General features: G+C 56.6%; 39 protein-coding genes and 1 tRNA gene. 10 read left to right on the top strand and 30 right to left on the bottom strand.

Annotated features, from left to right (window positions below; translation table 11 throughout):
- The 11 genes from J7G73_RS07465 to J7G73_RS07515 all read right to left on the bottom strand — a co-directional run.
- On the bottom strand, positions 1–689 hold a 689-nt coding region (locus tag J7G73_RS07465; protein WP_291245794.1), incomplete at its 3' end, for an ATP-dependent 6-phosphofructokinase.
- A 119-nt stretch (positions 690–808) separates the two neighbouring features.
- Positions 809–4,312, bottom strand: coding sequence for a DNA polymerase III subunit alpha (locus J7G73_RS07470; RefSeq protein WP_291245795.1), 3,504 nt, complete (start codon positions 4,310–4,312; stop codon positions 809–811).
- Positions 4,305–5,222, bottom strand: coding sequence for a DNA-binding protein WhiA (whiA, locus tag J7G73_RS07475; protein ID WP_291245796.1), 918 nt, complete (start codon positions 5,220–5,222; stop codon positions 4,305–4,307). The genes J7G73_RS07470 and whiA overlap by 8 nt, the downstream gene beginning before the upstream one ends.
- 21 nt (positions 5,223–5,243) lie before the next feature.
- Entirely contained in the window at positions 5,244–6,107 is an 864-nt protein-coding gene (gene rapZ, locus J7G73_RS07480) for an RNase adapter RapZ (RefSeq protein ID WP_291245797.1), read from the bottom strand.
- Positions 6,108–6,196: 89 nt separating this feature from the next.
- Positions 6,197–7,102 (bottom strand): UDP-N-acetylmuramate dehydrogenase, encoded by a 906-nt coding sequence (gene murB, locus J7G73_RS07485; RefSeq protein ID WP_343212733.1) that lies wholly within the window; start codon positions 7,100–7,102, stop codon positions 6,197–6,199.
- 18 nt (positions 7,103–7,120) lie between these two features.
- Complete coding sequence (locus J7G73_RS07490; protein ID WP_087293469.1) at positions 7,121–8,086, bottom strand: ROK family glucokinase; 966 nt, start codon at positions 8,084–8,086, stop codon at positions 7,121–7,123.
- Positions 8,083–8,835 (bottom strand): phosphatase, encoded by a 753-nt coding sequence (locus J7G73_RS07495; RefSeq protein ID WP_291245798.1) that lies wholly within the window; start codon positions 8,833–8,835, stop codon positions 8,083–8,085. The genes J7G73_RS07490 and J7G73_RS07495 overlap by 4 nt, the downstream gene beginning before the upstream one ends.
- Positions 8,836–8,856: 21 nt before the next feature.
- Positions 8,857–9,789 carry an HPr(Ser) kinase/phosphatase gene (gene hprK / locus J7G73_RS07500; protein WP_087181507.1) on the bottom strand — a complete coding sequence of 311 codons (933 nt, stop codon included), beginning with the start codon at positions 9,787–9,789 and terminating at the stop codon, positions 8,857–8,859.
- 281 nt (positions 9,790–10,070) lie between these two features.
- Positions 10,071–11,108: a Ger(x)C family spore germination C-terminal domain-containing protein gene (locus J7G73_RS07505; RefSeq protein ID WP_291245799.1), complete on the bottom strand. Its 1,038-nt coding sequence runs from the start codon at positions 11,106–11,108 to the stop codon at positions 10,071–10,073.
- The gene (locus J7G73_RS07510) at positions 11,105–12,127 is read right to left on the bottom strand and encodes a GerAB/ArcD/ProY family transporter (RefSeq protein WP_291245800.1); all 1,023 of its coding nucleotides are present in this window, start codon (positions 12,125–12,127) and stop codon (positions 11,105–11,107) included. The genes J7G73_RS07505 and J7G73_RS07510 overlap by 4 nt, the downstream gene beginning before the upstream one ends.
- The gene (locus J7G73_RS07515) at positions 12,114–13,583 is read right to left on the bottom strand and encodes a spore germination protein (RefSeq protein WP_291245801.1); all 1,470 of its coding nucleotides are present in this window, start codon (positions 13,581–13,583) and stop codon (positions 12,114–12,116) included. The genes J7G73_RS07510 and J7G73_RS07515 overlap by 14 nt, the downstream gene beginning before the upstream one ends.
- Before the next feature lie 79 nt (positions 13,584–13,662).
- Here J7G73_RS07515 and J7G73_RS07520 point away from each other — a divergent pair, with 79 nt between their 5' ends.
- A complete protein-coding gene (locus J7G73_RS07520) occupies positions 13,663–14,337 on the top strand; it encodes a DUF421 domain-containing protein (protein ID WP_291245802.1) in 675 nt (224 codons plus the stop codon).
- On the top strand, positions 14,334–14,702 hold the full coding sequence (locus J7G73_RS07525; RefSeq protein WP_291245803.1) for a DUF4363 family protein: 369 nt from the start codon (positions 14,334–14,336) through the stop codon (positions 14,700–14,702). Before J7G73_RS07520 ends, J7G73_RS07525 begins: the two co-directional genes overlap by 4 nt.
- Here the strand turns inward: J7G73_RS07525 and nrdR are convergent.
- The 3 genes from nrdR to J7G73_RS07540 all read right to left on the bottom strand — a co-directional run bounded on the left by nrdR (position 14,682) and on the right by J7G73_RS07540 (position 16,848).
- Positions 14,682–15,155, bottom strand: coding sequence for a transcriptional regulator NrdR (gene nrdR / locus J7G73_RS07530; RefSeq protein ID WP_087293454.1), 474 nt, complete (start codon positions 15,153–15,155; stop codon positions 14,682–14,684). The genes J7G73_RS07525 and nrdR overlap by 21 nt on opposite strands.
- Positions 15,156–15,260: 105 nt before the next feature.
- A complete protein-coding gene (locus J7G73_RS07535; RefSeq protein ID WP_291245804.1) occupies positions 15,261–16,532 on the bottom strand; it encodes an aminotransferase class I/II-fold pyridoxal phosphate-dependent enzyme in 1,272 nt (423 codons plus the stop codon).
- A 228-nt stretch (positions 16,533–16,760) separates the two neighbouring features.
- Positions 16,761–16,848: transfer RNA gene (locus tag J7G73_RS07540), tRNA-Leu, on the bottom strand.
- A gap of 44 nt (positions 16,849–16,892) precedes the next feature.
- Here J7G73_RS07540 and J7G73_RS07545 point away from each other — a divergent pair.
- Together J7G73_RS07545 and J7G73_RS07550 are read left to right on the top strand one after the other, a co-directional pair.
- Entirely contained in the window at positions 16,893–18,968 is a 2,076-nt protein-coding gene (locus J7G73_RS07545) for a DUF6311 domain-containing protein (protein ID WP_291245805.1), read from the top strand.
- Complete coding sequence (locus tag J7G73_RS07550) at positions 18,965–19,915, top strand: RluA family pseudouridine synthase (RefSeq protein ID WP_291245806.1); 951 nt, start codon at positions 18,965–18,967, stop codon at positions 19,913–19,915. The genes J7G73_RS07545 and J7G73_RS07550 overlap by 4 nt, the downstream gene beginning before the upstream one ends.
- A 63-nt stretch (positions 19,916–19,978) precedes the next feature.
- Here J7G73_RS07550 and J7G73_RS07555 read toward each other — a convergent pair whose 3' ends face one another.
- The 10 genes from J7G73_RS07555 to J7G73_RS07600 form a co-directional block, all read right to left on the bottom strand.
- Positions 19,979–20,572 carry a toprim domain-containing protein gene (locus tag J7G73_RS07555; protein ID WP_291245807.1) on the bottom strand — a complete coding sequence of 198 codons (594 nt, stop codon included), beginning with the start codon at positions 20,570–20,572 and terminating at the stop codon, positions 19,979–19,981.
- On the bottom strand, positions 20,569–21,597 hold the full coding sequence (holA, locus tag J7G73_RS07560) for a DNA polymerase III subunit delta (RefSeq protein WP_291245808.1): 1,029 nt from the start codon (positions 21,595–21,597) through the stop codon (positions 20,569–20,571). The genes J7G73_RS07555 and holA overlap by 4 nt, the downstream gene beginning before the upstream one ends.
- A complete protein-coding gene (locus J7G73_RS07565) occupies positions 21,584–23,425 on the bottom strand; it encodes a ComEC/Rec2 family competence protein (protein WP_291245809.1) in 1,842 nt (613 codons plus the stop codon). The genes holA and J7G73_RS07565 overlap by 14 nt, the downstream gene beginning before the upstream one ends.
- A 259-nt stretch (positions 23,426–23,684) precedes the next feature.
- The gene (locus J7G73_RS07570) at positions 23,685–24,224 is read right to left on the bottom strand and encodes a phosphoribosyltransferase family protein (protein WP_087293439.1); all 540 of its coding nucleotides are present in this window, start codon (positions 24,222–24,224) and stop codon (positions 23,685–23,687) included.
- Positions 24,225–24,271: 47 nt separating this feature from the next.
- Positions 24,272–24,610 carry a histidine triad nucleotide-binding protein gene (locus tag J7G73_RS07575; RefSeq protein ID WP_291245810.1) on the bottom strand — a complete coding sequence of 113 codons (339 nt, stop codon included), beginning with the start codon at positions 24,608–24,610 and terminating at the stop codon, positions 24,272–24,274.
- 96 nt (positions 24,611–24,706) lie between these two features.
- Positions 24,707–27,376 carry an alanine--tRNA ligase gene (gene alaS / locus J7G73_RS07580; RefSeq protein WP_291245811.1) on the bottom strand — a complete coding sequence of 890 codons (2,670 nt, stop codon included), beginning with the start codon at positions 27,374–27,376 and terminating at the stop codon, positions 24,707–24,709.
- A 353-nt stretch (positions 27,377–27,729) separates the two neighbouring features.
- A complete protein-coding gene (locus J7G73_RS07585; protein ID WP_291245812.1) occupies positions 27,730–29,406 on the bottom strand; it encodes a penicillin-binding protein 2 in 1,677 nt (558 codons plus the stop codon).
- A gap of 169 nt (positions 29,407–29,575) precedes the next feature.
- Positions 29,576–31,207 (bottom strand): chaperonin GroEL, encoded by a 1,632-nt coding sequence (gene groL, locus J7G73_RS07590; RefSeq protein ID WP_087293431.1) that lies wholly within the window; start codon positions 31,205–31,207, stop codon positions 29,576–29,578.
- A gap of 74 nt (positions 31,208–31,281) precedes the next feature.
- Entirely contained in the window at positions 31,282–31,569 is a 288-nt protein-coding gene (groES, locus tag J7G73_RS07595; RefSeq protein WP_058963032.1) for a co-chaperone GroES, read from the bottom strand.
- Between the two features lie 319 nt (positions 31,570–31,888).
- Entirely contained in the window at positions 31,889–32,857 is a 969-nt protein-coding gene (locus tag J7G73_RS07600) for a diacylglycerol kinase family protein (protein WP_291245813.1), read from the bottom strand.
- Positions 32,858–33,028: 171 nt separating this feature from the next.
- Here J7G73_RS07600 and J7G73_RS07605 point away from each other — a divergent pair, with 171 nt between their 5' ends.
- Positions 33,029–33,580 carry a DUF421 domain-containing protein gene (locus tag J7G73_RS07605; RefSeq protein WP_291245814.1) on the top strand — a complete coding sequence of 184 codons (552 nt, stop codon included), beginning with the start codon at positions 33,029–33,031 and terminating at the stop codon, positions 33,578–33,580.
- On the opposite strand, the gene J7G73_RS07610 is transcribed toward J7G73_RS07605, so the two are convergent.
- Together J7G73_RS07610 and J7G73_RS07615 are read right to left on the bottom strand one after the other, a co-directional pair.
- Complete coding sequence (locus J7G73_RS07610) at positions 33,573–34,112, bottom strand: NADH peroxidase (RefSeq protein WP_058963037.1); 540 nt, start codon at positions 34,110–34,112, stop codon at positions 33,573–33,575. The two genes, J7G73_RS07605 and J7G73_RS07610, sit on opposite strands and share 8 nt — an antisense overlap.
- A 141-nt stretch (positions 34,113–34,253) precedes the next feature.
- Positions 34,254–34,784 (bottom strand): Gx transporter family protein, encoded by a 531-nt coding sequence (locus J7G73_RS07615; protein ID WP_291245815.1) that lies wholly within the window; start codon positions 34,782–34,784, stop codon positions 34,254–34,256.
- Positions 34,785–34,998: 214 nt separating this feature from the next.
- Here J7G73_RS07615 and J7G73_RS07620 point away from each other — a divergent pair, with 214 nt between their 5' ends.
- The 5 genes from J7G73_RS07620 (at position 34,999) to J7G73_RS07640 (ending at position 40,640) form a co-directional block, all read left to right on the top strand.
- Positions 34,999–35,484, top strand: a complete 486-nt coding sequence (locus J7G73_RS07620; protein WP_291245816.1) for a DUF4358 domain-containing protein — start codon at positions 34,999–35,001, stop codon at positions 35,482–35,484.
- Between the two features lie 78 nt (positions 35,485–35,562).
- Positions 35,563–36,990, top strand: coding sequence for an MBOAT family O-acyltransferase (locus J7G73_RS07625; protein WP_291245817.1), 1,428 nt, complete (start codon positions 35,563–35,565; stop codon positions 36,988–36,990).
- Between the two features lie 13 nt (positions 36,991–37,003).
- Entirely contained in the window at positions 37,004–38,161 is a 1,158-nt protein-coding gene (locus J7G73_RS07630) for a DHHW family protein (protein WP_291245818.1), read from the top strand.
- Positions 38,162–38,289: 128 nt separating this feature from the next.
- Positions 38,290–38,967, top strand: coding sequence for a response regulator transcription factor (locus J7G73_RS07635; RefSeq protein WP_087184392.1), 678 nt, complete (start codon positions 38,290–38,292; stop codon positions 38,965–38,967).
- Positions 38,964–40,640 carry an ATP-binding protein gene (locus tag J7G73_RS07640; RefSeq protein WP_291245819.1) on the top strand — a complete coding sequence of 559 codons (1,677 nt, stop codon included), beginning with the start codon at positions 38,964–38,966 and terminating at the stop codon, positions 40,638–40,640. The genes J7G73_RS07635 and J7G73_RS07640 overlap by 4 nt, the downstream gene beginning before the upstream one ends.
- Positions 40,641–40,716: 76 nt before the next feature.
- Here the strand turns inward: J7G73_RS07640 and J7G73_RS07645 are convergent, their stop codons facing one another.
- The 4 genes from J7G73_RS07645 to J7G73_RS07660 form a co-directional block, all read right to left on the bottom strand.
- Positions 40,717–42,609: an ABC-F family ATP-binding cassette domain-containing protein gene (locus J7G73_RS07645; RefSeq protein WP_291245820.1), complete on the bottom strand. Its 1,893-nt coding sequence runs from the start codon at positions 42,607–42,609 to the stop codon at positions 40,717–40,719.
- 31 nt (positions 42,610–42,640) lie between these two features.
- A complete protein-coding gene (locus J7G73_RS07650) occupies positions 42,641–43,588 on the bottom strand; it encodes an alpha/beta hydrolase (protein ID WP_291245821.1) in 948 nt (315 codons plus the stop codon).
- Positions 43,554–44,294 (bottom strand): YjjG family noncanonical pyrimidine nucleotidase, encoded by a 741-nt coding sequence (locus J7G73_RS07655; RefSeq protein ID WP_087293409.1) that lies wholly within the window; start codon positions 44,292–44,294, stop codon positions 43,554–43,556. The genes J7G73_RS07650 and J7G73_RS07655 overlap by 35 nt, the downstream gene beginning before the upstream one ends.
- A 158-nt stretch (positions 44,295–44,452) precedes the next feature.
- Positions 44,453–44,728, bottom strand: coding sequence for a hypothetical protein (locus J7G73_RS07660; protein ID WP_291243547.1), 276 nt, complete (start codon positions 44,726–44,728; stop codon positions 44,453–44,455).
- Positions 44,729–44,876 lie beyond the last annotated feature (148 nt).

Genomic DNA, 44,876 nt, shown 5'->3' on the forward strand with positions numbered 1-44,876 from the left:
CCAACACCCTCGGCTACGATTACGATGAAGTGCTTCTTGCCGGTCTTCTGGGTCTGGTTCATACGGGAGATAATGTCGTGTTCCAGATCATAGGGACGCTCGGGGATCAGGATAGCCAGAGCGCCGGTAGCGATGCCCACGTTCAGAGCAATATAGCCGGCATTGCGGCCCATAACCTCAACCACACTGCAGCGGTCATGGCTCTGGGTGGTGTCGCGTAGCTTATCGATCATTTCCACAGCGGTGTTCATGGCGGTGTCGTAGCCGATGGTGTACTCGCTGCAGGCAATGTCGTTGTCGATGGTGCCGGGGATACCGATGCAGGGAATGCCCAGGTTGGCCAGAGCGCGAGCGCCCTTGAAGGAACCATCGCCGCCGATTACAACCATCGCGTCGATGCCCAGCTCTTTGCACTTCTCAGCGCCCTTCTTCTGACCTTCGGCAGTCACGAACTCGAGGCAACGGGCGGTGTACAGAACAGTACCGCCGCGGTGAATGATCTCGGACACGCTGCGCAGGTCCATCTCGCGAACCTCGCCGTTCAGCAGGCCGTTGTAGCCGCGCTGAATACCGATCACCTTGATGCCCTTGCTCAGAGCGGTACGAACAACCGCACGAACCGCAGCGTTCATGCCGGGTGCGTCGCCGCCGCTGGTCAATACACCGATGGTTTTGATTTCCTTATACATAATAATGCCCCTCCTAAATCAAATCGAAATTTGACATTGCTATAATTATAACACCCTGGCAACATAAATGCAAAACTTTCTGCGTAGTTTGTCGCCAAAAAGTTTGCCCGATTGACCAACTATTTTGTAACAACATTCCTGTCGCCTAAAATTCGGCGTAATTCAGGGTAAAGCAGTTCATGGTCCAATGCCCACAGGCTGCGAGGTGCCAGTGTCAGCTGGTTGCGATCTTCAAAATACATGTAGACCGGCATACTGCCATCAAAGATACCACTGAGCAGGTTCGTCACCTTGCGGAACTGTATGCTGTTCTGGCTGGGAAGCTTCAGATACAATCCCTTCTTAGGTGCTTGAGTCTTCTTTTCTTCCATGCTGCCCGCTGCCGGGTTTTCCGAACGGCGTGCCTGGTATTGTTCAATGGGAACAATAGTTTCCGCCACCAGCTTGGCCGCTTCGTCTTCCTTTACCGAAACGCGGCCGGTGATGACCACAACAGCATTTTCCTGCAGCGCGTCCCTGCAGTTGAGCAGGATCTTCGGGAATACCAGAATCTCCATGGTACCGCTCAGGTCCTCCACGTTGGTAAAGGCCATCATGGTGTTGGAGCGGGTCGTCATAAATTTGCTTTTAATTACCGCGCAAACAATGTTGACCACTTTATTATCGTAAGCTTTGGCGCCTTCCCCTGTCAATTCACTAATCTTGCAGCTGGATATATTTTTGATGATTTCCCGATAAGCGTCCAACGGGTGTCCGCTCAGATACAGGCCGCTCACCTCTTTTTCCATCTGCAGCAGCTCTCCGGTGGGGAATTCTTCCAGTGCGGGAATCACGTAGTCGTTTACCGATTCCTGATCACCGTTCTGGCTGAACAGGTCAAGCTGACCTTCCAGATTTTTGCGGCTGTCGGTCTCTACGCTTTTCAGAATGCCCTCAATACACTGGAGCATGGCCCGGCGGGTGGAACCCAGGCTATCAAATGCGCCGCTCTTGATCAGACTCTCCACAGCCCGGCGGTTGATTTCACAGCCGTACATCCGGCGGCAGAAATCATACAGTGAGCGGAAGGGCTGGTCCTGACGTTCGCGGACCACCGCGGCAATCAGGTTCCGGCCCACATTCTTGACTGCATTCAGGCCAAAACGGATGTTTGCTCCGTCCACAGTGAAGCCGCCGTCACTCACATTGATGTTGGGGGGCAGCACCTTGATGCCCAGCCGCTGGCACTCGCCGGAATACTCGATCACCTTGTCGGTGTTGTCCAGCACACTGGTGAGCAGGGCGGCCATGAATTCATTGGGATAATGGCATTTCAGGTAAGCTGTCTGATACGCCACATAGGCATAACAGGCCGCATGGGATTTATTGAAGGCGTAGGAGGCAAAGCTGGACATATCGTCAAAGATCTCGTTGGCGGTCTTTTCGTCGATGCCGTTGGCAATGCAGCCTACACATTCCGATCCCGGTTCCTTGCTGCCGTAAACAAAGTTCTGACGCTCCCGTTCCATGACATCGTGCTTTTTCTTGCTCATGGCACGGCGCACCAGGTCGGCCTGACCGAGCGAGAAGCCCGCCAGCTCCCGGCAGATCTGCATGACCTGCTCCTGATACACAATGCAGCCGTTGGTTACGTCCAGAATATGCGCCAGCTGAGGAACCTTGTAGTGAATCTTCCCCGGCTCATGGCGGTTGCGCAGATAGGTGGGGATGGAATCCATGGGACCCGGGCGATACAGCGAGATCAGAGCGATGATGTCTTCCAGGTTCTGGGGGCGAAGACCCAGAAGCACCTGCTTCATGCCGGTGCTTTCCAGCTGGAACACACCCTCCGTTTCGCTCTGGCCCAGCATTTCGTAGGTGGCCGGATCATCATAAGGCATTTTTTCAACCGAGAACTCCGGCACCCGACGCTGAATCATCCGCTCCGCATCCCGAATTACCGTAAGGGTGCGCAGGCCCAAAAAGTCCATTTTTAAAAGGCCCAGCTCCTCGATGGTGGTCATGGTAAACTGGGTCACGGGAACGCCGTCGTTGCAGGCAAGCGGGACGTACTCGTTGGCTGCTTCCCGGGTAATTACCACACCTGCCGCATGGGTGGAGGCGTGGCGGGGCATGCCCTCGATCTTGATGGCAGTGTCCACCAGTTCCCTCACCTGCTCGTCGGAATCATAACGGGCTTTCAGCTCCGGCGATACCTCCAGAGCACGGTGCAGGGTCATTTTCAGCTCCATGGGAACCAGCTTTGCCACTGCGTCCACCGCAGCATAAGGCATGTCCATTACGCGGCCCACGTCCCGCAAAGCAGCCCGGGCTGCCATGGTTCCGAAGGTGATGATCTGGGCCACATGATCGTGACCGTACTTGTTGTTCACATAGTCGATCACCTCCTGCCGGCGTTCATAACAGAAGTCCACGTCAAAGTCCGGCATGCTCACCCGTTCCGGGTTCAAAAATCGTTCGAACAGCAGATTGTAGCGGATGGGATCGATGTTTGTAATGCCCACGCAATAGGCGGCCAGGCTGCCGGCACCGCTTCCTCGGCCGGGGCCCACCGGGATGCCCTGGGTTTTTGCGTAGTTGATGAAATCGAAAACAATCAGATAGTAGTTGGTGTAGCCCATGCGGCGGATTACGTCGATCTCGTAATCCAGACGCTCACGGATTTCCGGCGCCGGATCATTTCCGTAACGGCGGGTAAGACCCTCGTAGCACAGCTTTTCAAAGTAGGCCTGGTTGTCCATTCCGTCCGGCGCTTCAAAATAAGGCAGTTTGGTCACACCGAATTCAAAATCGAAGTTGCATTGTTCTGCGATACGGTTGGTGTTTTCGCAGGCATCCGGCGCAATGGCAAACAGCTCGTACATCTCGTCGGTGCTTTTCAGATAAAATTCATCGGTCTCAAATTCCAGCTTATCGTCATCCTGGATGGTTTTGCCGGTCTGGATGCAGATCAGAATGCTCTGCATCTTGCTGTCTTCCCTGCGTAAATAGTGGGAGTCGTTGGTGGCCACCAGCGGGATTCCCGTTTCACGGGCAAGACGAATCAGCAACGGAAGGACCTGCTGCTGCTCTTCGATGCCGTGATCCTGAATCTCGATGTAGTAATTTCCCTGCCCGAACAGATTGTTGTAATACAGTGCGACCTGGCGAGCTTTTTCGTAATCGCCGGCCAGAAGTGCCTGGGGCACCTCACCCGCCAGACAGGCAGAAAGACAGATCAGTCCCTCGTGGTGCTGTTCCAGCAGTTCCTTGTCCACACGAGGCTTGGAATAGAAGCCCTCAATAAAGCCGGCGGAAACCAGCTTTATCAGATTTTTATAGCCGGTCTCATTTTTGCACAGCAGGACCAGATGGTTGGAACCGTCGATCCGGTTGACCTTATCAAAGCGGGAGCGGTTGGCCACATAGACCTCGCAGCCGATGATGGGCTTGATGCCTGCCTTTTTTGCAGCCTTGTAAAAATCCACACAGCCGTACATCACGCCGTGGTCGGTGATGGCAATGGAGGTCTGCCCCAGTTCCTTGACTCGCTCAAAGATCCGATCGATCCGGCAGGCACCATCCAGAAGACTGTATTCCGTGTGGACATGCAGATGAGTAAATTGCTTGTTGGTATCAGCCATTGGTTCTCCTTTGCTGCAGTTCAGATGCCAGACGTTCCAGCTTTTTCAGCCGGTGGCTGAGCCCTGATTTGCTGATGGGCTGAGGGCTCTTTTCTGCCAATTGGGAAAGCGAAAGATCCGGCCAGGCCAGCCGCAGCTCAGCCGCTTCCCGCAAAGGCTGGCTCAGGCCATCGAACATGTGGTTCTGTTTGAGATATTCGATGGCCCGCGTTACCTGAACGTTTGCGGTTGCAGTTTTGTCCATGTTGGCGGTTTCGCAGTTTGTCAGGCGATTGGTCTTGTTGCGCAGTTCCTTGATTACCTTGTGGTTCATGATCTCCATGGCCGCATTGCCTGCCCCCATGAATGCCAGAAGTTCCTCGATCTGTTCGCTGGCTTTAATGTACACCACGTTTACTCCCTTGCGCAGGGTGCGGTGGGGGCGGAATTCATGCTCCGCCAGAATCCCCTCCAGGTCCCGTGCCAGATTGTGTCGGTTGGACAGAAACTCCAGATTGTACTCCTTTTTGGGATCGGTCATGGTGCCGCAGCAAACAAATGCAGCGGCCAGAAAAGCTGCACTGCATTGAGGGCAGCGCAGCAGAGTGGGATCGATGCGCAGGCTGATCTGGTCCGGATCACAGTGAAATTTTTCCAGCATCAGCCGGACCTGCTCCGGCTCGTCCACTTTGAATTCGTAAACCATGCCACTGGGCCGCTGCTTGCTGGTTACACTGCCTTCGATGCCGCACAAATGAAAGATGCGTTTGACATAGTGAGCAGCGCCGCCCAGCTCTGTTTGGAAGACAACACCCCGACCGTCGAAATAGCGGCTGAAGCAGGCCGCGCCATAGCTGGCAGCCAGCAGGCAGCAGGGCCGGGCAATTTTCTTTTGGGTGATCTCGGTTTTAACATCCTGTGAAAAGCTCATTCGGTTTCCGATGCCCTTTCATTAAAGTACGCGTTTCTGATCGCGATGATAAAGAATTGGGCCATAGCCCAGGGTCTGGCAATGCTCCGCGATCTTGCGCGCGAAGGTAATGGAGCGATGCTTGCCGCCGGTACAGCCAACAGCAATGGTCAGCTGGCTTTTGCCTTCTTTGATATACAGAGGCAGCGAGTAATCCAAGAGATCCAGAATACGCTGGAGCAGCTCCTGCGATTGTTCGAATTTCATTACGTAATCCACAACCTCACTGTCCAGGCCGGTTTTCTCCTTCAGTTCCGGAATATAGAAGGGGTTGGGCAGGCAACGTACGTCAAATACCACATCGGCCTCTTTGGGAAGACCGTATTTGAAGCCAAAGGAAAGAATGGTCAATACCATTGGCTGCTGATTCTGGTGCAAAAACAGCTTGCAGATCCGTTCCTTGTTCTGGGCAGCTGAAAGCAGTGAGGTATCCACCACGAAATCGGCCCGCTCAAAGAAGGGCTGAAGGATCTTCCGCTCCTGTTCAATGGCATCGGTCATGGAGACACCTTCCTGCACGCAGAGCGGATGGATACGCCGGGTCTCTTTGTAACGGCGGGCAAGCACATCATCGGAAGCGTCCAGGAACAGCACCCGGTAAGGAACTTGGCGGCTGTCCATGCTGGTCAGTGCCTCCTGCACATCGCTTCTGGTGCGGCAGCCGCGGATGTCCACAACAACAGCCACTTTCTCCAGCATTGTTTCGCCCTGCAGAGCAAAATCCAGCAGGCGGGGCATCAACCCGGCCGGAATGTTGTCGATACAAAAATAGCCGATATCTTCCAATGCATTTACCGCAAGGGACTTTCCCGCTCCGGAAAGGCCGGTTACAACCAGCAGCTCCATGGTGCGTCTCTCCTTTTCCTGTTGATTTTTTCATCCAATATAACCTGCATGACCGGCTGCCGATCGCCAGCAGCCGGTCATGCACATAATTATTCCACTACGCGGATCTCTTTTTCCAGCACAAAGCCGGTCTGCTGATGTACCCGCTCGCTTACTTGTCGAGCCAGTTCCAGCACATCCGCACAGCTGGCATGGCCGAGATTCACAATGAAACCGCAATGCTTCTCGCTGATTGCAGCATCACCTACACGGTACCCGCGCAGGCCGCACTGTTCGATCAGGCTGCCTGCAAATGCACCTTCCGGTCGCTTGAATGCACTGCCCGCACTGGGATATTCCAGCGGCTGTTTTTCTTTTCTGCGGTTCATCAGGTCATCCATCTTGGCAAGAATCTCTTCCCGATTACCTTTGGCCAGCTGCAGCGTAGCCTGCAATACACACCAACCGGTACGCGCAAACACGCTGGTACGATACCCCAGTTCCAGCTGATCCGCGGGCAGGGACCGTACCTGTCCGGCTTCGTCCACAAACTCCACGCTCAGCAGCACATCACGGGTCTCGCCGCCATAGGCACCTGCATTCATATACACAGCGCCGCCCAGGCTGCCCGGTATGCCATAAGCGAATTCCAGTCCGGTAAGTCCCTGACGGGCAGCCTCTTCGCAAACCTGTTTGAGCGACACGCCGGCACCGGCGATGATGCGTTCCCCTTCTACCCGGATTTCCGGCTGGAGCGACCGGGTGCAGAGAACCACACCGTCAAATCCCTTATCGCTGAACAGAAGATTGGACCCGTTGCCCAGAATATAGGTTCGCACACCCTCGGTGCGGCACAACGCCAGCGCTTGGATCAGCTGCTGAGTGGTGTGAGGGGTGCAGAACAGGGCGGCAGGACCGCCGATCTGGAAGCTTGTGTGGCGTGCAAGGGGCTCGCCGCAGGAATAAGGGATCGCTGCTTCCTCCAGTTTTTGCTTTAAGTGCTCCATGCACGCCATAATATGGCCTCCTAAAAATTAAAGTTTTTCCTGGTTGCCCAGCCAGGCAGCGCCCACAACGCCGGCATCGTTGAACAGCTCAGCGGGCTTGATGGTTACACGGCGTTTGCCGTCCCGGGCATAGTCTTCCCAGTTGACCAGCTTGCGTACAGGGGCCAGCAGAACCTCGCCCTGCTTGGATACGCCGCCGCCAATGCAGATAATCTCGGGCTGGAAGATGTTGACCACGTTGGTCAGGCCGCAGGCCACATACTCCACAAACTTGTTGATCAGCTGGGTGGCCAGCTCGTCGCCGGCAGCCATGCCGTCAAAAGCAGTCTTAGCGCCAACCTTGGTGATATCGCCGTTTACCAGCTCCCACATCATGTTCTTGGGGTGGGACAGCATCGCGGCTTTGGTATCCTCGGCCAGAGCGCGGGCGGAAGCGTACTTTTCCCAGCAGCCGTTTCGACCGCACATGCAGGGGCGACCATCCTTCTGGATTACCATGTGGCCCAGTTCGGCGCCCGCGTAGTTGAAGCCGGCAAAAATCTTGCCGTCGATGATGATGCCGCCGCCGATACCGGTGCCCAGGGTAATGACCACAGCATACTTTGCGCCGCGGGCGCCGCCAGCGATAAACTCACCGTAAGCAGCCGCGTTTGCGTCGTTTTCAATATAGACCTTGCAGCCCAGACGCTGCTCCATGTGTGCGCGCAGCTCCCAATCATAATAACCGAAATTGGCGTTAAAGTCTACTACACCCGTCCGGCTGTTTACACTGCCCGGGGTGCCGATGCCAACCCAATGCAGGTCATCCAGAGTCAAATTGCTTTCTACCAGCACCTGACGGCACAGGTTGGCGATCTTCTCTTCGATGACCTCCTCAGGCTGAGGCAGATCGGTGTCGCAGGTGCATTTATGCAGCACCTTGAAGTCTTCGTCAACAATACCTGCAGTAATGGTAGTACCGCCCAGATCCACGCCAATGGTATACTTCTTCATCTCAACAACTCTCCGATCCGATCTACGATTTTTTTGTTATGTATTTCCAGTTCGCGGCGAAGATTTTCACCGGAACCATTGATGATCAGCTCCTGGGGGAAATTGATTTCCTCCAAGATCGTATACAAATGAGAAACACCCCGCTCCAGATGATAAATGGAGTGTGCGTCGCTGTTTAAAGCAATCTTACAACCGCTTTTTTTACAGGCAAGAGCAAGCGCCTTCATGTTCGCTGCACCTTGCGGGCGTACAGAAAAGGAGTTTCCGTTCAGTTCCACCACTTTGTTATAAGCGGCAAATTCCCGGGTGACTCGCTCGTAATCATACACATGATCGGCCTGTTCCGAGTGGCCGATCATATCTACATACGGTTTTTTCGCCACGTTAAGCCATAGTTCCGTAGCCTGCTCAACGGTAAGTTTTCCGGGCAAACAATCCCCATGAATAGAGGCAATGACCCAGTCGAACTGCGCCAGCTGCTCCTGCGAAAAATCCAGTGTTCCGTTCAGGTCCATCACATTTGCCTCGACACCCTTCAGAACGGGAATGCCCTCCAGCACATCCGGCAAGCGAACAAGATTGTTGAAGTACCAGATGTGGGGAGAATCCGGCATTGCGCAGCCGTGGTCGGTAACCGCAATGGCTTTATACCCCATGGATGCCGCCTTGGCAGCCATTTCGGTGATGGTGTTGAACGCGTGGTTGGATACCAGCGTATGGGTGTGCAGATCTGCTGCGATTTGATACAAAGTATATGCTCCCCTTCTGCGTCAGATGCCGATGTCTTCATCCAGACCAAGGCGAGCAAGAAGCTCCTTGGCAGCGTTGTAGCCCATCTTTTTCTGACGGTTGTTGATGGCGGCCGTTTCCAGGATTACCGCCAGGTTACGGCCGGGCATTACAGGGATCACAGTCTTGGGAATCTGCACGCCCAGAATATCGTAAAAATCGGTTTCCAGGCCGGTGCGGCTGTAGTTTTTGGTCTTGTCCCAGGGCTCCAGATCCACCACCAGGTCCACCTTCTCGCTGACCTTAACCGAACCGATACCAAAGATACGGGCCACGTTTACGATACCGATGCCACGCAGCTCGATGAAATGGCGGATGTTTTCCGGTGCGGTGCCCACGATGGTGCGGCTGGAGGTGCGGCGCAGCTCCACCGCGTCGTCGGCGATCAGGCGGTGGCCACGTTTAACCAGCTCCACTGCGGTCTCGCTCTTGCCCACGCCGCTGTCGCCCAGGATCAGAATGCCTTCGCCGTACACCTCAATGAAAACGCCGTGGCGGGTAACACGGGGCGCCAGCTCCACATTCAGCAGGCTGATCAGTGCACTCATCAGGGTGGAAGTGGATTCTGCGGAGGACAGTACGGGAACAGAGTACATCCGGGCAAAATCGATCATTTCCGGCAGGGGTTCCAGGCTGCGGCTGATGAGCACCGCCGGGGGCGTGAGCTCAAACAGACGCTCAAGATGAGCGCGTCGGGTAGCTGCGGGCAGCTCCTGCAAATAAGACATCTCGACCATGCCGAAAATCTGAATTCGGTTGGCGTCAAAGTACTGGTAATAGCCCGCAAGTACGATACCCGGACGGTTAACATCCGCCGTGTAGATGGGGATCTCGTTCAATTCCTTCGGCGCATAGACTGTTTCAAGATTCAGCTGTTCCGCTACTTTGCTCAGAGGTACGGAAAATGCCGGCATAAAGAACACCCTTCCTTTTTGATGAAATATCAGAGTTGCTTTTATTATACATGATTGCGTAAAGATTATCAATTTGATTTGCAAGAAAAGCCAAAGGGAATGCATGAACTGCAGATGCTCCGGGGTCAGCTTTACCGGTTTGCCCGGAAAAGGGCAACTATCGCAGCAAATGCTGCAGATCAGTCTCGTTTTCAGCGAGTGATTTTTTGCTATGAAGGGCGCTTAACACAAAGAAAGCCCTGCGACGGGAGACGATTTCCATCGCGGGGCCTTTGAAATGTTTACAGCAGCTGCAGAGCGCTGGAGAATTCCACGCTGCCAGGCTGATAAAGGGTCTCCGTCTCTTCCAGACGAATCGTCAGCTGTTCGTTTCGGTTGCGAAAGCGGCTTAGAAAGCAGAAAGGGTCAGTACCCGGAGTAAAGCTTTGCCGGATTACCTCCTGCGCCATTTGTTCCAGCTGGGTGTTGAATTGCTTCAGCAGCTCCCGCCGCTGCTCCCGGGAAGCGGGCAGGTTTTCTCCGGTCATCTGCTCCACGTGACCGGAAAGCCGGATCGCAAGATGCAGGGAGTTTTCCTGCTCCACGCATTCGTAAATCAGCTTGGGAGAACGAATGGTCAGAGTGACCGGGCCGCTTTCCCCTTCCACCCGGAGCTGCCCGGTACCGGTCTGGCCGCTGAGCAGGGCGGCCAGCACAGTTTCACTGCCGGTGAATCGGGCTGCGGGAGTACCGTCCTTATACAGAGCGAGGCCCTCCATCTGCACATTGCTTTCTTCGGACAAGCGCACCAGCGGCAAAAGGCCGCCGCCTTGTGCTGACGCAAGCTGGTACAGATAGGTATGGTACTCTCCCCGTTCCCCCAGCCTGCGGATCGAATCCAGCACAGCTCCGGCGTTTTCTTCATTGAGCGGCTGTTCACTTGCGGGCCGGTTGATTCCCCATACTGCCATATTGGGCCGTCCGGCGGAATTGTCATAAAGAAAGCGGCAGCACTCGGGCATTCCCTTCTCCTGCAGCCCGGGCCCGAGCAGCAGCAGTTCGTTCTGCCCGTAAAACAGTTCCTCGGCCCGGGCGGATTCCGCTTCCTGAATTGCTTCAGCGAGGGTGCTCCCGCTGCCTTCAATCAATCGGATGGTTTCCGCGGCCTCCCCGGCATCTGCACTGGGCTGCGGCTCCAGAACCAGGACCTGGGCAAGGTATTCCTTCTGGTAGTCCAGCAGCAGAGCCTTCACGATCACCTTATCGCCAAGACCGGTGGAAGCACAGCCGCACAGAGCTGCCGCGATCAACAGCGGCGCGGCCAGTTTCAATAGCTTCATTCTTGTTTCCTCCCTGCGGTGATTCGAACGATACCCAGCCAGAGCAGCAGTGCAAGGCATCCCCCCTGCTGGATCAGGTATGCGGCCTGCTCTGCCTGCCCCCAGGAGGCCAGAAAGACACCGATCACCCCGGCAACCGCCAGATAGTAGGCGCTGTGGCCGCGCAGTGCGGGAAATACCTGCCGGATGCTTTGGGTAAACACGGAAAAATACAGCGTGATTTTCACAAAAAAGAGCAGCAGCCACACGCAGGCGTGCAGCGCATCCAACCGGCGAAATACCGAGATGCCGCCCAGACGGGCAATGGTGAACAGCGGCTGTTCCTCCTGTTCGTAGGCAGGCCCCAGGGTCATTTCACCCAACAGGCAGAACAGGGCCTGAGCGGCGAAAAGCCAGACAAAAACTGCTACCGGTCGGTGGTCGGGTCTCTTGGAATTCTCCGGCCTCCACAAAACCGCCCATAAAATTAATTCCGGGGCCAGGTAGAACTGACCTGCAAAATCACGGGCAAGCTCTGTGCCGTTCAATGCCGCGGACTGCAGGTTGACAAACCGAAGCTGCGGCAAAACGGACAGCAGAAGCAACCCCATGGAAACAGCTGTAAGCGCAAGCACCGCTGAAGCGGTTCTGGTGAGCGCGTCCAGCCCGGAATAGACGCCGTAGAACACCGCCACAAACAGAAGGACCAGAAAAATCTCCACCGGCAGACCGGTGTGCATGGACTGGCTGTAAAACCGCTCGCCCTGGATGATTTCCAATGCGGCGGACAGCAGCATGGCAGTGCTCAGCAAAACGCAGAAGGTTTTGCTGCCGAGCGCGCGTCCGGCACCCCTGCGCAGGAGAGCCAGCAGCAGGGCGAATACGGCCATCTGCCCGGCGGCGCACAGAATCCCGTGCTGTGCGGTTAAAAGTGATGCTCTGCGGCCGAAGGGCTGCAGAAATACATCCGCCAGCAAAGCCGCCGCCATAAGAACGGCCAGCTGGGCGGGTGCAGGAGAAGCTGATTTATTCTGTGCCATGGGCATCTCCTCCCGGCAGATCATTGACGGAAAAGGGCCGGCGGGCCAGTTGTTTCCAATTGGTACGCAGCACACCGTCACGCACGGCGCCGTTTCTCCAGGGGATGAGAGGCGCTGTATAGGGCAGGCCGAAGGAATTCATGCCGCAGATACTGGTGAGCATGATAAACAAAAGCGCAAGAATGCCAAACGGTCCGAACAGTCCTCCGGCAAATACGAACAGGATACGAAGCACGGTGGCCGGTTCATACAGCGACGGGATCACAAACATGGAGATGGTGGTGAGCGCCGCTGTGATTACAATGGGGGTGCTCAGGATTCCCGCCTTTACCGCCGCATCGCCCACAATAATCGCGGCCACAAGGCTTACGCTGTGACCGATGGGTCTGGGCAGGCGCAGACCTGCTTCCCGCACGATTTCCAGCAAAACGATGACCAGAACCATTTCCAGAAACAGCGGAAGCGGTGTGGCTGCCTCCGCTGCTGCAATTTTATAGAGCAGCTGGGGCGGAAATAACTCGGGCGTATATTCCGCGATGGAAACAAACACCCCGGGCAGCAGAACTGCCAGAAAGAATGCGCCATATTTGATGATCCGGATGAAGCTGGCAAAATAGGCCTTGGTGGAGTAGTCATCCAGGCTTTGAAAGTGCTCGCTGAAGAAGTACGGGATCACCATAGCGAAGGGGCTGCCGTTCACCAGAATTACCAGCTTTCCCTCACACAGCTTGGCGCAGGCCGTGGCCGGGCGTTCGGTGTAGCCTGCCTGCTGAAAAAAGCTGAAGCCTCCCCGCTGCAAAAACGGGGCCAGATAGCTGGAATCGAACAGAACCGGAATCCGAACCCGATTGAGCCGGTCACGCACCCGGCGCACCAGCTCCGGCGGGGCCAGGTCACGGTCATAGATCAGCGCAACTTCGGTGGCAGTACGCTCGCCGCAGATCATCGTCTCCACGGTAAGGGTTTCGGTCCGGATCAGGCGGCGCAGCAGGCTGATGTTGATGCGCAGCAGATCGCTGAAGCCCTCCCGGGAGCCGCGCACATTTCCCTCTCCCGAGGGCTCCTGAATGGACCGAAATTGCATGTTCTGAGTGGAAAGCACCACAGCCTTGCAGCAGCCCTCGATCAGAATCACAGTGGTTCCGGCGGTCAGCTGGGTACGCAGCTGATCTACGGTTTCCACATAAGAGTTTTCCAGCGGAAGGTCGGTTTGTGTCTGCAGATAATCGAACAGCTCTTCCCCGTTTCGGGGGCAAAAGTCGCTTTTGCTGAGCATGTCCAGCACCACTACCCACAGCCGCTCAATGGTGGAAAGTCCCTCAAACATGCACAGGCAGCATGGGATGCTCAGAATCTGCACCGGCTTTGTATACAGGTCGATTGAATTGCCAAATCTTTGTTTCAGCAGCTGAATGTTTTGCTGCAGCTGCGGCAACAACGATTCTTCCGTTTGCATCTGCGTCACCTCCGGCCATTAGTATGCCCGGAAAGCGGACGCGGCAAACCATAACTTTTGAAAGAGAGGCGGACCGGATATGCTGATCCTCATGCTGCGCACACTGCTGGTCTATCTGCTCATCCTGCTGGCCATGCGGCTGATGGGAAAACGGCAGCTGGGAGAGCTGCAGCCTGCCGAGCTTGTTTCCACCATACTGATCTCCAATCTTGCCTCCATCTCCATCGAATCGCCGGAGCTGCCACTTAGTACCAGCCTGGTGCCTGTATTCCTGATTGTGGCGCTGGAGCTTCTGTTGTCCGGGCTGTGCTTCTGCTGGCCCGGGGTGGCAAGGCTGCTGTTTGGCTCCCCTGTCACGGTAATCCGCAACGGAAAGATCTGCCGCGACACCCTGCGGGCGCTGCGCTTCGGAACCGGTGACCTGCTGGAAGCGCTGCGCGGCAAGGAGGTGTTCAACCCGGCTCAGGTGCGATGGGCTGTGGTGGAAACAAACGGAAGCATCAGTATCTGCAAGACCGGAGAGGAAGAACCTTTTGTTCCGGTTATTGCCGACGGTCAGCTGTTGAAAGGTGCGCTGCTGCTGTGTGAAAAGGATGATCCGTGGCTTTCGCAGGTTCTAAAACAGGAGGACTGTACCCGGGAACAGGTGATGCTGCTCCTGGTGCGCACAAGCGGCGAATATCAATTGATCAAAAAAGAAAACAGCCCCTCTCCGCAAAAGCGGAACAAGGGGCTGTGGAAAGGGCATTTATGAACCGGCTGCGGGCAGCTGCGGTGATTCTGGCGACGCTGCTGCTGCTCACACTGGCCAGCCAGCGTCTGGTATCCGACTCTCTGGATTCCCTGGAGACCGGACTGACACAGGTGGAACGGCTGTGCGCCGATGGTGCATACCAGACCGCAAAAGAGCGGCTTTACAATATAACGCAGGCCTACCAGAAAAAACAGGCCGTTCTGGCACTTTTCATCCGCCGGGATAAACTCAGCGAGTTGGAGACCTCGCTTTACAGCCTGACGGCCTATGTGCACGCGGACTACCGGCAGGATCTTTTCTGTGAGACCGGCAGACTGAAGGCACAGCTGAACGGCATTCGCCGGTTATTCTTCGGTCTGCTCTGAGCGCTTGCTGAGCATCTCCTTCAGCTCGTTCATGAAGGTGTTCAGATCGGAGAACTGACGGTAGACCGAGGCAAACCGCACATAGGCGACCTCATCGATTTTCTTCAGCTCTTTCATCGCCAGCTCACCGATGTGGATGGAGGTAACCTCACGCTCGTAGCTGTTCAGAAGAGACTGCTCGATGTTGTCCACCGCGCGCTCCAACATCTCGTAGCTGACCGGACGCTTTTCGCAGGCGCGCAGCATACCGCCCAACAGCTTCTGACGGTCGAACACCTGGCGGGACCGGTCCTTTTTAATGACCATCAAAGGAACGGTTTCCACGATTTCGTAGGTGGTAAACCGCTTGCCGCAGCGCAGGCATTCCCGGCGGCGGCGAATCTTTTCGCCGTCCTCTGTGGGGCGGGAATCAATTACCTTGGATTCCAGTTCGCCGCAGTAAGGGCACTTCATATGGGGTCCTCCTTTGATGGCGGCCGGGTTACGCTTGTCCCCGTGCCGCGGTTTAAGATTCCGTTATTATAACACAGATGCACCTGCTGTTGCAATCCGGTTTTTTCAGGCCTGCAGCAGCTTTTCCAGACAGGCAAGACGGACACTGATGCAGAGCAGCTGGCTTGCCTGCTCCAGCTCGGCCACCGTGGGGTACGAGGGAGCGATGCGCAGGTGATGGTCCTGGGGGTCGTTGCCGTACGGATAGGCAGAGCCCGCCGGGGTGAGCACCACACCGGCCTCCTTGCACAGCTGAACCACACGCTTGGCACAGCCGTCCATCACATACAGGCTGATGAAATAACCGCCCTTGGGATCGGTCCAGCGGGCAATGCTGCCGCAGGGAGCCAGCTGCTGGGCAAAGGCCTGCTTGATCAGTTCAAATTTGGGCTCCAGAATGGCCCGGTGCTTTTTCATATGCTCCAGCACGCCCGCCTTGTTCTTCAAAAAGCTCACATGACGCATCTGGTTCATCTTGTCAAAGCTGATGGCCATGGGTGCCATCTGGGTGAGAATGTGGCGGATGTTGGCCTCGCTGGCGGCCAGCGCTGCAACGCCCGCGCCCGGGAAGGTCACCTTGCTGGTGGAGCATACCAGCAGCGGCCGGTTCGGGGTGCCGTATTTTTTACACTCGGTCAGGATGCCGGGAACCGAGCACAGCTCATCGGTCAGGTGGTGTACACAGTAGGCATCGTCCCAGATGATCTTGAAATCCGGCGCGCCGGTTTTCATACTGGCCAGGCGGCGCACGGTCTCAGCGCTGTAGATGTAGCCGTCCGGGTTGGAATACAGCGGCACGCACCAGATGCCCTTCACGCTGGGATCGGCGGCGAGCTGCTCCACCAGGTCCATATCGGGGCCATCCTCATGCATCGGCACCGGGATCATCTCGAAGCCGAAATATTCGGTGATGGCAAAATGTCGGTCGTAGCCGGGCACCGGGCACAAGAATTTCAGCTTCTCTTCCATTCGCCAGGGATGCTCGCTGTCCGCAAAGCCGACACGCCAGCCCATATCGATCATGTAGTACATCAGTGTGAGCGAGGCATTTCCGCCCACGATGACCTCGTTCTCCTCCACGCCCATCAGCTCGGCAAAGAAGCGGCGGGCCTGGGGCATGCCGGGCAGCAGGCCGTAGTTGCGGGAATCCTCACCGTTTTCTCCGATGTATTGATTCTGGCTGAGCAGCCCGTTGGACAGCTCCAGCTGTTCGGTGCAGGGCTTGCCGCGGGACATATCCAGCTTCAGCCCCTTGGCCTGATACTCCTGATACTGTGCCAGAACTGCCTGGTATTCCTCATGCAGCTCCTGTTTGGTCATGCTCTGGTATTCTTTCATTGCAAACGCTCCTCTTTTGCAGCTTCCCAGCGGCGCACCCGGCGCAATTCTGCACCCAGCGCGGGGTGGAACGACTCCTGATTTTCGAACTTATTATAGTATAAATCCGGACAGTGCACAACCCGAAATCGGGAGTTTTATCCGGGAAAACACACACTGGCAATAAGACACACTTTTCCTGATTGCCGGACATAAAAACACCGGAGCAAAGCGAACTTTGCTCCGGTTTGGTGCCGCTGACCGGGATCGAACCGGTACGCCTTATTAGGGCGAGGGATTTTAAGTCCCTTGCGTCTGCCAGTTCCGCCACAGCGGCAAGCCTAATTCCCTTCTTCGCACCTTCGCGCGGACGGAAAGGACGTGGCTTTGATTCAGATGCCTGTTTTTGAAAAAATCGAACGCCGGAAATTGTTTGCTCTGGGCTGCCTGCTGGGAGCGGCGGTTTTCTTTTTGCTGTACGGCTTTGCCCCGCTGGATGTGACCAACGACGCATGGCTGCGCGGCGGATACATTGAGGCGGATATCCTGCAGCATTACGCTGGCTGGCTGTTTTACCGGCAGTCAGAGCTGTCGGTACCCTTCTGCTTTTCTGAGCTCATCAACTGGCCCTTTGGCCTGAGCGTGGCGTTTACCGACTCCATTCCTCTGTTCGCGGCGCTGTTCCGCCTGCTGGAGCCGCTGCTGCCCGCCACGTTCCAGTACTTCGGGTTGTTCACGCTACTCTGTTTTGTGCTGCAGGGCGGCTTTGCCTGCCTGCTGGTGGGGTTATTCACCCGCCGTTTGCCTGCTGTGCTGCTGGGAGCGGTTCTTTTTGTGTTCAGCCCCATTTTGCTGGAGCGAGCATTCCGTCACACTGCCCTTGCGGCGCAGTTTCTGATTCTGGCTGCGCTGTACTATTACATCCGCGGCCGCAGAGAGAAACGCTTTTTCTATCCCGGATTGTTTCTTGTAAACTGTGTGACGCTGGCAATCCATCCGTACTTTGCCCCCATGACCTACGCGCTCACCTTTGCACTGCTGGTAGAGCATGCGGTGTTCCAGAAACAGATCGCGAAACCGGTCACGCTTCTGGTAGCTAACCTGGGCTGCACTGCCTTGGTAGGCTGGCTGTTCGGCCTGTTCAGCGGCGGGTCTGCATCCGGCGGAAGCGGCGTGCAGTACGGGCATTTCTGCATGAACCTGAACACGCTTTGGAACCCGGTCAGCCGGGGCATGGACCACTGGAGTCTGTTTTTGCCCGCACAGAATCAGACACTGGGCAACTACGACGGTTTTAATTACCTGGGCCTTGGCATGCTCCTGTGCAGTGTGGCAGTGGTGCTGGCAATGCTGCGCTGGCGCCGGGATGGGCTGCTGGAGCGGCTGAAAAAACGTTTCGGTCTGCTGTTCGTTGTAGCCTGCCTGACAGTGTTCGCGGTCAGCAATGTGATCACCGCCAATGGTGCGGTACTCGCCCGCCTGCCTCTGCCCGGCTTCGTGGTTCAGCTGGCAACCACCCTGCGTTCCAGCGGGCGGCTGTTTTGGCCGGTGTATTACCTGATCTTCCTGTGCTGCGTGGCCGGACTGATTCGGCTGACACAGCACCAAAAGCAGTGGGTACAGACCGCTGTGATCGGTGCGCTCTGCCTGGTGCAGCTGGTGGACCTGAGTCCGGCACTGCTGGAGAAGGCCCGCTCCTTCCGTCCCTATTCCGATGCGGGCTTCAACCTGCTGAACCAGGAGAACAGCAGCCTTGCCGCCTTGCTGGATGCGACTGAGGGCAAATATCAGCATCTGGTGGCGCTGGACCCGCTGAAAACCAGCGGTCTGAGCCTGGCAATTTACACCGCTGATGCGGGAATGACCAGCAGCGACACCTCTTTCACCGCTCGCTATGATGAGGCGCAGGCCCAGCAGCGGCGGGAGGAGTTTCTGCAGGCCATCACCAGTGGTGAGCTGCCTGCGGACACCATCTTCTTCACCGAACAGGAGGAAACCTTCCTGGGTGTGGCGCAGACTGCACAGGAGCAGGGCGCCTGGTGCGGTGTGTTGTATCAGCAAACCGGCGATGGCAGCAGCGCTCCGCTGGTTTATGTGATTGCCCCCGGCCTGGAGGAATTTTCCCATCCGCTGGCACAGGAATTCAGCGAGGATTACCCGCTTCACCTGGCGGATTATTCCGATGATTTCTGGGATCGCGGTATTCTGAGCCTGAATCTGGAGAGCATCGGCCGACAGGAGGACGCGAACAAGGTAATTCTCTTCTATGATACTCCCTTTGCCCGCCAGAAGCTGGAGGGCGCAACTGCTCTTTCCGATGGGGAGGGCGGTGTTTATCCCATTCTTGAAGTAAGCGACCAGGATGCCGGCTGGCTGATGGTCACCCTGGACATTGACGACGCACACCGGCTGTACCGTGAAAATGGCCTGTGCAAGGATTTGGAGGTCCTTTCATGAAGATCATTCCCGTGAAAAGTCTTACCCCGGTAAGACTGGACAAATATCTTACCGAACAATTCCCTGCCCTGACCTTCGGCAAGCTGAACAAGGCGCTGCGTGAAAACAAGATCAAGCTGAACGGAAAAAAGCAGCCCCTCTCCACCCGGGTGCAGACCGGCGACGAGATTCGGCTGTTCCTGCCGGACGATCAGCTGGCTCCGGCAGAGACGAAAGGTCCTGCGTTTCTGCGCGCCCGCTTTGCGGCAAAGCCGGTTTATGAGGATGAGCACATTCTTTTGGTGGACAAGCCCGCCGGTCTGCCGGTGATTCATGATACCGAGCCGGACACCCTGATCCACCGGGCCATGTTGTATCTGCATCAGGAGCATGGCTGGGAGCCGGGCAAAGGCCCTGCCCCTGCTTTGTGTCACCGGCTGGACACCGGCACCAGCGGTCTGGTGCTGATTGCCAAGGACCCGCAGACCGAGCAGCTGCTTACCAGTTTGATTCGAGAACGCGCGATTCGAAAGGAATATCTCTGCGTGACCTTCGGGCGGCCCCGGCCGGAACAGGCCACCCTGGGCGGCTATCTGACCAAGGACGCGGGCAAGGGCCTGGTACGGGTGAGTGAACGCCCCACGCCCGGCGGCAGGGAGATCGAGACCCGCTACAAAACGCTGGCAGTCAGCGGCCGTCTTGCCCTGCTGCAGGTGGAGCTGATCACCGGACGGACTCATCAGATCCGGGCGCACCTGGCCAGCATCGGCTGCCCCATTCTGGGCGACAGCAAATACGGCAACAATGCCGCCAACCGGGAGCTGAAGCTGAAATACCAGGCCCTGTGTGCCTGGCAGCTCACCTTCCCCACCCTGACCGATCCGCTGCTGCAGGGTGTGAGCGGACGCAGCTTTCAGGCGGAAAAGCCCTGGTGGCACCAGCAGCTGCTGGAGGGCAAGCTGAAATAAAACAAAAGGCCCGAGGTCGTGAGCAGAGCAAATCGCTCTTCGCACGGCCCCGGGCCTTTTTGATTATTCTTCGGTCTGCTCGGCCAGCGCCTGGGCCTCCTCATAGGTGTACAGCTGATTGAGCACCTGACACAGTGCCTTTTTGGAAAGGCGGGGCGGCAGGCCCAGCCTTCGCAGAAACGCAAAGCGCTGCTCCTGACTGCCTGCGGTGCCGGAAAGCCCCCATTGGTACAGATCGGTATAGGTGATGGCCCGGCCGCTGCGGGCGGCGGTTTCGCTGGCGCCTGCGTCCAGCAGCGCCTTTTTCAGCGCCTCAGGCGGCAGGCCCTCCACGCCCAGCAGGCCCTCCTTGCCGGGGACCGCCTTGCGGGATTCCTTGCCCGGGATTGCGGGCACATAGGCCTGCCGTACATACTCCTGCCCGATCAGGTTGGACAAAAAGTTCCGGATACGGAAACCCGCCGCGTCCGGGTCGGTGAGCAGAATCACGCCTCGCTGGCGGCCCAGCTCCTTGAGAAGGGCCTGGGTCTGCTTATCCTTGTAGATGGCGAAACCGTCGGTGGTGAGAATCAGACCATCCACCACCGAGCTGAGCGCGGCCGCATCGTACCGGCCCTCCACCACAATCACCTGCTGAATGCGAAGCTTGTCGTTCATCGGCTCACCCCCGCGGCTGCCAGACGGCAAAGTGTGGTTTGCAGCAAAACGGCGCTGTCCACCGGGGAGCCCTTCAGCCCCTGATCCAGCTCCAGCAGAATCTCCAGACATTGCTCCAGCTGGGGCAAGGTATACCGGGCGGCGGTTTCGGCGGATTTTTTCAGCCGGTAATCGCTGCCCTTGTAGCCCAGGTCCTTGTGCACCTGACTGTAGCTTTTCTTGACGGAAAGGCCAGCCTTGACCCGGTACAGGTCCACATAGCTGCCGATCATGGCGGCAGTGATGGCGATGGGGTCATTTTGCAGCCGAAGCAGCGTGTTCAGCTTTTCGCAGGCCTTGGCGGCGTTCTTGCCGGTGATCAGGCGGACCATATCGAAGACATCCGCCTCCAGGTTCTGGGTGCTCATCTCCACGATCAGACCCGGGGTGATCTCGGTGTAGCCGCTGGCAGCGGCCAACTTGTCCACCTCGTTTTCCAGCAGGAACAGGTCCTGCCCGCAGCGCTCCAGCAAAAGACCCGCCGCGCTTTCGCTCATGGCAGTATCCATGCCCTGCGCCCGCTGCCGCAGCATGAGGCGCAACTCCTGCACGCCGGGATGGGCCACCTCGGCGGCATAGCCCAATGCCTCACAGGTCTCGATCAGCTTTTTGGCCTGCTTGGGCAGCTTCAGCTTGCCTCGTTCCTCGCTGAATACACTGTGGATAACGAACACCGCGTTTTCAGTGCTGGCTAGCACATCGCAGAACTCAGCCATATCCTTTTCCGAATAGGCCGAGGGCTGCAGCATGGGCAGCTCCACGATGCGGCGGGTGCCGAAAAAGGAGATGGTGCCCGCTGCCATGACCAGCTCCTCCACCGTGGGGGCAGGGCCATCCAGACGGGTACTCTCCCCATCCTCCTGCAGCAGGGCGGCCGCCGTCTTTTCCGCAGCTGCCCGCGCCAGAAACGGGTCGGAAGAATAGTAATAAAAAACCGGCACGCCCTTTTTCAGTGCGGCCTGCTGTTTTTGCTCAGAATGCAGCATTGGTTACCCCCTCGAATGTGATTGCCCTGCCGGGGCGGATGTACACGGTGCCACCCAAAGGCGCATAGCGCCAGCGGACGCCCGTTTTGCCGGAGTGCCAGTCGTAGGCCTTGGCGGTGAGCACCTGCACCGGCTCCACCAGCCCCGGATCGGAGGAGCCTGCCAGAAGCAGGTCCGTTTGCAGCGGCGTACCCGCCTCCAGCTGGCCGGTGATCATAGCCACCCGGTAGCCCTCGATCTCCATAAGCGCCAGATTGGCACCGCTCTGGTTGACCAGCGAAAGCCGTATCCCATAAAAATCTTCGGTCCATTGTTCGTTCTTCGGCAGATCCTCTGCGGAAAGCTGTCTGCCCGAAGTCTTCAGACTCCCCGGGTCCTGGCGCAGGTCCACCCAGAGCTCCGCTTCCTCCAATCCCTGTGCTTCCAGTGCAGCTTGTGCCTGCTGGCGGTTGCTTTCTCCGCCCCGGAACAACACCATTGCGTGCTGCTGTACTGTTACTACCGCGCAGGGATTGGATGTGCTGCCTACCAGCCGGATTGTGATCACATCCCGCCCAAGCTGGGTGAAAAGCCCAAAGGACAACCCCAGTCCCACGCATAGAACCGGAAGCGCCCAGCGCAGGCAGCACTTTTTCCAGGCATACCAAAGGACTGCCCCGCAGACAAGCACAGCAAACACCGTGAATGCCGTGGGCAGCACTAGCTGCGCGGCCGGAAGCGATGAGGTGTAAAACACAATGGTATTCTGCAGCTTTACCAGAAGCGCCGCCAGCAGCATCACCGCCCGGGTGATGTGATAGAAAGCCGGAACAAGCCCGGTCACCGCGCAGATCAGGCCCAGACAGACAATAGGCCCCACCAGAGGCATCACCAGCAGATTGGTCAGCACGGAAACGCCGCTGACTGAAAGACCGTGCACCAGCTGAAGCGGCAGCGTGAAAAGTGCCGCCAGAAGCGGAACCAACAGCACAGTGCACCAGCGCCGTATCCGGCAGCGCCAGGGATGCTCCTCCAGTTCACTCAGCCGCATGGGCGGAAAGATTCGGGCGGCACAGAGTACCCCAAGCGTGGCGGCAAAGGAAAGCTGCAGCCCCAGATCGCACACCGCATAGCAGTTTTGCAGCGACAGCAGCACCGCAGCCACTCCCAGCGAGGTGAAGGAATCAGCCGGTTGGAGAAACAGTGCACCAGCATAGAAGATCAGTGCACCCATTCCGGCCCGCGTCACCGATGGGGTGAAGCCGACCAGAGCCATCATGCCTACCACCAGAACCATGGCGGCCAGTGCCTTCTGGCGTCGGAACCGGCCGCTGCAAGGGCGGTTGCCCAGAAACGCGCTGCACAAAAGTGTCAGGTGAAGGCCGGACACCACCAGTAGATGGGAAACACCGGCTGCCCGGTAGGCGTCGCTGATCTCATCAGTCAGGCGGCTTTTGTCCCCCACCGCCATGGCGGAGAGCACGCTGCCCAGCTCCGGCGCGAGATACCGGCGGCAATTGCGGGCAAGGGTTTCCTGCAGCTGCCGCAGGAAAAAGCGCGGCGCCCGGCTTTGCCCCTCCAGTGTCACGTCCTCTGCGGTCACTGCCCGCAAGAGCACTCCGTCCGCCAGATTGCCGTAGTAGTATTCATCCTTCTCCAGAAGCTCCACAGAAAAGGTCCCGCGAAGGATATCTGCACGCTCGCATTCCGGCATTGCTACTGTCGAAATCCGAAACTGTTTCCAGCCGGGGAGCTGCTTGCCGTTCAGCTCCAGCACAGTGAACTCCCCGCGCACTGTCCCATCCTGAAAGCCCGGGTCCACCTGCTCGGCCAGCACAACCGCCTCCACTTCCTCCCCTGCAAGAGCAAAGGCAGGAGCCACCACGATGTCGTACATCAGCGAGTGAAGGAAAATAGCAGCCAGCCCTACCAGTGGAAACAGAAAACTATAGTTTCGCTTTCCCAGGGCCAACGCACACCAGAATATGCATACAAAAACTGCCGCGAGCAGCCCAAGGGCCACAGGCGGCAGATACACAGCGATGAGTTTGGCGGCAAACCAAACAAAACAGCAAGCTGCCAGTACCCGTCTCATTTGCGTGCGGGGATCAGTGGGTGAACAGAGGCAGTTTTTCCAGGAAAATGATATCGGTGCGGTCGGCTGCGTCGCCTTCTGCCAGCGCAGCTGCACGGCCTACCACCGTACCGGTGCTCTTTTCCACCAGAGTCTCCAGCGCATGCAGGGAGCCGCCGGTGCTGATCACGTCGTCCACAATCAGAATCCGCTTGCCGTTCATGGCCTCCAGATCCTTCTGGTCAATCACCAGCTTCTGGCGGGCGCTGGTGGTGATGGATTGATCCTCTACAACCACCGGGTTCTGCATGTAAAGCTTTTCGCCTTTACGAGCAGGAATATACAGCTTTCCGCTCTGGCGGCTCATCTCGTAGGCCAGAGGAATGCCTTTTGCCTCGGCAGTGACGATCACATCAAACTCCGGGCACTTCTCAAGCAGTGCTTTGGCGCAGGCAACGGTCAGCTCCACATCGCTGAACATAATGAAGGCAGCAATGGAAAGATGCTCGTTGATGGCGCAGATGGGCAGTTCCCGGGTCACGCCTGCCACATGCAGGGTATAGGTTTCACTCATAATCAGATATCTCCTTTTCTCTCACACAGCGCAGAACAGCCCGCGCATCAGCCCGGAGGCCAGGCAAGGCTGCGCTTTGCCAGCACATGAAAGTGCAAATGCTTTACACTCTGGCCGCCGTCCTCGCCCACGTTGGTCACCACACGGTAACCGTTATCGCAGCCCAGCTCCTTGCACAGGCGAGCAATGGTGGCAAAGATATGCGCCAGCAGCTCACCATCCTGCTCGGTGAGCGCGGCAGCGGAATCCACATGTTGCTTGGGAATCACCAAGAAGTGAACCGGTGCCTGCGGATCAATGTCGTAAAACGCAAGGATCTTGTCGTCCTCGAACAGCTTATTCGAGGGGATCCGGCCCTGGGCGATTTTGCAGAACAAGCAATCCATTGAAACATCTCCTTTCCAGAATCCAACAATGCGTCAAAACAGGCTGCGAACACCGGGATGCCTTCTCCCGGTGTTCGCAGTGAAAAACAAATGGGATCAGCCCTCCAGGATGCCCTTCACAATACCGGCGACAGCGTTCAGAGCCTCGTCGATCTTGTTCTCGTCCTTCAGACCAGCCATGGCGAAGTCGGGCTTACCGCCGCCGTTGCCGCCGGCAATGACCGCGATCTGCTTGACCAGAACGCCGGCCTTCAGGCCTGCGTCCAGAGCGCCCTTGCCGCAGGAAACAGCCAGAGTGATCTTGCCATCGGTGGAGCCCACCAGAGCAGCCACGGTGTTGGAAGCCTTGTCGCGCACCTTTTCCGCCATGCTGCGCAGCGCCTCGGGAGCAGTGCCGGAGAAGTAAGCAGTCAGGATCTTGATGCCGTTCACATCCTCGGCAGCCTCAAACAGGCCGTCGATCTTGCTGGCAGCGGCGGCAGCCTTGGCGGCATCCAGCTCCTTGCTCAGAGCCTTCACTTCGCTGGCCACAGCCACAGCGCGCAGGGGCAGATCCTTCATGTTATTGACCTTCAGCGCGTCTGCTACCTTGTGCAGCATCCCGGTGCGCTCGTCCAGCAGGTTCAGCACGCCGTAGCCGGTGGTGCCTTCAATACGGCGGATGCCGGCAGCTACGCTGGATTCGCTCAGGATCTTGAAGCAGCCCAGCTGAGCGGTATTCTTCACATGAGTACCGCCGCAGAACTCGGTGGACCAGCCATTTACGTCTACAACACGGACCACGTCGCCGTACTTCTCGCCAAACAGAGCCATGGCACCCATCTTCTTGGCCTCTGCAATGGGCAGGTTCTGGATGTTCACATCCAAAGCCTCGAAGATCTTCTGGTTTACGATATGCTCCACCAGAGCCAGCTCCTCGGGAGTCACAGCACTGAAATGGGTGAAGTCGAAGCGCACGCGCTCGTCGTCCTCGTAGGAACCGGCTTGATGCACGTGGCTGCCCAGCACCTCGCGCAGAGCCTTCTGCAGCAGGTGGGCACTGGTGTGATTGCGGGCGATGGACATCCGGCGGCCCTTGGACACAGCGGCGGTCACACTGTCGCCCACCTTCACGGTGCCCTCCACCAGGGTGCAGGTGTGCACGAAGTAGCCCTTGCCGGTCTTCTTCACGTCCTTCACTTCCAGGCGGGCTCCATCAGCGGTCACGATGGAGCCGGTGTCGGCCACCTGTCCGCCGCTCTCAGCGTAGAAGGGAGTCTGATCCAGAACCACCAGAACGCCTTCCTTGGCGCCCTCATCGGTGGAGATGGCATTCTCCAGCTCCTCACCGTCAGACAGAGCCATCACCTGGCCCTTGTCCTCCAGCTTCTCGTAGCCGGTGAACACAGTGGCGGGCACGGTCAGCTCGCTGAACAGGTCGGAATCCCAGCCGGAGATGCCGCGGGACAGACGGTCCTTACGAGCTTTCTCCTTCTGCTTCTTCATCTCAGAGTGGAAGTTCTCCTCATCCACGATGATGCCGGCCTCGGCAGCGATCTCGCGGGTCAGATCCAGGGGGAAGCCGAAGGTGTCGTTCAGCTTGAAGGCGTCGATACCGGAGAGGATCTTCTCCTTGCCGGCCACGGCGGCCTTGGTGATGTTGTCGATCAGGTTGTTCAGGATCGCCATGCCCTGGTCGATGGTTTTGTAGAAGCGCTCTTCCTCGGTACCGATGACCTTCTTGATGTAGTCGGCATGCTCCTCCAGCTCGGGGTAGCCGGCCTTGTTCTCATGGATAACAGTATCCACCAGCTCGGTCAGGAAGGGGCGGGTGATGCCCAGCATCCGGCCGTGACGGGCGGCGCGGCGCAGCAGGCGGCGCAGCACGTAGCCGCGGCCCTCGTTGGAGGGCATGATGCCGTCGCTCACCATGAAGGTGGTGGAGCGGATGTGGTCGGTGATCACGCGGATGGAGATGTCGGTCTTGGCATCCTCGCCATAGGTCTTGCCGCTGATCTTCTCCACATGGTTCAGGATAGCGCGAACGGTGTCAACCTCGAACAGGTTGCCCACGCCCTGCATCACGCAGGCCAGACGCTCCAGACCCATGCCGGTATCGATGTTGGGGCGCTCCAGGCGGGTGTAGTTACCCTTGCCGTCGGAGTCGAACTGGCTGAACACCAGGTTCCAGACCTCCATGTAGCGGTCGCAGTCGCAGCCAACCTTGCAGTCGGGCTTGCCGCAGCCGTGCTCGGGGCCGCGGTCAAAGTAGATCTCACTGCAGGGGCCGCAGGGGCCGGAGCCGTGCTCCCAGAAGTTGTCTTCCTTGCCGAAGCGAACCATGTGGTCCTCAGCAATGCCGATGTCCTTGGTCCAGATGTCCCAGGCCTCGTCGTCGTCCTCGTAAACCGAGATGTACAGCAGCTCAGCGGGGATCTCCAGAACCTTGGTCAGGAACTCCCAGGCCCAGGCAGTGGCTTCCTTCTTGAAGTAATCCTGGAAGCTGAAGTTGCCCAGCATCTCGAAGTAGGTGCCGTGACGGGCAGTGATGCCCACGCGCTCGATATCCGGGGTACGGATGCACTTCTGGCAGGTGGTCACCCGATGACGGGGAGGCTCCTCCTGACCCAGGAACCACTTCTTCATGGGGGCCATGCCGCTGTTGATCAGCAGCAGGCTGTTGTCGTTCTTCGGTACCAGGGGGAAGCTGTCCAGCCGCAGGTGGCCCTTGCTCTCGAAAAACGAAAGATACTTTTCACGCAGTTCATTCAAACCGGTCCATTGCATCGTTCATAACTCCTCTACATGTGTTGTGTACAAAACGTCTGATCAGATAATTGCTCGATCGCCGGAGAAAAAAGAATAGCCCTCGCCCCCAAACAGGGACGAAGGCTATAAAACTCTCCGTGGTACCACCCAGATTGTGGCTTCGATGCTTCGAAACCACCGCTTTTCGCGCGTTAACGCCGCGTTACGCCCAATTCATCACCGGGGGCTCAAGGGTGGCATGGGGCGGGAGTATAAGCAGAGATCTTGCACCGAATGATCTCCTCTCTGTGGCTATCTGCCCGCCATTGGCCCTATCACAGCCATTATCATAATCATTTACTTTACAAGTATAGCGCGTGCCGTACCGCTTGTCAACTGTCGGCGGTGGATTTTGCCTGTTCTTCTTTCAGCTGCTCCTGCTGTTCAAAGATCTGTGCACGGGTCTCCTCGCTTTGCAGCCAGAACAATCCATCGCATACCTGGGCAAAAATGGCAGCGGAGCTTGTTTCCGGTTCCGGCGTGCCGTCCTGCAGTACCACGATGGTATACAGTGGGTCCTCTGCCGGATAAAAACCCGCAAACCAATAGTTCATCTCTTCCCTGCCCTCTTCATCGAACACGGCAGTTTGGGCGGTTCCGGTTTTGCCAGCGGCTGTGCCGTTTTGCGGGGCAGCCTGTGCACCGATGCCCTCATTCACCACTCCGGCCAGCATGTCGCACAGTGTTTCGGCGGTGGATGTGCTCACCACCTGACGGGTATCCGGCTGATACAGCTGGCGGACCATCTCGCCGGTGGTCTCATCGATCACCGCTTCCAGAAAGCTGGGGCTGCGGTAGACTCCGTCGGCCGCAAGAGCATTGTAGGCAGCGGCCAGTTGGACCGGCGCGGCCATCAGCTGGCCCTGGCCGAAGCTGAAGTTTGCCAGCTGGCCCAGATCTTCCAACGTTTCCTCCTCTGGCACCACTCCCTCGGCGCTTTTCAGCCCACCTGCCAGATAGACCGTCTGCCCGAAGCCGAATTGCCGGGCCAGTTCTGCCACGCGGCTGCCGCCCAGCTGCATACCCAGATCAATGAAAAAGCAGTTGCAGCTTTTTTCCAGTGCTCCGCGGATGTTCATCAGCCCGTGGGCTCGGTCCAGGGCACAGTGGTAGTCGTGATCGCTGATGGTAATCACACCCTCGCACTCCATGCTGTACCAGCCGATGCCCCGCTCCAGTGCAGCGGCAGCCAGGATCGGCTTGAACACAGACCCCACATTGTATTGGCATAGTACCCGATTCAAAAACGGCGAGTTCTCGTTTTGCAGACTGGCCTGAATGTTCTCCGGGTCGAATTCCGGCATGCTTACACTGGCACGGACCTTTGCGGTGGCCACATCCAGGACCAATATACAGCCGGTACTCATGGATGTTTGAGCAATGGCCTCGCACACCCGTTGGGTGGCGGTATCCAGGGTAAGCATCACCCCCTGCCCTTCCTCCTGTTGCTCTAGCAGTTGGGGTTCGCTGCCTGCAAGCAATGAACCCTGTGCTGTGGTCACACACTGCACCTCGCGGGCGGACCGGCCACTGGTGAGCAACTCGTCAAACGCCTGCTCCAGACCAGCCACGCCGCTGCCATCCCCATTTAAATAACCGATCAGGTGCTCCGCTAGGGGCAGCGGGCAATAGCGGTTGGGTACGGAATAGGTATAGATTCCCTGATCGGTAAGATCCCGGTCCACCTGAACCAGAAAAGGAGCCAGTGCATTTCGTTTTTCATAGAGATAGGCCTGTTCGCTGTAGGGGACGTATTGAAACAGTTCCGCGTAGCTGCTCTCTCCCGGGATGGACAATGCATAATACTGCTGCCCGTACCCGGTCAAAGGCGTTCCGTTGCAGTCATATAAGTTGCCCCGGCTGTTTTCCAGCGTGAGCGTGGTCACTGTTTGCGCCTGTGCCGTCCGGGCGTACTCCCGGTTTTGCGCCAGCAGATATAGCCTGCCCATTACTACGGAAAAAGCCAGGAGCATTGCACCAAACAGTGCAGCAAGACGTTTCTGCGTCATTCTCTCCACCTCCGCTTTCAGTTTGGGCAGATGAATCGGAGTTCATTCCGTGGAGCACCGAAAAACACCGAACCGGGCCCGCTCGGCAGAAAGCTGCTTTACGCAAAAAGGCCTGCATGCGCATTGCATGCAGGCCTTTGCTGTTTGGGTTATGGGGTTATGGTATGGCTTAGTACATGCCGCCCATACCGCCCATGTCGGGAGCGGGCGCAGCAGCAGGCTGCTCGGGCTCGTCGGCAACCAGGCTCTCAGTGGTCAGAACCATGGAAGCAACGCTGGCGGCGTTCTCCAGAGCGGAACGGGTCACCTTGGTGGGATCAACGATGCCGGCCTCGATCATGTCGCAGTACTGCTCCTTCTGAGCATCGAAGCCGTAGTTGGACTTGCCGGAGCTCAGGATCTTGTCGATGATGACGCTGCCCTCCAGACCGGCGTTCTGAGCGATCTGGCGCAGAGGAGCTTCCAAAGCCTTCAGAACGATGCGGGCACCGGTGCGCTCGTCGCCTTCCAGCTCGTCGCATACCTTCTGCACAGCGGGGATGGCGTTGATGGCAGCAGTGCCGCCGCCGGCCACGATGCCCTCTTCCACAGCAGCCTTGGTGGCGTTCAGAGCGTCCTCAATGCGCAGCTTCTTGTCCTTCATTTCCACTTCGGTGGCAGCGCCCACGCGGATCACGGCAACACCGCCGGCCAGCTTGGCCAGACGCTCCTGCAGTTTCTCGCGGTCGAAATCGCTGGTGGAGCTTTCCATCTGGGCACGGATCTGGTTCACGCGCTCCTTGATCAGCTCCTTGGCACCGGCGCCATCCACGATGGTGGTGTTCTCCTTGGTCACCTTGACCTGACGGGCACGGCCCAGCATGTCAACGGTGGTCTCCTTCAGGTCGTAGCCCAGCTCTTCGCTGATGACCTGGCCGCCGGTCAGGATGGCGATATCCTGCAGCATCTCCTTGCGGCGATCGCCGAAGCCAGGAGCCTTAACGGCCACGCAGGTGAAGGTGCCGCGCAGACGGTTCACGATCAGGGTGGACAGAGCCTCGCCCTCAATATCCTCAGCGATGATGACCAGCTTTTTGCCGCTCTGTACGATCTGCTCCAGCAGGGGCAGCAGGTCCTGGATCACGCTGATCTTCTTGTCGGTGATCAGGATGTAGGCGTCATCGATCACGGCCTCCATCTTCTCGGTGTCGGTCACCATGTAGGGGGTGATGTAGCCACGGTCGAACTGCATGCCTTCCACGACCTCGGAGTAGGTCTCGGCGGTCTTGCTCTCTTCGATGGTGATCACGCCATCAGCAGTTACCTTCTCCATAGCCTCGGCGATCAGCTCGCCAACGGTGGCGTCATCAGCGGAAACGGTGGCAACACGGGCGATGTCCTTGGAGCCGTTTACCTTCTGGCTGTTGGCAGCAAAAGCGGAAACAGCAGCCTTCACAGCCTTCTGCATGCCGCGCTTTACATCCATAGGGTTGGCGCCGGCAGCAACGTTCTTCATGCCCTCGTGTACCAGAGCCTGGGCCAGAACGGTGGCGGTGGTGGTGCCGTCGCCAGCGATGTCGTTGGTCTTGGTGGCAACTTCACGAACCAGCTGAGCACCCATGTTCTCGAACACGTCCTTCAGCTCGATCTCCTTGGCGATGGTTACACCGTCATTGGTGATCACGGGGCTGCCGAACTTCTTGCCCAGCACCACGTTGCGGCCCTTGGGACCCATGGTGATGCGGACGGTGTCAGCCAGGGTATCAATACCAGCGGAAAGGGCCTTGCGGGCAGCCTCGCCATGCAGAATTTGTTTTGCCATAATGAATCTCTCCTTTTATTGCGGGATGCGCAGCGCGCATTCGATCAGTCAGTTTTGAAAACGGAGGATGGAAATTACTCCTCCACGATGGCCAAGATGTCGCTCTGGCGCACGATGGTGCATTCCTCGCCGTCCACCTTCACCTCGGTGCCGGAGTACTTGCTGGTGAGGACCTTATCGCCTACCTTGACGATCATCTCCACTTCCTTGCCGTCTACCATGCCGCCGGGGCCAACTGCCAGCACCTCGGCCACCTGGGGCTTTTCCTTGGCGGAACCGGCCAGGATGATGCCGCTCTTGGTGGTTTCTTCGGCTTCAACGGTCTTGATCACAACGCGATCTGCAAGAGGCTTGATTTTCATGGAAGATATCCTCCTATTCAAAAATAAATTTAATGATAACAAAAATTTGTTTAGCACTCATTCTACCTGAGTGCTAATGTATATTTTAGTCGCTCTTCCCGGAAAAATCAAGTGGATAAATAAAAAATTTTTTGTGAACAAACCATGATTTTACCTGCTTGATCTCTTTGTTCTGCGTTCTGCAAGCTTTTTCGGCACACTTCCTTTTCTTTGTTAGCAATATCGACATCTGCTTTGCTGCTTGGTTTTGCTTTTTGTTTCGCACAAAGAAAAGGCTGCGGGCCGAAATCCTCTGATTCCTTCCCACTGCCTTTTTCATTTAATTATGGGCAGCATCTCTGCGCAGCGCGGGCAGCTCCGCATTCAGTACGGAACGCGGCAGCACGATTTGTACCGCGGCAGGCAGCACATGGGCCTGCAGGCTGGTATACGGGGCACATTCCCCGTCCCTTGTCACGACGATGGGATTGCCATCCAGGGTGTCCAGCTGCAGGCGACGCACTTTTCTTGCCAGTATAATATCGCGGTAGGCCGGAGCGACCTGGTCACCCTGCATGTGCAGGCCTTTCTGGTAGTCGCCGATCAGGCGGGCAATCTGCAGCCGACCGATCTTTCGCACCAGAACCAGGTCCAGCAGGCCATCGTTCATGCAGGCCTGCGGCGCAGCCCAAAAGCCGCCTCCATAGGTGGAGCCGTTGCAGAGAGCCAGCATCAAGAAGTCGCCGGTAATGGTCTCGTCATCCGCGCAGATTCGCAGCCGGTGACCCAGAGGCCCGCTGACCGCCTGCAATATGGAGAGTTTATAAGCCATGGAGCCACCGCACAGAGGAATCCGTCGGAACTTCGGGATTCCGTAGGCAACCTGGGCGTCCAGACCGGCAGAGCAGATGGCGGCTGCCAGACCCTGATCAGTCTCGATCAGATCCATGGTAACCGCTTCGCCCTGAATCAGGTTTTCCAGATCCAGAAACGACGCGCTGCCCCCGAAATTGCGCACAAAGTCGTTGCCGCTGCCGCAGGGAACGCAAGCCACCAGGGCATTTTTATAACCGTAAGCACCCCGCAGTACCTCATTTAGAGTCCCATCGCCTCCGCAAGCATACAGACGAACAGACTCCCCTGATTCTGCCTGCTGCCGTGCCAGCTCCACTCCATGACCAGGCCGCTCAGTCAGAAGGATCTCGTACTCCACTCCTTGCCGAGCTGCCGCCTGAATGATCTTGGGAACCAGCACTCCGCTGGCGTCCGCTTTGCCGGAAACGGGATTTACAATAAAAACATGCCGCAACGGCTATGCCCTCCTGTCAGCGCGCTGCCGCGCACTTTGATATGATGGACCTATTATACATAATTCAGCCAGATTCGCCAAGCCTTGCTTTTCATGAATAAATCACAGAGGATTTGTTCATCCTTACAACAGGATACCGCGGCCGCCTTGCCGCAAGAAAGGCCGGATATTATGCAGATCTATAGCGAAGTTGGAAAAATCGCCATCACAAGCCTGGTTTCCATCGTAGTCTTGTTTGGCCTGTGCAAGCTGGTGGGGCAGCGTCAGATTGGCCAGATGAGTCTGTTTGATTACGTAACCAGCATCACCATCGGGTCCATTGCCGCGGAGCTGGCCACCGATCTGGAGGCCTGGTGGCAGCCGCTAACCGCCACGGTGGTTTACGGAATTGCTGCTCTGTGCATTGATTGGTTCACCTGCAAATCCATCGCCCTGCGTCGCTTTTTCAATGGACGTCCGGTGGTGCTTTATCAAAACGGGAGGCTTTATCCCAAAAACCTGCTGCGTGCCCGACTGGATCTGAACGAGTTTTTGAGCCAATGCCGAGTGGCCGGTTATTTTGACCTGAACCAGCTGGAATCCGCCGTTCTGGAAACCAACGGGCAGATCAGCTTCCTTCCCTCCTCACAATTTCGTCCAGTCACGCCGTCGGATCTTCAGCTTTCTCCGCAGCCGGAAGGGCTTTGGGTGTATTCGGTCAGTAACCGGGAACCAATTACTTGAAGTAACGGTTCAGCAGGCCCTGCATGCCGCGGCCGTGACGAGCCTCGTCCTTAGCCATCTCGTGAACGGTGTCGTGGATAGCATCCAGGCCCAGCTCCTTAGCCTTCTTGGCCAGGTCCATCTTGCCGGAGCAAGCGCCGCACTCAGCGTCAACACGCATCTGCAGGTTCTTCTGGGTACTGTCGGTCAGAACCTCGCCCAGCAGCTCAGCGAACTTGGCAGCATGCTCAGCCTCTTCGAAAGCGTAGCGCTTCCAGGCCTCAGCGATCTCGGGGTAACCCTCGCGATCAGCAACGCGGCTCATAGCCAGGTACATGCCAACCTCGCTGCACTCACCGTTGAAGTTCATGCGCAGGCCCTCGATGATCTCCTCGGGAACGCCCTCCTTGGCAATGCCAACCACGTGCTCGGTCACGTAGGTGTTCTCGGTCTTCTCAACGAACTTATCCTTGGGAGCCTTGCAAACGGGGCAGAAATCGGGAGCAGCGCCCTCGGCGATGTAACCACATACGGTGCAAACAAACTTGGACATAGTATTCATCCTCCAATATTTTAAATTTCAGCTCATTGACTCAGAAGCGGCTCGTAAATAGGAACCGTTCTTTGTTATAGCTAAAGTATAGCATCAAAGTATAGTTTCGTCAAGCACTATTTTCAGATTATTTTGAAAAAATTACAATTTCTTAATATTAAAGCCCATCCGGCCCAGTGCAGGCAGCAAAGCAGACAGACTGGAGCTGGTCACAAGCCCCATGGCAAGGCCGGAAACGATGAGCACTGGGGCGTAGGTCAGGGCCAATGTGCTGCTGAGCACAATGCTGGCACCGATGAGCTGCCCGATGTTGTGGGCCAGAGCTCCGCAGACCGAAAGAATAAAATAGGTGATGTGCTTGCCGAACAAACGGAACAGCACCCACATGATCAGCAGAGACAGCAATCCCCCGCACAGTGACAAAAACCCGGCCACCACGCCGCGGGTAAGCATGACAAAGAAGGACTTCAGCAGTGCCAGGCTCAGTGCCTGCTTTGCCCCCATGAAAAACAGCGCATACATAACCACGATGTTGGCCAGACCAATCTTTACACCGGGCATAAGGCCCAGCATGGGGGCAATGGCGGATTCCGCAAAGGAAAGCGCCATCGCCAAAGCGAACAGAAGGCCGGACAGCGCAATCTGTCTTGTTTTGTTTTGCGAAGAACGCATGAATTCAAACTCTCCTTATAATATAGTGCCTGTTTGAGGCGATAACAATCCAGTTTGATTGTAAAATGCCCGGGCGGTTCTGTCAAGCGCATCCGCTTATGGCCCCGGTGAATAAAGTGTAAATTTTCTGTCAATGCTACCGGTACAGCTTGCATTTCCATTTAATATAGTATAAAATCAATTACATAACTTTCCAGGAAAGGAAGAAGAATCTATGAAAAAACTCATCGCGATTGCTCTGTCTGCCGCTGTTTTCGCTCTTGGGCTGGTCGGCTGTGGCGGCCAGGCAAGCAGCAGCAAAGCATATAACCTGAACGACATCGTTACCGCCGTGGAAAGCGCAAACCCCGTTGCCAATCCCCGCGATGTGGACGACAACTTCATTACTCTGGACATGATGCTTGACAAGAATGACATCGAAGAATACGCCGGCAAGGTTTCCAACGATCAGGCCGACAGCGCTCTGATTGTTGCCGTGAAGGCTGTGGAAGGCAAGGGCGACGCGGTCAAGAGCGATATGGAAGCCTACAAGACCAGCATCTCCACCGGCGGCCTGTATGCAGAGTTTGCCGATAAGGAAGCCGCTGCCAAGGATGCCCGTATCGTTCAGCAGGGCGACTACGTTGTGATGGTGGTTGCCAACACCAACGGTGCAGATTACAGTGCCATCGACACCGCTCTGGATGAAGCACTGAAATAATCCCCCACCAAGACAATGCTTTTGGCCGGTACCACCAGACGGCGGTACCGGCCTTTTTTGTAAAGGAGTGTCGCAAGCTTGCTGTTCAGTACCATTCTGTTTTTATTCCGCTTTCTGCCGATCACACTGGCGCTGTACTACATTGCCCCCTACAAGCTGAAAAACCTGGCTCTGTTTGTTTGCAGCCTGGTGTTCTATTCCTGGGGCGAGGTACGCTTCTTCCCGGTGATGGTCGTGCTGATCCTCATCAACTACTTCTCCGGCCTTGCAATTGAACGATTCGATCATTCAGACAAGATGCGCCGGGTCTTTCTGATTATTTCCATTGTGGGCAGCCTGTCCATGCTGGTGTTTTTCAAATACACCAACTTCATCATCGGCACCATCAATGCGGTTACCGGGCTTTCCATCGGCATGGTGGAAGCAGCCACCGTGCTGCCCCTGGGCATCAGCTTCTATACCTTCCAGACCATGAGCTACTCCATCGACGTATACCGTCGGGATGTGCAGGCTGAGCACAACATCATTGATTTCGGTGCATATGTGGTTATGTTCCCCCAGCTGATTGCCGGTCCCATCGTGAAATACCGGGATGTGGCCGCGCAGCTTCACGTGTACAAGGACCGCTACCGCCTCAAGCAGATCGAAGAGGGCATCTGCCTGTTTGTATTCGGCCTGGCGAAAAAGGTCCTGATTGCGGATACCGTAAGCAAGCTGTGGTATGATATCATCGGCACCTACAACGATCAGCATGTTCTTACCTCGGCTGGTGTGGGTTTGGCGAATGCGAGCACCCCGCTGGTCTGGCTGGGTCTGCTGGCCTATTCCCTGCAGCTGTATTTTGACTTCTCCGGCTACTCGCTGATGGGCATCGGTATGGGCAAGATGCTGGGCTTCGATTTCCCCATGAACTTTAACATGCCCTACATCGCCCGCAGCATTACCGATTTCTGGCGGCGCTGGCACATGACTCTGTCCGGCTGGTTCCGGGAATATGTGTACATCCCCCTGGGCGGCAATCGCCGGGGCCTGAAGCGCCAGATCTTCAATATGTTCGTGGTCTGGACTTTGACCGGCATCTGGCATGGTGCCGACTGGAACTTTATTTTCTGGGGCATTTATTACTTCATTCTGCTGGCCATCGAGAAAATCTTCCTTTTGAAAAAGCTCCAGACCGGGCGTATCTGGCCTCACATTTATACCCTGCTGCTGGTGGCTGTGGGGTGGGCGCTGTTCGTGGGTAACGAGGACGGCGTGGGCCTGGCTCTGCTGATGCAGAAGCTGTTCATTCCCTCCGGCGGTGTTTCCTGCCTGTATTTTCTGCGCAATTACGGCGTACTGCTGGTGGTGGCGATCATTTGCTGCACTCCGGTGCCCCTGCGCATCTACGACTGGCTGAAAAAGCATACGGTACTCAAGATCGTTGTAGTATTCGCCCTGCTGCTGATGTGCATCGCCTATATTGTGGCATCCACCAACAGCCCGTTCCTGTATTTCCGTTTCTAAGGGAGGGGATCGCATGAAAGAAAAATTGAAAGAGCTGAAGCAGTATCCCCTGTTGGTGCTGTTTTTCCTGTTTATTTTCTGCTTTATGATTGCTGACGGGCTCTGGCCCAAGCGTGCGGAATCCGAGCTGGAGCGTCGGCCGCTTGCTCAATTCCCTGACTTCAGCTTCTCCAGCCTGGTGAAAAATGAATGGACCGCCAAATACGGTGAGTACACCAAGGATCAGGTGATCGTGCGCGACAGCTGGCTGAAGGCTCAGAGCCTGTGCGAAAGCCTGCTGTTCCAGAAGGAAGAGATTGGCGGCGCGATGATCGGCAAAAACGACGCGCTGTTTACCAAGATGTTCGCTCTGACCCCCACCGAGGAAAAACTGTTACAGAAGAACACCACGCTGGTGCAGCAGTTCATCGAAAAATTCCCCGGTCAGGTCACGTTCCTGCTGGCTCCCTCCTCCAGTGTAATCAACGCTGAGGAGCTGCCTGCCAACACCCCCATGCTGGACGAAAACGCCCGCTTGGATACAATCTTCTCCACCGTGGGCGAGGCCAACAGTCTGGATCTGCGGGAGCCTTTTACCGCGGCCAAGGACGATGTGCAGCTGTATTACGACACCGACCATCACTGGACCAGCTACGGCGCCTATCTTGCCTATCAGCAGTTCTGTCAGATGCGTGGTCTTACCCCCATGGAGGTAAGCGAGAGCGACTACACCACCGTGCCCGGCTTCTATGGCACCAGCTATTCCAAGGCGCTGTACTGGAAGAGCAAACCGGATACCATCGCGTATCGGGACCTGCCCAACGCCATGACCGTATGGAATGTTTCTCCCACCTTTGAGCTGACCGAGAACTTCACCGCCACCATGTATGATAAGTCCAAGCTGGAGACAGGCGACAAGTATGCCATGTTCCTGTATGGCAACAACGGCTACTCCACCATTGAAGGCGACGGTGAAGGCAGCATTCTGGTGGTGAAGGACAGCTACGCCAACAGTTTCATTCCCTATCTGACTGCAAATTATGCCCGCATCGGCGTAATTGATCCCCGTGGTTTTGGCCTGAGTGTGGCGGACTTTGCCCAGCAGGAAGGCTACGATGAGGTACTGCTGCTGTTCAACTTCCAGTCCTTCAAGGAAAGCACATTCCTGAGCTGCCTGAATATTCCTAATTAATTTTATCGAAAACGGAGGAGCATTGTGCTCCTCCGTTTTTACGTAGTTTTTACATTGAACTAGTGAAAAGCGCGAGCAGATGTTTTATACTTAAAATGAGCAACGATTTTAAGGAGGCCTTGAACCCTATGATTTATATTCTGGAAGATGACAACAGCATTCGTGAGCTGGTTACCTATACGCTGAATCGTTCCGGCTACGAAGCCAAGGGCTTTGACCTGCCATCGCTGTTCTGGGCAGAGATGGAAAAGCAGATGCCGGATCTGCTGCTGCTGGATATCATGCTGCCGGAAGAGGACGGCATTCATATTCTGAAGCGTCTGCGAGCCAACTCCACCACAAGCCAACTGCCGGTGATTATGCTCACGGCCAAGGGCAGTGAGTACGACCGGGTGACCGGCCTGGACAGCGGTGCCGACGACTATATTCCGAAGCCTTTCGGCATGATGGAGCTGGTGGCCCGGGTGAACGCTCTGCTGCGCCGTGCCAAGCCTCAGACCGCTCCGGACGAGTATCAAGTGGGTGAAATTCAGCTCTTCCCTGCCCGCCATCAGGTGCTTGTGAACAAAGAAGAAATCTCGCTGACTCACAAGGAGTTTGAACTGCTCAGCGTTCTGATGCAGCAACCCGGCATTGTATTCACCCGGGAAAAGCTGCTCAATCAGATCTGGGGCTACACCTTCGAGGCGGAAAGCCGCACAGTGGACGTACATATCCGGACTCTGCGCCAGAAGCTGGGCGAATGCGGCAGCTACATTGAGACCGTGCGCGGGACCGGATATCGGATTCGGGAGAATGGCGTATGACAAAACGGCTTTTCAGCGCCATCCTTACTGTTACCCTCTCCACCCTTCTGGTGGGCATGATCATCCTGATCGCCATTCTGATGCCCTATTTTGAGCAGCAGTTGGCCACTGAGCTTACCACTGAACTGGGATATCTTTCCCGCGGGGTATCCCAATTTGGGGAAGATTTCCTTTCCACCATCGACCCGGGAAGCAGTCGGATCACCTTGATCGACGCCGACGGTACGGTTTTGTATGACAGTTCCCTGGACGCTTCCACGCTGGAAAATCACGCAGACCGGGAAGAGGTAAAGCAGGCGCTTGCGACCGGCAGCGGCGAAAGCGTGCGTTATTCCACCACTCTGCAGGAAAAGACACTCTATCGGGCACTGTTGCTGCCCAGCGGTGATGTGCTGCGCATTGCCTGTACCCATTATTCCAGCATGGGCATTTTCCTGCTGCTGATTCAGCCCATCCTTTTGATTCTGACCTTCGGCGCGGTGCTTTCGGCAGTGATCTCCTACAAGGTATCTCACCGGCTGACCCGCCCGTTGAACGAAATTGATCTGGAGCACCCTCAGGTGCCGGAGGACTACGAGGAACTCACTCCTCTTCTGCGCCGGTTAAACCATCAGAACCGGCAGATCAAGGCACAGCTGATGGAGCTGGGCGAACAGCAGGAGCGCTTCGCCTCCATTACTGAAAATATGAAAGAGGGTTTTCTGGTGCTGGACCGCACCGGTACGGTGCTTTCCCATAACACCAGCGCTGGGCAGCTGCTTCATGCAGAAGCACCTCTGATGGGCCGGGATATGACCCATAGCCCCATTGAAGAGCTGAACAGCGCCATTCGGGATGCTCTGGAGGGTCAGCACACTGAAACACTGATTCCTCTGTTCGGCCGGATGTGTCAGCTGTTTGCCAACCCGGTCTACCAGCAGGACCAGCTTACCGGTACGGTAATTGTACTACTGGATGTGACCGAAAAGCAGGAACGTGAGACGCTTCGCCGGGAGTTCAGTGCTAATGTTTCCCACGAGCTGAAAACACCGCTGACCTCCATCTCCGGCATTGCAGAAATCATGAAAAGCGGCCTGATTGATCCCAACGATGTGCCCCACTTTGCTGGGAAGATTTACGACGAATCCCAGCGGCTGATTCATCTAGTGGGTGATATCATCAAGCTGTCGCAGCTGGACGAAAACTCCATTCCCTATACTGCCGCTCCGGTGGATCTGCTGGAGCTGGCGCAGAACACCCGCATCCAGCTGGAAAATCCCGCTGCAAAACAGCAGGTAACGCTGCAGGTGGAGGGCGAACCGGTGGTGATTGAGGGCGTGCTTCCGGTGCTGGATGAGATGCTGTTCAACCTGTGCGACAACGCCATCAAATACAACAAGCCAGGCGGTCATGTATGGGTGAGCGTAAAGCGCACACCGGATGGTCCCGCCATTGCGGTAAAGGATGATGGCATTGGCATCCCCGCAGAAGACCACGAGCGCGTATTTGAACGGTTCTACCGTGTGGACAAGAGCCATTCCAAGGCCATTGGCGGCACTGGTTTGGGACTTTCCATCGTAAAGCACAGTGCGGCCTATCACAACGCCCGCATCGAACTGGAAAGTGCTCCGGGCAAAGGTACCTGCATCCGCCTGATCTTCCCTCCCGGACGGGAAATCCATAGCCAGACTTGAAAACAAACGTAAAAAGGCTCACGGCATATCTGCCGTGAGCCTTTTTCATCTTATGGTTTTCTAGAAGCGGAATGGCTTACTCGGTCTGTTCATACTGCTCCTGTTCTTCCAGCAGCTTTTCCCACTCGTCGAACAGTTCCTGCTGATGAAAGCGGCTGTCTTCCAGCTCGTCGCATTTATCCCGCAGCAGAACATGGTCGCGCAATACCTCGGGGCTGGCGATCTCGTTTTCCAGTTCCACAATGTGTGCGCCCAGAGTTTCGATCTCGTCCTCCACTGCTTTGATACGGGTACGCAGCTCCGCTTTGCGGCGGCGCTGCTCTTTGCCATAAGCCGCTTTGCCTGCGGGCGCCTTCTCTTTCTCCTCCCTGGGAGCGGCGGCTGCCGGGTCTTCCCGGTGCATCATCCGCTCGTAGCTGGGATAAAGGGTGGCGTTTCCATCCTCCACATACAGGATGGGGCATTCCAGACTGTTCATCAGATACCGGTCATGGGTGATGAGCAGCAATGTGCCCTCATAAGCCATCAGCGCCTGGGTCAGGCTTTCGCGGGTGTAGATGTCCAGATGGTTGGTGGGCTCGTCCAGGAACAGCAGGTTGGGCCGCTCCAGCACGATCTCAGAAAAGCGCAGACGGGCCAGCTCGCCGCCGGACAGGGCGCTGCAGCTTTTGAACACCTCTTCGCCCCGGAATCCGAAGCGGGCCAGATGATTGCGCACCTCCAGCTCGGTAAAACGGGGCCATTTATCCCAGATGGCATCGATCACACGGCCGCCCCGGCGCATCTGCTGCTGCTCAAAGATGCTGGCCTTTGCGCCCACACCCAGTCGCACCATGCCGCCGGAGGGCTTGCGTTTGCCGTCCAGCACCTGCATCAGGGTAGATTTGCCCGCGCCGTTGGGACCAGCGATTACCAGCCGCTCGCCACGCAGCACCTGCAGATCAAAGGGATGCAGCAGTACCCGCTCACCAATCTTTACGCTCAGATTCTTGATGGTAAGCAGCTCTTTGTAGGGAGTAACATCGAATTCAAATTTGAAGTTCAGCTGCTGGGGCCCGCTGCGGGGCTTTTCGGTGATCTCCATCTTTTCCAGCTGCTTGCGGCGACTCTGAGCCATCTTTGTGGTGGAAGCACGCACAAGATTCCGGGCAATGTAGTCCTCCAGCTTTTGCGCCTTGGCCACATCGGCATCGTGCTGCTTCTGCTGCAATGCTACCGCTGCCTCCTTCTGGGGCAGGTAGGCGGAGTAATTGCCCTTATAGCTGGTGAGCTGATGGTCCTCTACTTCCCAGATCCGGGTACATACCGAGTCCAGGAAGTAACGGTCGTGGCTGACCACCAGCACTGCACCGGAATAGGCCTTCAGATATTCCTCCAGCCATTCCATGGTGGCAAAATCCAGATGGTTGGTAGGCTCGTCCAGAATCAGAAGATCCGGCCGCTGCAGCAGAAGCTTTGCCAGTCGCAGGCGGGTGTGCTCACCGCCGGAGAGCACCGCCACGCCTTTGGTGTAGGTTTCGGGGCCAAAGGCCATACCACTGAGAACCTTCTTGATCTGGATATCCATATGATAGCCATCCGCCGCGTCGATCACTGCCGAAAGCTCCGCATGCTTTGCAAGCAGCTGTTCGTCGCCAGGGTTCTTTTCCAGCTTGTTTTCCAGCACCTGCATCTGTTCCATGGCGCTGAGCACCGGCGCAAATGCGCTGCGCATCTCACCATATACATCCAGGGTTGGGTCCAGCTTGCTGTTCTGTTCCAGGTAGCCCAGAGTTACCCCGCGGCTGATCTGGTACTCGCCTTCGTCGGGCTGGTACTCGCCGCAAAGCACCTTGAGCAGGGTAGTTTTACCGGCACCGTTTTCGCCTACGATGCCAATGCGCTCACCCTTTTCCACTGTGGCGTTGATGGCGTGCAGGACAACGGCGTCGCCAAAGCTTTTTCCTAAATTTTGTAACGATATGAGCATATGATTCCTTATTACTCTTAACTACTCTTGTTTATTCCTTCCGTTCCAGGCTCTTTTCTGCCCAGGCCAACAGATCCTGATAGACCTGTTGGCGATTTGTTTCGTTCAGCATCTCGTGACGGCCGCCCGGATACAGTGTAAGGCGAACATCCTTTACACCCGCTTGCCGCAGCATTTCTGCCACCTTTTTCACACCTTTGCCGTAGTCACCCACCGGGTCCATGTCGCCGGAGAAGAGCCAGATGGGCAGATCCCGGCGAATTTTTTGTGCCCATTGCAGGTTGCTCACCTGCTTCAAGGTGGAAAACAGCTCATGAAAGGCGCTTACCGTAAACACGAAGGTGCATTTAGGGTCTGCGCTGTAGCGGTCCACGATCTGTTCATCCCGGCTGATCCAGTCGTAGGGGGTACGGGGCTTCGGCACCTTTTTTAGATAGGTACCGAAGGCCAATTTGTTCACCAGCTTTGATGTAAAGGTATGACCCTTTACAGAAGAAATCCAGCCACTGATGCCGATTCCTGCATTCACCAGCGGGTTTGGTCCGCCGGTTCCGCTGATGATCAGTGCGTCCATTGCGTCCGGATACTCTGCGGCGAACCATCGGGCGAAGAAACTGCCCATGCTGTGCCCCAGAAGGATCAACGGAAGATCCGGGTACTTTTTGCGGGTGAGCAGGTTCATGGTGTGCAGGTCACGCAGCACATAAAAGCGCCCGTCCTTCTCGCCAAAATATCCGTCAATGCCCTCTTCCCCGCTGGTTTTTCCGTGGCCCAAGTGGTCGTTGCCGCATATCACAAAGCCATGCTGTGCCATAAATTCGGCAAATTCCCGGTAGCGCTCGATGTGTTCACACATGCCGTGGCTGATTTGCAGGATTGCCTTGGGGGCGATATCCGGCATGGTGTAGATGTATCCGGCGATGGTGTCTTTGCCGTTGCTGGATTTAAAACTGATGCTTTCGGTTTTTAAGTCCGACATTTTGCAGCTCATCCTCCTCCATTACAATGGAATACAGCTCCTGCCAATTATGGATGGTATAAGTAGGCTTATTGCCCTCTTCCGGTTCCGGCTGCTGGTGGAAGTTGCACCAGCAGGTGGCCAGCCCGGCATTCTGGCCTCCCTTGATGTCCGCGCTCAGGCTGTCGCCCACCACCAGGACCCGGTCCCGATGCTCGATGCCCAAAGCACGAATGGCCTGCTCAAAGAAACGGCGATTGGGCTTTTCCACGCCCATCTTCTCGGAGACGAACACCTCGTCCATATAGGACTCCAGGCCGGAATCCCGCAGGCGGCTGGCCTGTACTTTGGCCACGCCGTTGGAAGCAATGGCCAGGGTTGCCACTTCAGAAAGCTCACGCACAGCTTCCAGGGCGCCCGGAATCAGATCCGGATGACTGCCCAGACGATCCAGATAATAGGCGCTCATTTCGGCAGCAGAGCCTTTTCGCTCCAGCTTTTTCAAAAGGCGTGCAAATCGCTCCACCACCAGCTTGTCCCGCTTGATCTGGCCCTTCTCCAGCGCGGCCCAAAGCTCCTTGTTAATCTCCACATAGAGCATCTCGGTCTCGTGATCGCTGGGCAGTTCAAAATGCTCCAGCGTCTCCTGGATTGCCTTGTGCTCCGCTGCCTCAAAGTCCAGCAGCGTGCCGTCCATATCCAACAACAAACAATAATAATGTGCCATGGGTCGTTTTCTCCCTTTATAAAATTCGGTCTGCTGCCCTGCCGCGCGCGGCGGGCTGCCGATGTATCGTACCTTTTATTATCCCTTATTCTAACCGCTTCGTCAAGCAATACACATCAAAAGGGCAGAGCCAGGCTCTGCCCTTTTGATACATTCTGTTACAGCTGGACCACCGGGTAATCCTCTCCGTTTTCTTCTGTCACACACTCATCAACCGGAGGTTCCTCCACCGGCTGACAGGTACGGCAATCTTCGCGGCACCTGCAGGAAGGATTCTCCACCGGCTGACAGGTGCGGCAGGTTCTGCAACAACCGCAGGAGGGGGGTTCCTCGCTTCCCCAATCAAAATCGTAATCGTCCACGCTGCCGTCGGTCACGTTCTCGGCGCCGGTGTTCCAGGCGTCGATGATGCTAATGTCAAAACAACTGGCCATGCTACAAAGCACCTCCCCTTTTTTCGCCATTGTATGCGGCGGGGGCTTACTTTGTGCATGGAGGCAAGCGGGTCAGTAATCGAACTCGCCCTTCACAGTGCGCTGGAACAGGCGGGGCAGCGCATCCTTGGCACTGCAGCCCTCATAC

It is taken from the genome of Allofournierella sp. (genome assembly GCF_017889395.1).
Taxonomy (GTDB): Bacteria; Bacillota; Clostridia; order Oscillospirales; family Ruminococcaceae; genus Allofournierella.

Coding starts and splice junctions, on each gene's coding strand:
- J7G73_RS07470 (WP_291245795.1), bottom strand. CDS start 4,312: ATGGCTGATACCAACAAGCAATTTACTCATCTGCATGTCCACACGGAA.
- whiA (WP_291245796.1), bottom strand. CDS start 5,222: ATGAGCTTTTCACAGGATGTTAAAACCGAGATCACCCAAAAGAAAATT.
- rapZ (WP_291245797.1), bottom strand. CDS start 6,107: ATGGAGCTGCTGGTTGTAACCGGCCTTTCCGGAGCGGGAAAGTCCCTT.
- murB (WP_343212733.1), bottom strand. CDS start 7,102: ATGGCGTGCATGGAGCACTTAAAGCAAAAACTGGAGGAAGCAGCGATC.
- J7G73_RS07490 (WP_087293469.1), bottom strand. CDS start 8,086: ATGAAGAAGTATACCATTGGCGTGGATCTGGGCGGTACTACCATTACT.
- hprK (WP_087181507.1), bottom strand. CDS start 9,789: ATGCCGGCATTTTCCGTACCTCTGAGCAAAGTAGCGGAACAGCTGAAT.
- J7G73_RS07505 (WP_291245799.1), bottom strand. CDS start 11,108: ATGAAGCTATTGAAACTGGCCGCGCCGCTGTTGATCGCGGCAGCTCTG.
- J7G73_RS07510 (WP_291245800.1), bottom strand. CDS start 12,127: ATGGCACAGAATAAATCAGCTTCTCCTGCACCCGCCCAGCTGGCCGTT.
- J7G73_RS07515 (WP_291245801.1), bottom strand. CDS start 13,583: ATGCAAACGGAAGAATCGTTGTTGCCGCAGCTGCAGCAAAACATTCAG.
- J7G73_RS07520 (WP_291245802.1), top strand. CDS start 13,663: ATGCTGATCCTCATGCTGCGCACACTGCTGGTCTATCTGCTCATCCTG.
- J7G73_RS07525 (WP_291245803.1), top strand. CDS start 14,334: ATGAACCGGCTGCGGGCAGCTGCGGTGATTCTGGCGACGCTGCTGCTG.
- nrdR (WP_087293454.1), bottom strand. CDS start 15,155: ATGAAGTGCCCTTACTGCGGCGAACTGGAATCCAAGGTAATTGATTCC.
- J7G73_RS07535 (WP_291245804.1), bottom strand. CDS start 16,532: ATGAAAGAATACCAGAGCATGACCAAACAGGAGCTGCATGAGGAATAC.
- J7G73_RS07550 (WP_291245806.1), top strand. CDS start 18,965: ATGAAGATCATTCCCGTGAAAAGTCTTACCCCGGTAAGACTGGACAAA.
- J7G73_RS07555 (WP_291245807.1), bottom strand. CDS start 20,572: ATGAACGACAAGCTTCGCATTCAGCAGGTGATTGTGGTGGAGGGCCGG.
- holA (WP_291245808.1), bottom strand. CDS start 21,597: ATGCTGCATTCTGAGCAAAAACAGCAGGCCGCACTGAAAAAGGGCGTG.
- J7G73_RS07570 (WP_087293439.1), bottom strand. CDS start 24,224: ATGAGTGAAACCTATACCCTGCATGTGGCAGGCGTGACCCGGGAACTG.
- J7G73_RS07575 (WP_291245810.1), bottom strand. CDS start 24,610: ATGGATTGCTTGTTCTGCAAAATCGCCCAGGGCCGGATCCCCTCGAAT.
- alaS (WP_291245811.1), bottom strand. CDS start 27,376: ATGCAATGGACCGGTTTGAATGAACTGCGTGAAAAGTATCTTTCGTTT.
- J7G73_RS07585 (WP_291245812.1), bottom strand. CDS start 29,406: ATGACGCAGAAACGTCTTGCTGCACTGTTTGGTGCAATGCTCCTGGCT.
- groL (WP_087293431.1), bottom strand. CDS start 31,207: ATGGCAAAACAAATTCTGCATGGCGAGGCTGCCCGCAAGGCCCTTTCC.
- groES (WP_058963032.1), bottom strand. CDS start 31,569: ATGAAAATCAAGCCTCTTGCAGATCGCGTTGTGATCAAGACCGTTGAA.
- J7G73_RS07605 (WP_291245814.1), top strand. CDS start 33,029: ATGCAGATCTATAGCGAAGTTGGAAAAATCGCCATCACAAGCCTGGTT.
- J7G73_RS07610 (WP_058963037.1), bottom strand. CDS start 34,112: ATGTCCAAGTTTGTTTGCACCGTATGTGGTTACATCGCCGAGGGCGCT.
- J7G73_RS07615 (WP_291245815.1), bottom strand. CDS start 34,784: ATGCGTTCTTCGCAAAACAAAACAAGACAGATTGCGCTGTCCGGCCTT.
- J7G73_RS07620 (WP_291245816.1), top strand. CDS start 34,999: ATGAAAAAACTCATCGCGATTGCTCTGTCTGCCGCTGTTTTCGCTCTT.
- J7G73_RS07630 (WP_291245818.1), top strand. CDS start 37,004: ATGAAAGAAAAATTGAAAGAGCTGAAGCAGTATCCCCTGTTGGTGCTG.
- J7G73_RS07635 (WP_087184392.1), top strand. CDS start 38,290: ATGATTTATATTCTGGAAGATGACAACAGCATTCGTGAGCTGGTTACC.
- J7G73_RS07640 (WP_291245819.1), top strand. CDS start 38,964: ATGACAAAACGGCTTTTCAGCGCCATCCTTACTGTTACCCTCTCCACC.
- J7G73_RS07645 (WP_291245820.1), bottom strand. CDS start 42,609: ATGCTCATATCGTTACAAAATTTAGGAAAAAGCTTTGGCGACGCCGTT.
- J7G73_RS07650 (WP_291245821.1), bottom strand. CDS start 43,588: ATGTCGGACTTAAAAACCGAAAGCATCAGTTTTAAATCCAGCAACGGC.
- J7G73_RS07655 (WP_087293409.1), bottom strand. CDS start 44,294: ATGGCACATTATTATTGTTTGTTGTTGGATATGGACGGCACGCTGCTG.
- J7G73_RS07660 (WP_291243547.1), bottom strand. CDS start 44,728: ATGGCCAGTTGTTTTGACATTAGCATCATCGACGCCTGGAACACCGGC.